This is a genomic window from Parafrankia soli (assembly GCF_001854695.1).
Lineage (GTDB): Bacteria > Actinomycetota > Actinomycetes > Frankiales > Frankiaceae > Parafrankia > Parafrankia soli.
This window is the reverse complement of the sequence record NZ_MAXA01000202.1, coordinates 1-57,671: the sequence shown is the minus strand read 5'-3', so window position 1 is coordinate 57,671 and position 57,671 is coordinate 1. Positions and strand designations below refer to the sequence as shown.

The 57,671-nt window shown below is 73.0% G+C and carries 48 protein-coding genes and 3 pseudogenes (1 of these 51 running past the window's edge); 23 read left to right on the top strand and 28 right to left on the bottom strand.

Features of this window, described 5'->3' with window-relative positions:
* Positions 1-575 carry the 5' portion of an alpha/beta fold hydrolase gene (locus BBK14_RS15750; RefSeq protein WP_198541304.1) on the bottom strand. 289 nt of this gene lie to the left of the window's left edge, so only the first 575 of its 864 coding nucleotides appear in the window; the start codon lies at positions 573-575; the stop codon falls past the left edge of the window.
* 131 nt (positions 576-706) lie between these two features.
* On the opposite strand from BBK14_RS15750, the gene BBK14_RS38950 reads away from it, so the two are divergent.
* Together BBK14_RS38950 and BBK14_RS15745 are read left to right on the top strand one after the other, a co-directional pair.
* Positions 707-865 carry a hypothetical protein gene (locus BBK14_RS38950; protein WP_198541303.1) on the top strand — a complete coding sequence of 53 codons (159 nt, stop codon included), beginning with the start codon at positions 707-709 and terminating at the stop codon, positions 863-865.
* A 255-nt stretch (positions 866-1,120) separates the two neighbouring features.
* Positions 1,121-1,489, top strand: coding sequence for an SbtR family transcriptional regulator (locus BBK14_RS15745; protein WP_083390990.1), 369 nt, complete (start codon positions 1,121-1,123; stop codon positions 1,487-1,489).
* Positions 1,490-1,536: 47 nt separating this feature from the next.
* Here the strand turns inward: BBK14_RS15745 and BBK14_RS15740 are convergent, their stop codons facing one another.
* The 3 genes from BBK14_RS15740 to BBK14_RS15730 form a co-directional block, all read right to left on the bottom strand.
* On the bottom strand, positions 1,537-1,725 hold the full coding sequence (locus tag BBK14_RS15740) for a ferredoxin (RefSeq protein WP_020461461.1): 189 nt from the start codon (positions 1,723-1,725) through the stop codon (positions 1,537-1,539).
* Entirely contained in the window at positions 1,722-3,014 is a 1,293-nt protein-coding gene (locus BBK14_RS15735) for a cytochrome P450 (RefSeq protein WP_020461462.1), read from the bottom strand. Before BBK14_RS15735 ends, BBK14_RS15740 begins: the two co-directional genes overlap by 4 nt.
* A 150-nt stretch (positions 3,015-3,164) precedes the next feature.
* Complete coding sequence (locus tag BBK14_RS15730; RefSeq protein WP_071063241.1) at positions 3,165-4,418, bottom strand: cytochrome P450; 1,254 nt, start codon at positions 4,416-4,418, stop codon at positions 3,165-3,167.
* A 314-nt stretch (positions 4,419-4,732) separates the two neighbouring features.
* Between BBK14_RS15730 and BBK14_RS15725 the strand changes: the two genes are divergently transcribed.
* The 9 genes from BBK14_RS15725 (at position 4,733) to BBK14_RS15685 (ending at position 14,813) form a co-directional block, all read left to right on the top strand.
* Positions 4,733-5,272, top strand: a complete 540-nt coding sequence (locus tag BBK14_RS15725) for a PaaI family thioesterase (protein WP_071063239.1) — start codon at positions 4,733-4,735, stop codon at positions 5,270-5,272.
* The gene (locus BBK14_RS15720; protein WP_083390989.1) at positions 5,269-6,582 is read left to right on the top strand and encodes a cytochrome P450; all 1,314 of its coding nucleotides are present in this window, start codon (positions 5,269-5,271) and stop codon (positions 6,580-6,582) included. The genes BBK14_RS15725 and BBK14_RS15720 overlap by 4 nt, the downstream gene beginning before the upstream one ends.
* Positions 6,583-6,692: 110 nt before the next feature.
* Positions 6,693-7,823 carry a LysR family transcriptional regulator gene (locus BBK14_RS15715; RefSeq protein WP_235013932.1) on the top strand — a complete coding sequence of 377 codons (1,131 nt, stop codon included), beginning with the start codon at positions 6,693-6,695 and terminating at the stop codon, positions 7,821-7,823.
* Between the two features lie 38 nt (positions 7,824-7,861).
* A complete protein-coding gene (locus BBK14_RS15710) occupies positions 7,862-8,857 on the top strand; it encodes a PDR/VanB family oxidoreductase (protein WP_116430084.1) in 996 nt (331 codons plus the stop codon).
* A 246-nt stretch (positions 8,858-9,103) separates the two neighbouring features.
* On the top strand, positions 9,104-10,300 hold the full coding sequence (locus BBK14_RS15705) for an ABC transporter ATP-binding protein (RefSeq protein WP_071063233.1): 1,197 nt from the start codon (positions 9,104-9,106) through the stop codon (positions 10,298-10,300).
* Positions 10,297-11,691, top strand: coding sequence for an ABC transporter substrate-binding protein (locus BBK14_RS15700; RefSeq protein WP_071063232.1), 1,395 nt, complete (start codon positions 10,297-10,299; stop codon positions 11,689-11,691). The genes BBK14_RS15705 and BBK14_RS15700 overlap by 4 nt, the downstream gene beginning before the upstream one ends.
* Positions 11,692-11,826: 135 nt before the next feature.
* Positions 11,827-12,786, top strand: coding sequence for a carbohydrate ABC transporter permease (locus tag BBK14_RS15695; RefSeq protein ID WP_071063230.1), 960 nt, complete (start codon positions 11,827-11,829; stop codon positions 12,784-12,786).
* A 69-nt stretch (positions 12,787-12,855) separates the two neighbouring features.
* Positions 12,856-13,749: a carbohydrate ABC transporter permease gene (locus BBK14_RS15690; protein ID WP_198541302.1), complete on the top strand. Its 894-nt coding sequence runs from the start codon at positions 12,856-12,858 to the stop codon at positions 13,747-13,749.
* Positions 13,750-13,856: 107 nt separating this feature from the next.
* Positions 13,857-14,813 carry a TIGR03564 family F420-dependent LLM class oxidoreductase gene (locus BBK14_RS15685; protein WP_071063228.1) on the top strand — a complete coding sequence of 319 codons (957 nt, stop codon included), beginning with the start codon at positions 13,857-13,859 and terminating at the stop codon, positions 14,811-14,813.
* Positions 14,814-15,113: 300 nt separating this feature from the next.
* Here the strand turns inward: BBK14_RS15685 and BBK14_RS15680 are convergent, their stop codons facing one another.
* The 16 genes from BBK14_RS15680 to BBK14_RS15605 form a co-directional block, all read right to left on the bottom strand.
* Positions 15,114-16,460, bottom strand: a complete 1,347-nt coding sequence (locus BBK14_RS15680; RefSeq protein WP_071063226.1) for an acetyl-CoA carboxylase biotin carboxylase subunit — start codon at positions 16,458-16,460, stop codon at positions 15,114-15,116.
* Entirely contained in the window at positions 16,457-17,080 is a 624-nt protein-coding gene (locus BBK14_RS15675) for an acetyl-CoA carboxylase biotin carboxyl carrier protein (RefSeq protein WP_071063224.1), read from the bottom strand. Before BBK14_RS15675 ends, BBK14_RS15680 begins: the two co-directional genes overlap by 4 nt.
* Positions 17,077-18,921 (bottom strand): acetyl-CoA carboxylase, carboxyltransferase subunit beta, encoded by a 1,845-nt coding sequence (gene accD, locus BBK14_RS15670; RefSeq protein WP_071063222.1) that lies wholly within the window; start codon positions 18,919-18,921, stop codon positions 17,077-17,079. The genes BBK14_RS15675 and accD overlap by 4 nt, the downstream gene beginning before the upstream one ends.
* The gene (locus BBK14_RS15665) at positions 18,918-20,570 is read right to left on the bottom strand and encodes a PfaD family polyunsaturated fatty acid/polyketide biosynthesis protein (RefSeq protein WP_071063220.1); all 1,653 of its coding nucleotides are present in this window, start codon (positions 20,568-20,570) and stop codon (positions 18,918-18,920) included. The genes accD and BBK14_RS15665 overlap by 4 nt, the downstream gene beginning before the upstream one ends.
* On the bottom strand, positions 20,564-22,840 hold the full coding sequence (locus tag BBK14_RS15660; protein WP_071063218.1) for a hotdog family protein: 2,277 nt from the start codon (positions 22,838-22,840) through the stop codon (positions 20,564-20,566). Before BBK14_RS15660 ends, BBK14_RS15665 begins: the two co-directional genes overlap by 7 nt.
* A complete protein-coding gene (locus BBK14_RS15655) occupies positions 22,837-29,766 on the bottom strand; it encodes an SDR family NAD(P)-dependent oxidoreductase (protein WP_420849160.1) in 6,930 nt (2,309 codons plus the stop codon). The genes BBK14_RS15660 and BBK14_RS15655 overlap by 4 nt, the downstream gene beginning before the upstream one ends.
* Positions 29,767-29,982: 216 nt before the next feature.
* A complete protein-coding gene (locus BBK14_RS15650; RefSeq protein WP_071063216.1) occupies positions 29,983-30,639 on the bottom strand; it encodes an SGNH/GDSL hydrolase family protein in 657 nt (218 codons plus the stop codon).
* Positions 30,636-31,634 carry an alpha/beta hydrolase family protein gene (locus BBK14_RS15645; RefSeq protein ID WP_071063214.1) on the bottom strand — a complete coding sequence of 333 codons (999 nt, stop codon included), beginning with the start codon at positions 31,632-31,634 and terminating at the stop codon, positions 30,636-30,638. Before BBK14_RS15645 ends, BBK14_RS15650 begins: the two co-directional genes overlap by 4 nt.
* A 2-nt stretch (positions 31,635-31,636) precedes the next feature.
* Positions 31,637-32,227, bottom strand: coding sequence for a DUF4442 domain-containing protein (locus tag BBK14_RS15640; RefSeq protein WP_071063212.1), 591 nt, complete (start codon positions 32,225-32,227; stop codon positions 31,637-31,639).
* Complete coding sequence (locus tag BBK14_RS15635; protein WP_071063210.1) at positions 32,224-33,513, bottom strand: acyl-CoA dehydrogenase family protein; 1,290 nt, start codon at positions 33,511-33,513, stop codon at positions 32,224-32,226. Before BBK14_RS15635 ends, BBK14_RS15640 begins: the two co-directional genes overlap by 4 nt.
* A gap of 24 nt (positions 33,514-33,537) precedes the next feature.
* Entirely contained in the window at positions 33,538-34,773 is a 1,236-nt protein-coding gene (locus tag BBK14_RS15630; protein ID WP_071063208.1) for an NAD(P)/FAD-dependent oxidoreductase, read from the bottom strand.
* Between the two features lie 108 nt (positions 34,774-34,881).
* Positions 34,882-36,789 carry an AMP-dependent synthetase/ligase gene (locus BBK14_RS15625; RefSeq protein ID WP_071063298.1) on the bottom strand — a complete coding sequence of 636 codons (1,908 nt, stop codon included), beginning with the start codon at positions 36,787-36,789 and terminating at the stop codon, positions 34,882-34,884.
* A 204-nt stretch (positions 36,790-36,993) separates the two neighbouring features.
* Entirely contained in the window at positions 36,994-37,644 is a 651-nt protein-coding gene (locus BBK14_RS15620; RefSeq protein ID WP_071063295.1) for an HAD family hydrolase, read from the bottom strand.
* A gap of 73 nt (positions 37,645-37,717) precedes the next feature.
* The gene (locus BBK14_RS15615) at positions 37,718-38,563 is read right to left on the bottom strand and encodes an MBL fold metallo-hydrolase (protein ID WP_071063206.1); all 846 of its coding nucleotides are present in this window, start codon (positions 38,561-38,563) and stop codon (positions 37,718-37,720) included.
* 288 nt (positions 38,564-38,851) lie between these two features.
* Positions 38,852-39,817 carry a LysR family transcriptional regulator gene (locus tag BBK14_RS15610; protein WP_071063204.1) on the bottom strand — a complete coding sequence of 322 codons (966 nt, stop codon included), beginning with the start codon at positions 39,815-39,817 and terminating at the stop codon, positions 38,852-38,854.
* Between the two features lie 129 nt (positions 39,818-39,946).
* Entirely contained in the window at positions 39,947-41,218 is a 1,272-nt protein-coding gene (locus BBK14_RS15605; protein ID WP_071063201.1) for a cytochrome P450, read from the bottom strand.
* Positions 41,219-41,504: 286 nt separating this feature from the next.
* On the opposite strand from BBK14_RS15605, the gene BBK14_RS15600 reads away from it, so the two are divergent.
* From BBK14_RS15600 to BBK14_RS15570, 7 genes are read left to right on the top strand one after another with little or no spacing between them, the layout of a single operon-like run.
* Positions 41,505-43,385 carry an AMP-binding protein gene (locus tag BBK14_RS15600; RefSeq protein ID WP_071063199.1) on the top strand — a complete coding sequence of 627 codons (1,881 nt, stop codon included), beginning with the start codon at positions 41,505-41,507 and terminating at the stop codon, positions 43,383-43,385.
* A gap of 34 nt (positions 43,386-43,419) precedes the next feature.
* Positions 43,420-44,208, top strand: a complete 789-nt coding sequence (locus BBK14_RS15595) for a ferritin-like domain-containing protein (protein ID WP_071063197.1) — start codon at positions 43,420-43,422, stop codon at positions 44,206-44,208.
* Positions 44,205-44,876 (top strand): PaaI family thioesterase, encoded by a 672-nt coding sequence (locus BBK14_RS15590; protein ID WP_071063195.1) that lies wholly within the window; start codon positions 44,205-44,207, stop codon positions 44,874-44,876. The genes BBK14_RS15595 and BBK14_RS15590 overlap by 4 nt, the downstream gene beginning before the upstream one ends.
* Positions 44,876-45,139, top strand: a complete 264-nt coding sequence (locus BBK14_RS15585) for an acyl carrier protein (RefSeq protein ID WP_020461493.1) — start codon at positions 44,876-44,878, stop codon at positions 45,137-45,139. Before BBK14_RS15590 ends, BBK14_RS15585 begins: the two co-directional genes overlap by 1 nt.
* Positions 45,136-46,050, top strand: a complete 915-nt coding sequence (locus BBK14_RS15580; protein ID WP_071063193.1) for an SAM-dependent methyltransferase — start codon at positions 45,136-45,138, stop codon at positions 46,048-46,050. The genes BBK14_RS15585 and BBK14_RS15580 overlap by 4 nt, the downstream gene beginning before the upstream one ends.
* Positions 46,051-46,070: 20 nt before the next feature.
* Positions 46,071-47,000 (top strand): acyl-ACP desaturase, encoded by a 930-nt coding sequence (locus BBK14_RS15575; RefSeq protein WP_071063191.1) that lies wholly within the window; start codon positions 46,071-46,073, stop codon positions 46,998-47,000.
* Positions 46,997-48,463 (top strand): NAD(P)/FAD-dependent oxidoreductase, encoded by a 1,467-nt coding sequence (locus tag BBK14_RS15570; protein ID WP_241831516.1) that lies wholly within the window; start codon positions 46,997-46,999, stop codon positions 48,461-48,463. The genes BBK14_RS15575 and BBK14_RS15570 overlap by 4 nt, the downstream gene beginning before the upstream one ends.
* Before the next feature lie 226 nt (positions 48,464-48,689).
* On the opposite strand, the gene BBK14_RS15565 is transcribed toward BBK14_RS15570, so the two are convergent.
* Both BBK14_RS15565 and BBK14_RS15560 read right to left on the bottom strand, forming a co-directional pair.
* Positions 48,690-49,085: a hypothetical protein gene (locus tag BBK14_RS15565; protein ID WP_241831515.1), complete on the bottom strand. Its 396-nt coding sequence runs from the start codon at positions 49,083-49,085 to the stop codon at positions 48,690-48,692.
* Complete coding sequence (locus tag BBK14_RS15560; RefSeq protein ID WP_071063291.1) at positions 49,082-49,996, bottom strand: site-specific integrase; 915 nt, start codon at positions 49,994-49,996, stop codon at positions 49,082-49,084. The genes BBK14_RS15565 and BBK14_RS15560 overlap by 4 nt, the downstream gene beginning before the upstream one ends.
* A gap of 245 nt (positions 49,997-50,241) precedes the next feature.
* Here BBK14_RS15560 and BBK14_RS42235 point away from each other — a divergent pair.
* The 3 genes and pseudogenes from BBK14_RS42235 to BBK14_RS35380 all read left to right on the top strand — a co-directional run.
* Positions 50,242-50,520, top strand: a pseudogene (locus BBK14_RS42235) (group II intron maturase-specific domain-containing protein); the annotation flags it as partial.
* A gap of 28 nt (positions 50,521-50,548) precedes the next feature.
* Positions 50,549-50,812 carry a hypothetical protein gene (locus BBK14_RS40170; RefSeq protein WP_241831513.1) on the top strand — a complete coding sequence of 88 codons (264 nt, stop codon included), beginning with the start codon at positions 50,549-50,551 and terminating at the stop codon, positions 50,810-50,812.
* Between the two features lie 112 nt (positions 50,813-50,924).
* Positions 50,925-51,155 (top strand): annotated as a pseudogene (locus tag BBK14_RS35380) (transposase); the annotation flags it as partial.
* A gap of 106 nt (positions 51,156-51,261) precedes the next feature.
* Here the strand turns inward: BBK14_RS35380 and BBK14_RS40165 are convergent.
* The 5 genes and pseudogenes from BBK14_RS40165 to BBK14_RS15530 all read right to left on the bottom strand — a co-directional run.
* A pseudogene (locus BBK14_RS40165) lies at positions 51,262-51,462 on the bottom strand (pyridoxamine 5'-phosphate oxidase family protein); the annotation flags it as partial.
* A 35-nt stretch (positions 51,463-51,497) separates the two neighbouring features.
* Positions 51,498-52,355, bottom strand: coding sequence for a pirin family protein (locus BBK14_RS15545; protein WP_071063185.1), 858 nt, complete (start codon positions 52,353-52,355; stop codon positions 51,498-51,500).
* Positions 52,356-52,357: 2 nt separating this feature from the next.
* The gene (locus BBK14_RS15540) at positions 52,358-53,422 is read right to left on the bottom strand and encodes a VOC family protein (protein ID WP_198541301.1); all 1,065 of its coding nucleotides are present in this window, start codon (positions 53,420-53,422) and stop codon (positions 52,358-52,360) included.
* A gap of 15 nt (positions 53,423-53,437) precedes the next feature.
* Positions 53,438-54,061, bottom strand: coding sequence for a fumarylacetoacetate hydrolase family protein (locus BBK14_RS35370; protein WP_198541300.1), 624 nt, complete (start codon positions 54,059-54,061; stop codon positions 53,438-53,440).
* Positions 54,062-54,137: 76 nt separating this feature from the next.
* Entirely contained in the window at positions 54,138-54,737 is a 600-nt protein-coding gene (locus BBK14_RS15530; RefSeq protein ID WP_198541299.1) for an FMN-dependent NADH-azoreductase, read from the bottom strand.
* 349 nt (positions 54,738-55,086) lie between these two features.
* Here BBK14_RS15530 and BBK14_RS15525 point away from each other — a divergent pair, with 349 nt between their 5' ends.
* The gene (locus BBK14_RS15525; protein WP_071063181.1) at positions 55,087-55,425 is read left to right on the top strand and encodes a winged helix-turn-helix transcriptional regulator; all 339 of its coding nucleotides are present in this window, start codon (positions 55,087-55,089) and stop codon (positions 55,423-55,425) included.
* 602 nt (positions 55,426-56,027) lie between these two features.
* On the opposite strand, the gene BBK14_RS15520 is transcribed toward BBK14_RS15525, so the two are convergent.
* Complete coding sequence (locus BBK14_RS15520; RefSeq protein ID WP_157904277.1) at positions 56,028-56,750, bottom strand: TetR family transcriptional regulator; 723 nt, start codon at positions 56,748-56,750, stop codon at positions 56,028-56,030.
* A 200-nt stretch (positions 56,751-56,950) separates the two neighbouring features.
* Here BBK14_RS15520 and BBK14_RS35365 point away from each other — a divergent pair, with 200 nt between their 5' ends.
* Positions 56,951-57,481: a transposase gene (locus BBK14_RS35365; RefSeq protein ID WP_083390983.1), complete on the top strand. Its 531-nt coding sequence runs from the start codon at positions 56,951-56,953 to the stop codon at positions 57,479-57,481.
* Positions 57,482-57,671 lie beyond the last annotated feature (190 nt).

Genomic DNA, 57,671 nt, shown 5'->3' with positions numbered 1-57,671 from the left:
TAGGCGGCCATCCACTGTTGCATGGTGGCGAGGAAGGTCTCCCTGTCCTGTTCGAGGACGTGGCTGCGGTTCCGCTCGTTCTGGTCGAGCAGCGGGGCCCAGTCGGGCAGCGCCGCCACCGCCTCCATGCCGGTCGTCCACGCGGCCGTGATGGCCGGTGTGTAGTAGACGTTCGCGAGGATCATGAGGCCCATGACGCCGCCGCTGATCCACCACAGGGACAGGCCGGCGACGACCTCGGGGTGATGCGCGGCGGTGAGCAGCGAGACGTGCGAGCCGACCGTGGCGCCGGCGAGCACCGCCGGCCCGAGGTCGAGCTCCGTCAGGAGCGCGGCGAGGGTGTCGGCCTGCATCCGCGGCTCGCTCGGGCCTGCGAGGCAGACGTCGGACTCGCCGGTGTTCGGGCGGTCCCACAGCAGCACCCGGTCGCCCTGCGCGGCGAGGGCGCGGGCGAGCTCCGGCAGCCCGGGGGTCTGCCTGGTGAAGCGGCCGCCCAGGGTGAGCACCCAGGTCCGCCCGCTGTCGCCGATCAGGTCGTAGCCGATGCGCAGGCCGTTGACGTTCGCGTATGTCACCACCCGGACAGTAGTGGCGGCGCCCAGCCGGATAAACCGATCGCCTCGCCGGCCCCGTCCACTCCGGGCCGCGCCGGCGGCGGCCGTGCGAGGCTGATCATTCGGACGGTGCGTTCCGGCGCGTTCCGCGGGTGCGGCCCGCACTCCGGGTACAGGTGGAACACATCGCCATCGTCCAGGTGAGGGGTGGCAAGTTCCAGGTGGTCGGCGGGACGAAGAAGGACCCGTTCGTCTGCTGGTCGAACGCCAACCGCAACTGGTCGGACCCGAAGCCGACCCCCGTCGCCTGATCGGGCTGCGGCTCAGTACATCCAGCGCGTAACGTTCTCCGGTGCCGAACCGGTCCCGGTCGCCGTCCGAACGGCAGCCACGACCGGGGCGGCACCGGAGTCGTCGCGTTGCCACCGCCCGGCGACAGACAGCGCTCCATGACAGGCAGAGCTCGTAACAGAGAGAGCTCGGTGACCGACAGAGCTCGGTGACAGGCAGCGCTCGGCGAGGAGAGGAGTCGCGGGCCATGGCGGCGTCACCCCCGGCCCGGCTCCGTGCGGACGCCCGCCGGCTCCCGGGAGCTCCGAATCACGCTGCGCATCCCGTACCTGTTCCTGCCCGCAACCGGCGAGGCCATCCGGGCGGACCCGGTGGTTCTGCGGATCCGTGGCGAGCTCACGGCGCTGATCGACAGCCTCGTGAGTGCGGCGCAGCAGGAGGGTTCGCTGCGCCCGGACGTCGGCACCGGCGACGTCATCCACCTGTTCTGGCTGCTGCTGCGCGGGCTGCAGGAGATGCCCGGTGCGCTGGCCGACGCCGCCTATGACCGGGCCCGCGCCGTCATCCTCGACGGACTCCGCGCCCGGTCGGACGCCTCGCTGCCCGGCCGGGCGCTGACCGCCCGCGACCTCGACCCGCGGTGAGCGGACGAGCGCCGGGCCCGCGGCGAGACCGCCGGCCCGGCGTGACGTCAGCTTGCGGTGATGGCCCGTTCGGGGCAGTTCGCGACGGCCTCCCGCACAGCCTTCTCGAACTCCGCGGGGACCTCGTCGACCTCGACTACCGCGTAGCCGTCGTCGCTGAGGGTGAAGACCTCGGGGCACAGCGTGCAGCAGGTGGAATGCCCGCAGCAGCCGTCGGCGTCAACAGTGACTTTCATGGCGTCTTGCTCTCTGCGAGGGTGAACTCGAGGTTGAGGTGCGTCAGCCCACGCAGGATGAAGGTGGGCAGGTAGCTGTACCGGCGGTCGTCCGCGGGGCCGTGCACGCTTTCGGAGATCCGGATGTCGGTGGTGCGCTCGAGCAGCCGCTCGATGCTCGCACGCGCCTCGGCGCGGGCGAGCGGGGCGCCGGGGCAGGTGTGGATGCCACGGCCGAACGCCACGTGGTGGCGGGCGTTCGGGCGGGCGACGTCGAACACGCTCGGGTTCTCGAAGCGGCGCGGGTCGCGGTTCGCGGCGCCGTTGACGACCATGACCGTGGTGCCGGCGGGCAGGTCGACGCCGCCGACGGTGGTCGGCACCCGGGAGAGCCGGAAGTCGCCCTTGACCGGGCTCTCCAGCCGCAGCGTCTCCTCGATGAAGTTGCCGACGCGGTCCGGCTCGGCCCGCAGCAGCTGCTGGAGCTCGCGGTCCTCGGCGAGGATCTTCAGTGCCGAGGAGAGTAGCCGGACGGTGGTCTCCTGCCCGGCGGAGAACAGGTTGGCCGCGACCCGGACGGCGTCGATGACCTCCGGGGTCGACCCGTCGGGGAACGTCGCCAGCGCCAGCCCGGTGAGGACGTCCTCGCGGGGCTCGCGCCGGCGGTCCTCGATGTAGGCGGTGAACTTGTTGTAGAGGAACTCCAGCGGGTTGTGCGCCATGTGGTCGTCGCCGGTGCTGCCGATGCCGCCGCTCTCCTGCGGCTGGCGCTGGAGGCGGTCGAGGAACTCCTCCTGGTCCTCCTCGGGCACGCCCAGCAGATCGGCGATCACCAGCAGGGTGAACGGCCCGGCGAAGCCGGTGATGAACTCGCCCTCGCCGCCGGCCAGGTACGGCTCGACCATCTGGTCGACGAGCCGCCACATCTGCGCCTCGTTCTCCTTGAGGCGCTTCGGCGTGATCAGCCGCATCAGCAGCGCGCGGTGCGCGGTGTGCGTGGGCGGGTCGAGCGTGGGGAGCTGGTCGTTCATCGGCAGCTCACCGCGGTGCCGCTCGATCAGCTCGGTGACGTCGTCGCCCTCGAGCGGGACGGGGAAACCCGGGAACGGACCCGTCACCGAGACGCACGAGGAGAAGGTCGCCGAGTCGTGGAAGACCTGGACCGCCTCGTCGTACCCCGTCACCATCACCACGTCGTGGTGATTCTCGCGCTGCACGGGGCACTTCCCGCGCATCGCCTCAAGGAACGGGTACGGGTCCGCGACGAGCTCCTCGTCCCGGAAGAAGTCCTTGGTCTCGAGCTCACTCACGGTCTGTACCGCTCCCTTCGACGTCGACAGTCGAAGTCTCCCATCCGGCGCGGGCGCGAGACAAACGACCCGTCCGAGTACGTACTGCCACGAATTTCCTGGCCGCTCGGCTAGGCTCGCCCGCCCCCTCAGCATCCCCGCCGGCTTCGCTCAGCGTACCCGCACCGGGAGGGTGGCCAGCGCGCGGTGGATGAGGCTGGGCAGGTAGACCAGCTCGGCCTCGTCGACGGCGAGCTCCAGGGTGGTTGTGCGCCGGACGAGGGCCCCGATGGCCGCCGCCGCCTCGATCCGGGCGAGCGGGGCGCCCAGGCAGAAGTGGATGCCGACGCTGAAGCCCAGGTGCCGGCGGGCCGGGCGCGGCCCGTGGTAGCGGGTGATGTCGAACCGGTCGGGGTCGGTGAACGCCGCCGGGTCCCGGCCGGCGGCGGCGCTGACCAGCAGGACGCCGTCGCCGCGGGCGAACGTGTGCCCGGCCAGCTCGGTCCGGCGGCACGCGGTGCGCATGGTGAACTGCGTCGGCGGGTCGTAGCGCAGCACCTCCTCCACCGCGGAGGGGAGCAGCTCCGGCCGGGCGCGCAGCAGCGCCAGCTGGTCGGGGTGGCGCAGCAGCGAGAGCACCGCCGACCCGACGTAGTTGATGGACGTCTCCATCCCTGCCACGACGAGCAGCGACGAGACGCCGAGCAGCTCGAGCTCGCTGAGCGCGTCGTCGCGGTCGCGGGCCGCGGCCATCCGGCTGATCAGGTCGTCGGTGGGGTTCGCCCGGCGCTGCGCGATCAGCTCCTCGAAGTAGGCCTGGAAATCCTGGGTGGCCTGCCGGCGTGCGACGAGCTCGGCCTCGGTGAGCAGGTTGTCGGGGTCGGTGCCGCGGGCGATGGCCAGCGCCCAGCCGCGCAGCGACGCGCCGACGTCGTCCGGGACGCCCAGCAGGTGACCGAGGGTCGCGCTCGCGATCAGGGCCGCGTACCCGCTGATGACGTCGAGGCTCCCGGTGGCCAGCGCGTCGTCCACCAGCCGGTCGGCGAGGGCCTGGATGCCCGGTGCCATCTGGTTGACGATCCGCGGCGTGAACGCCTTGTTGACCAGCCCGCGCAGCCGGGTGTGGTCCGGCGGGTCCATCCGCAGGAACGACCGCGGGGCGCTCGCCGCGCCGTCCCGGAACGGGCTGATGCCGGCGTCGTAGCCGTGCACCCAGTCGTCGCTCTGCAGCACCGCCTCGCAGTCGGCGTACCGGGTGAGCACTGTCACCGGGATGTCGCCGAGCATGAACGGGCACAGCGGCCGGGCCTCCCGCACCCGCTGGTAGACGGCGTACGGATCGGCCTTGTGGGTCGGATGGAACGCGGTGAACTCCACCGGGGCGGACTCGGCGGCGACCCCTGCGGTGACCTCGGCGGCGACCATGGCTCTCCCACTCCTACGTCGGCGCGGTGCGTGCGGCCGCGCCCGCGCGCACGGGTGCACTCACTCCGCGGCACGCACGATGCAGGACGGCGGCGCCGGGAGACAGCGCCCAGTGCCGAGTCCAATCGGACGATTGCGCCCCGTCGACAGCTGACCGTCCACCGCCGGCCGCGGACCGTCGGTCGCCGGCTGCCGGGCGTCGCTGATGGATCGATACGAGATGCCAATGGGGCTCGCCATCCGCGCTCGGCCGGGGTCACGATGCAGCGCGACGACTCGTTGGTCGACACCGACGCACCGGGAGACCGCCGACCATGGACCGAACCTTGGACCGGGACCGCACCACCGACACCGTCGTCGCGGCCGACCCGCCTGATCAGGCCCGGCGCCTGCGTGATCTCGCCGATCTCGTCGAGCACGGGCTGCGGGCCGGCATCGGCGTCGGCCACTCCCTCGGCGTCACGCTCGCCGAGCTGGGCGACGGCTCGTCCACCTGGACGCTCACCCCGTCGCCGGCCGCGGCGAACGCGATGATGACCGTGCACGGCGGGGTTATCAGCACCCTGATGGACACCGCGATGGGCAGCGCGGTCTACACTCGCCTGCCCGCCGGAGTGCTTTACACGACGCTGGAGCTGAAGGTGAACTTCATCCGGCCGGTCGCGCTGGACGGCGGCATGCTCACCTGCGTCGCGACGGCCGTCCACGTCGGGCGCCGCACGGCGACGGTCGAGGCCCGCGTCACCAACCCGGCCGGTGCCCTGGTCGCGCACGGTTCGTCCACCTGCCTGCTGTTCGAGGTCGCCGGCCCCGCCGCGGGGCCGAGCACGGAGCCGGCCGCGGGGCCGGCGTGACGGGCCCCGCCACGAGCACACCGCAGGCTGCCACGAGTGCGCCGCACGCTGTCGCGGGCGCGCCCGGTGCGCCCGCGGTGCCCGACGCGGAGGCTGCGCTCGCGCAGGCCGTGATCGAGTCCTTCGATCCGGCGTGGCGGCATGACCCCTATCCCGCGTACGGCACGCTGCGCCGGGCCGGCACCTTCCTACCGGGCCCGCTGGCCGGCACCATGCTCGTCCCCGGCCATGCCGAGTGCGCCGCCATCCTCGCCGACCCGGTGTGGAGCCACGCCGAGGAGTCGGAGCTGCTCCACCCGGACAGTGACGTCGAGCTGCCCGGCTCGTTCCTGTGGATGGAGCCGCCGGACCACACCCGGCTGCGCGGCCTGGTGAGTCGGGCGTTCACCCCGCGGACCATCGAGGCGACCCGCCCGCTGGCCCGCCAGGTCGTGGACGGGCTGATCGACGACGCCCTGGCGGCGGGGGAGCTGGACCTGATCGAGGGGCTCGCCTACCCGCTGCCGCTGACCATGATCTGCGAGCTGCTCGGGGTGCCTGTCTCCGAGCACCCCGCGGTGCGCCGGATGTCGGCCGGGATCGCGCGCGGGCTCGACCCCGACGTCCTGCTCTCACCGGCCGAGCTCGCCGCGCGGACCGCCGCCGTGGAGGAGTTCCGCGAGTTCTTCGGCGCGCTCGTCACCGCCCGCCGGGCCGACCCCCGCGACGATCTGATCAGCGCGCTCGCCCAGGTGCATGCCGAGGGTGACCGGCTCACCACGACCGAGCTGCTCGGCACCCTGCTGATCCTCGTGGTCGCCGGGCACGAGACCACCGTCAACCTGATCGGCAACGGGGTGCTCGCGCTGCTGCGCGACCCCGCGCAGCTCGACGCGCTGCGGCGCGATCCCGGGCTCGCGCTGCCCGCGGTGGAGGAGATCCTGCGGTTCGACGCGCCGGCGCAGGTGACCACGCGCACCGCCCGGGCGGAGGTGACCGTGGCGGGCCGGACGTTCGCCCCCGGCGAGGCCGTCATCTGCATGCTCGGCTCGGCCAACCGTGACCCCCGCGCCTTCGACCGGCCTGACGAGTTCCTCGTCGACCGCTACGCGGGCGGCGCGCGGGTGAGCCGCCATCTCGCCCTTGGGATGGGCCTGCACTACTGCCTGGGCGCCCCGTTGGTCCGGCTCGAGGTCGGTGAGGCGCTGCGGGGCATCGCCACCCGCCTGACCGGGATGACCCTGCTGGCCGATCCGCCGCCGTACCGGCCGAACATCGTCGTCCGTGGGATGTCGTCGCTGCCTGTGCGGGTCACCGGCCGACCCGGCTGATCTGGCTGATCCGCACTTCGGTCCCGGCGATACGGCAATTCCATGAATTGAGATGCAGAACACATTTCAGGTCCGGATTGTTACAATGTGAAAGGTTCTGTGCCGTCTCGGTGGTGGCCGCCCGCAGCGCCATGTATTCCGAACAATTACTCGCACCTTACTCCGACTTCATCGCCTGTTACCCCTGCTGGCTATACTTGCCGATTGGGGGATTAGGGAGGAAGTTCGTGGAGTTTCGACATCTGGTTTCTTTCCTTGCCATCGCCGAAGAAGTCCATTTTGGCCGGGCCGCCCGGCGACTGAACCTGACGCAGCCCTCACTGAGCCAGCATCTCGCCCGTCTCGAGCGCGAGGTCGGCGTGCAACTGGTCGCCCGCACCTCGCGTGAGGTCCGTCTCACCCCCGCGGGCCAGGCCTTCCGGGGTGAGGCCAAGAGAATCCTCGAGCTGAAGCGCCGCACCCTCGAAATCACCCGCGACACCGCCGCCGGCCGCGCCGGGAAAATCAACATCGGGTTCAACCTGCCGGCCGGGCACCGGATTCTCCCGCCCACGCTGGCCCGCCTGCACAACTCCCACCCGGGCCTGCAGCCCCGGCTGTGGGAGCGGCGGACCGGGCCGCAGATCAAGAGCCTGCTCAGCGGGGAGCTCGACGTCGGCTTCATCTTCGGCCTGCCGCCGACCTCGAGCCTGCACTCGATGGAGGTGCTGCGGGTCCGCATCCTGGCCGTCGTCGGCGAGCACCACGAGTGGGCCGAGCGCGACCAGGTGCCGTTCTGCGAGCTGGAACGGCAGGGCTGCCTGCTGTTCCACCGGGCGCAGTGCCCCGCGCTGTACGACACGATCTCCCGGTCGGCCGACCGGGCCCGGATCAAGCTGCGGGTCGTCGCCGAGGTCGACGACCCGGGGGCGAGCGCGCTGCTGGTGACCACCCGCCCGGTGGTCGGCTTCGCGTCCCGGGAACGCGCGCTGGGAATCGCCGGATCGCGGGCGGTTCCACTGGTCGACCCCGTTCCGACCCTGCCCGTCCATGTGGTGTGGCGTCCGCCGCGCACCCGGCTGGTCGAAACGCTGCTCGAGAGCCTGGAAAGCGCGGCCGGCGACTGGGAATCCGCCGAGACGCCTGAGGAGAAGGTCGATTGGGTGCGGGAGCGGGGGCGATCGAATATCCCGATGGTCGCGCCCGCGCCGGTCCGCCCGGCAGTAAACGCCGTTACCGTCGCAGGAAATCGCCTGAACTAGGCCCCGGTCCGAAGTGGGATTTCCGTCGGAGGTCGCCTGTGTCCTCGTCCCCGTCCACCGTGGATCGAGCCGAACAGCGGCAGACGCTGACGCTGACGGTCCGCGCCCGCCGCCACGTCGCCGAGGATGTCGTCTGTTTCGATCTGGCCGATCCGACCGGCGCGGCATTGCCGCCCTGGACACCCGGCGCGCATGTCGACGTCACGGTGCGGCCGGGGACGGTGCGGCAGTACTCGCTGTGCGGTGATCCAGCGGATCGCCACCACTGGCGGATCGCGGTGCTGCGGGAGGCCGCCGGCCGCGGCGGTTCGGTGCACCTGCACGACCGGGTCGGTGTCAGCGCGCTGCTGCCGGTCGGGCAGCCGCGCAACGCGTTCCCCCTGGTCGCCGCGCCGCGCTACCTGCTGGTCGCCGGCGGGATCGGCGTCACCCCGCTGCTGCCGATGATCGACGAGCTCGCCGCGCGCGGCGCCGAGTGGCGGCTGCTCTACGGCGGGCGCCACCGCGCGGCGATGGCCTTCGCCGACGACCTCGCCCGCCACGGCGACCGGGTCGTCCTGCACCCGCAGGACACCCACGGGCTGCTTCCCCTCGGCCCCGTCCTGGATGGCCTGCGTGCCTCCGGCGAGCACGAGGAGACGGCGGTCTACTGCTGCGGGCCCGAGGGTCTGCTCGGGGCCATCGAGGGGCACTGCGCGCAGTGGCCCGCCAGCGCCCTGCACGTCGAGCGGTTCCACCCCGCCGAGCCCGCCCACCGCGACACCGACGGCGCCTTCGAGCTGCGCCTGGCCCGTAGCGGGCGGGTGCTGCGGGTCGGGCCCGGGCAGTCGGTCCTGGAGGTGCTGGAGGCGGCCGGGGCCGCCGTCACCTCCTCCTGCCGGGACGGTACATGCGGCACCTGCGAGACGCCGGTGGTCGAGGGCGGTGTCGACCACCGTGACACCGTCCTGACCCCGGCCGAGCGCGACGGCGGCCGGACGATGATGGTCTGCGTCTCGCGCGGCCTGGGCGGACGTCTCGTCCTGGACATCTGAAATACACCCCGAGGATTTCCACCGCTATTCCAGCGGTCGTTTTGTGTGGCTGGTAATCCATGTCGCCAATCGGTTCATCCGAATGTGCAATGGGCCTTCCCTGAAAACTCGTTCCGCTCATATTCTTCAGCCGCCGGACAAGGGGTCTGACCAGGGAGGACGGCCGGCACAAACGCTGCCGGGACGGCCCGTCCCAGGCGTGTGGACGGCGGAACGTCAGTGCTGTGTCGGGGAGGAGCCACCACCGTGGGCAGGATCGAGCTCGACGGGCTGACGAAGAGATACGGCGACGTCGTCGCCGTGGACGGCGTCAGCCTCGACATCGCCGACGGCGAGTTCCTGGTGCTGCTCGGCCCGAGCGGCTGCGGGAAGTCCACCCTGCTGCGGCTCGTCGCCGGCCTGATCACGCCGTCCGGCGGCCGGGTGCTGCTCGACGGCCGGGACATCACCCACGCCCCGCCCGCCCGGCGCGACCTGGCGATGGTCTTCCAGAGCTACGCCCTGTACCCGCACCTGACCGTGGCCCGCAACATCGGCTTCCCGCTGCGCGCGGCCCGCACGCCCCGCGCCGAGGTCCGCCGCCGGGTCGAGGAGGTCGCCGCGCTGCTCGAGCTCGGCCCGCTGCTCGACCGCCGGCCGCGGGAGCTCTCCGGCGGCCAGCGCCAGCGGGTCGCCGTCGGCCGGGCGATCATCCGCGACCCGCGGGCGTTCCTGATGGACGAGCCGCTGTCGAACCTGGACGCCAAGCTGCGCCAGGCGACCCGGGCCCAGTTCCGGATGCTGCACGAGACCCTCGGCAGCACCGTCCTCTACGTCACCCACGACCAGGTCGAGGCGCTCAGCCTCGCGACCCGGATCGCGATGCTCGACGACGGGCGCCTCGAGCAGCTCGGCACGCCGACCGAGGTCTACGACACCCCGGCCTCGGTGTTCGTCGCCGGCTTCCTCGGCTCCCCGCCGATGAACCTGCTGCCCGCCCGGGTGGAGTGCCACGACGGCCGGGTGCGGGTGCTCGCCGACGACGTCGAGGTCGACCTGTGGCCCGGCGAGGACGTCGAGGCCCGCGACGTGATCCTCGGGATCCGGCCCGAACACCTCCACCTGATGGCCGCCGAGGGCCCGGCGGGCCCGGGCGGGATGCCGCGGCTGCGCGGTGTCGTGCGGGCGGTGGAGAACCTCGGCGCCGAGGAGTCCGCGCAGTGCGCGGTCGGCGGCGCCCTCGTGCACTTCCGGGGCGCCCGCCCCCTCGGGCTGGCCGCCGGCCAGCCCGTCGCGCTCACCACGGCGCGCGACCACATCCACCTGTTCGACCGGCACAGTGGCCGGCGGCTCGCCTGGCGCCCGCTGGCCGACCGCCCGCTGGCCGACCGCCAGTCGGCCGACCACGAGCCGGCCGCGGCACTCCACGACGGCGTGACCACTCATCAAAGGAGCTCGACGTGAAACGACGGCGCTTTGCCCGGGGCGTGGCGGCCGCCTGCGCTGCCGCGCTCGCCCTCACCCTCGCCGCCTGCGGATCCGACGACGACGCCGACGCGGGCGGAACGTCCACCGCCGGGGTCGTGCCCGAGCTCGGGCCGGATCAGAAGGTCTCGATCGTCTTCGAGAGCTACAACCTCGCCCAGCCCGGCCCGTGGACGGACACCTTCAACGGCCTGATCGCCGACTTCGAGAAGGCCCACCCGAACATCTCGGTCACCGCGCAGAAGCCGCAGACCTCCACCCTGAAGGGCTACGGCTCGGCGTCGACCGCCAGCATCCAGGCCCAGATCGCCACCGGCAACGCCCCCGACGTCGCCCAGCTCACCTTCGGCGACCTCGGCTACACCGCGACCGCGCTCGGCGCGAAGCCGCTCGACGACATCGTCGGGCGCGACGCCGTCCAGGAGAACTTCGCCGGCACCCACCCGTTCGCGCCGACGGCGCGCACCCTCGGCGACGTCGACGGCAAGACCTACGGTGTGCCGTTCGTCTTCTCCACCCCGGTGCTCTACTACAACGCCGACCTGTTCACCCAGGCCGGCCTCGACCCGGAGAAGCCGCCGACGACCTGGGACGAGTTCAAGACCGCCGCGCTGGCCATCAAGGCGAAGACCGGCAAGAACGGCGGTTACATCGACTGCTTCACCAAGGTCTCCGGTGACTGGTGCTACCAGGCGGTGGTGGCCTCCAACGGCGGCTCGGTGATCTCCGAGGACCGCACCAAGCTCACCTTCGCCGAGGCGCCCGCGGTGCAGGCGGTCGAGATGGCGCAGGACCTGGTCAACTCCGGCGCCAGCCCGAAGCTGTCGCAGGACCAGGCCTACCCGGCGTTCGCCCGCGGTGAGATCGGCATGATCGTCGAGACCAGCGCGGCGCAGGGCACCTTCATCAAGGGCGCCGGCGGCGCCAAGCCGCCGTGGACGCTGCGCGCCACCGTCATGCCGAGCTTCACCGGCAAGCCGGTCGTGCCGACGAACTCCGGGGCGGCGCTGTTCATGTTCGCCAAGGACGCCGCGAAGCAGCGGGCCGCCTGGGAGCTGATCACCTACCTGACCAGCGACGCGGCCTACACGCAGATCACCAGCAAGATCGGCTACCTGCCGCTGCGCACCGGGCTGCTCGACGACCCGAACGGGCTGAAGACCTGGGCCGCGGAGAACCCGCTGGTCCAGCCGAACGTCGACCAGCTCGCGAAGCTGAAGCCGTGGGTGTCCTTCCCGGGCAACAACTACGTCCAGATCCGCACCGGGATGCTCGAGGCGGTCGAGAGCGTCGTCTACAGCGGCGCCGACCCGCAGAAGACGCTCACCGACGCCCAGAACCAGGCCGCGAAGCTGCTGCCCCGGTCCTGACCGTCCGCCTGTTCCGCCTGTTCCACCTGTGTGCCCGTCCCGCCCGCCGTGCCGGTCCCGCGCGGCGGGCGGGACGCCGTCCGCACCGACCTGCCGTATCGAACTGAACTGCCGTAGCGAGCTGGAGGAAGGGTGATGACCGGAGCCTTCGTCGAGATCGACGCGCTGCCCCGGCCGTCGGCGACGGTCGTACCGGTCGCGGCGGCGCGGCCGTCGCCGGCCCGGCGGCTGCTGCGGGCGCTGCCGCCGTACCTGTTCCTGCTGCCCGCGATCGGCTGCCTGGCGGTGTGGACGTACCGGCCGCTCGCCGCCGCGGTCAACCTGTCGTTCTTCTCCTGGAACCTCCTGCCGACCACGCCGAAGGAACCCGTCGGGCTGGACAACTACCGCCGGCTGCTCGAGCTGCCCGATCTGTGGCACGCCCTGTGGCTCACCGCGGCGATGACGCTGGCGCTGCTGCTGTTCACCGTCGCGCTGCCGACCGTCGTCGCCCTGTGGACGTCCGCCATCCGCGGCCGCGGCCGCGCCGTCTACCGGGCCATGATCTTCGCGCCGGTCCTGGTCCCGCCGGTGGCGGGCGCCGCGGTGTGGCAGTGGATGCTCGACCCGACCAGCGGCGCGGTGGACCGGCTGATCGGACATCCGATCAACTGGATCCACGAGCCGGGGCCGGCGCAGATCGCCATCGTCGTGATCACCGGGTGGCACCTGCTCGGCTTCGCCGTCCTCGTCGTCAGCGCCGGCCTGGCGGGCATCGACGACGAGTACACGGCGGCGGCGATGCTCGACCGGGCCTCGCGCTGGCAGACCACCCGGTGGATCACCCTGCCGCTGCTCTCCCCGACGCTGGTGTTCCTTGCGCTGATGACCGTGCTGATGTCCGGCCAGCTCACGTTCCCGCTGATCGACACCCTCACCCAGGGCGGCCCGGACTCCGCCACGACGAACGTCTACTACCTGCTCTGGGAGTGGGGCTTCCAGAACTTCGACGCCGGCTTCGCGGCCAGCGCCGGACTGCTGTTCTTCGTCGCGTTCGGGGTGGTCGCCACCGGGCTCGTCCGCCTCTCCGACCGACTGACCTTCCACGACAACTGACGCCCGCCGGCCGTAGGCGAGGCGTGACAGGCGGCTGACGGCCGGCACGATCACTGAAGGGGGCTCGCCATGGCGGTGGCCGAAACGACCGCGCCGGCACCGGCACGCGGGGAACCGTCCGCCGTCGCGGACCTCGCCGGCGAGACCGGCGCGCGGGTGTGGCTGCGCACCGCCGTCGGCCACGGTGTCCTCGCCGCGCTGAGCCTCGCCTGTATCTTCCCGATCTACTGGATGTACGCCACCTCGCTGCGCCGGCCGGAGGAGGTCTACAACGTCTCCCTGTTCCCGTGGCCGCTCTCCGTCGGCAACTACACACACGTCTGGGACGTCATCCCGATCGGCCGGCTGATCCTCAACACGTTCGCCGTGGCCGCGCTGATCTCCGTCGGCCAGCTCCTCGTCGGCCTGCTGGCGGCCTACGCGTTCACCGCCTGGCGCTTCCGCGGTCAGACCCTGCTCTACCTGGCGTTCGTCGGGACGTGGCTGGTGCCGTTCCAGGTGACGATGCTGCCGAACTACACCCTGCTGTACCGTCTGGGCCTGCTGAACACGCTCGCCGGCGTGATCGTCCCGAACCTCGCCTCCGCGCTCGGCGTGCTCCTGCTGCGCCAGCACATGGCCAGCTTCCCCCGCGACCTGCTCGACGCCGCCCGCATGGACGGGCGGTCGTCCTGGTCGATCCTGTGGACGGTCGTCGTGCCCAACCTGCGCGCCCCGCTGGCCGCGCTCAGCATCGTGCTGTTCATCAACGCCTGGAACGACTACTTCTGGCCGGCGCTGGTGCTCCAGCGCGCCGACTCGGTCGTCCAGCTCGGCCTGCGCGGCCTGTTCGTCGGCGTGGAAGGCCCCGACTGGGGTGGATTGATGGCGGGCTCCGGCCTCGCCTGCCTGCCCATCTTCGGGATCTACCTGCTCCTGCAGCGGCACGTCGTCGGCGCCTTCGTCCGTTCCGGCCTCAAGTAAGGCCCGCTGACACCGATCCGGCTGGGTATCGTTCGATGCTGTTCCGCGGGTGAGGTCCGGCACGGAACCCGCTCACCGCAGGTACGACGGCACAGGGGATCTCACGCATGCGCATCGGTCTGATGATCGGCTCGGACAGGGACCGGGCGGCCCGGGAGCGGGTGGCTGGCTTCGTCGCGGACGCGAGGGCGGCCGAGAGCCTGGGCTTCACCTCAATGTGGATTCCGCAGGTGCCCGGCGCCTTCGACGCGCTCACCGTCGTCGCTCTGATGGGGCAGGCGACCGAGCGGATCGAGCTGGGCACGGCGGTCGTCCCGCTCCAGACACGGCACCCGGTGGCGACGGCGCAGCAGGCGCTGTCCACGCAGGCGATCTGCGGCGGGCGCCTCGCGCTGGGGGTCGGGCCGTCGCACCACTGGATCGTCGAGGAGCAGTTCGGCCTGCGCTACGAGCGCCCGGCGCACCTCACGCGGGACTACCTCGAGGTGCTGAACGCGGCGTTCGCCGGCCAGAATCGGATCGACGTCGAGAACGACACCTACCGGGTCCACAGCCCGCTCGACGTCACCGACGGCGCCCCGCCCGCGATCCTGCTGGCCGCGCTCGGGCCGGTGATGCTGGGCATCGCCGGCGCGAACGCCACCGGAACGGTCCTGTGGATGGCGGACGAGCGCGCGGTCGGTGACCACGTGGTCCCGCGGATCACGAAGGCCGCGGTCGACGCCGGCCGCCCGGCTCCCCGGGTCGTCGCCGGTGTTCCCGTGGCACTGTGCCCGAACAGCGAGGTCGACGCCGCGCGCGAGCTGGCCGAGCAGACCCTCGGTCACGCCGAGACCTCACCGAACTACCTGCGGCTGCTCGAGCGCGGCGACGCCCGCGGCGTGGGCGACGTGATGGCCGCCGGGGACGAGGCCGCCATCCTCGACCGGCTGCGCGCCTACCGGGACGCGGGCGTCACCGACTTCGTGGCCCGGCCCATCCCGCTCGGCACCGACCCCGCCGCCCGCGCTGCCTCCCGGCGCCGGACGACGGAGTTCCTGGCCACCCTCACCCCGGAGCTCTGAACCCAGCTCCAGAGCCCCGGTCCGGCCTCGCGTTCGGGATCACGGGCGCGCGACCGGCAGGACGGCGACGGGGGGACTCTGTCCGACCTCCCGCTCGCGGCTCCCGCACCACACCGGGCCGACGGACCGTTGTCTGTGGCCGTGCCTCACATCAAACGGCGAGAAGGGTGAGAGAGCGAGAAGGAGTAGGGGAGGCGGGCTCCCCGGCCCGGGCCAGCCCCGGCTTGGCTCGCCCCTGCCCCGGGTGCCTGGGCAGGCCACCCCGGCATCCGGGCCCCTGCGCCGGTGTCGGTTCTCTGGTCAGCGGGTCAGGGACTCGATCAGGACGGTGTCGTGTTCGGCGGCGACGAAGCGGGGGTGGTCGAGCAGCTCGCGCAGGAAGCCCGTGGTGGTGACGACACCGGGACCGTCAGCGTGCAGTTCGTCGAGTGCACGGCGCATCCGGGCCAGGGCCCGCGGGCGGTCAGGGGCCCAGACGACCACCTTCGCCACCAACGAGTCGTAGTAGGCCGGGATGCGGTACCCGGGGGCGGCGTGCGTGTCGACGCGGACGAACGGGCCGGCCGGGACGGTGAACTCGGTGAGCGAACCCGGCGCGGGGGCGAAGTCGCGACGCGGGTCCTCGGCGTTGATCCGGCACTCGATCGACACCCCGCGCGGGTCGACGTCGTCCTGGCCGTAGCCCAGCGGCTCGCCCGCGGCGATCCGGATCTGCTCGGCGACCAGGTCGAGCCCGGTGACCATCTCGGTGACCGGGTGCTCCACCTGCAGCCGGCAGTTGACCTCCATGAAGTAGAACCGGCCCTCGCCGTCCACGAGGAACTCGAAGGTGCCCGCGCCGACATACCCGCTGGCCAGGGTGCCGCGCACGGCCGCCGCGCACAGCGGCTCGACGATCTCGGCCGGCAGGGCCGGCGCCGGGGTCTCCTCGACCAGCTTCTGGTGCCGGCGCTGCAGCGAGCAGTCCCGGGCGCCCAGGTGGACGGCCGCGCCGTGCGCATCGGCGAGCACCTGGACCTCGACGTGCCGCGCCGAGGCCAGGTAACGCTCGACGTACAGGCGGCCGTCCCCGAACACCGCCTGGGCGGTGGAGCGGGTGTGCCGGTAGGCGCGCTCGAAGCCGTCCGGATCGTGCACGACGCTCATCCCGCGCCCGCCGCCGCCGGCCGCCGCCTTGATGATGACCGGGTAGCCGATCTCGGCCGCCACCTGCGCGGCCTGTTCGGGGTGGTCGGGGGTGTCCCGGCTGCCGGGCAGCAGGGGCAGCCCGGCCTCGGACATGATCCGACGGGCGACGGCCTTGTCACCGAGGCGGGCCATCACCTCGGCCGGCGGGCCGATGAACGTCAGGCCCTCGGCCGCGCAGATCTCGGCGAAGTCGGGATTCTCGGAGAGGAACCCGTACCCGGGGTGGACGGCGTCGGCGCCGCGGATACGGGCGGCCTCGACGACCGCCGGGATGTTGAGGTAGCTGTCCCGGGACGGCCCCGGGCCGATCTGGACGGACTCGTCGGCGAAGGAGACGACGGCGGAGTCCCGGTCCGCCGACGAGTGGGCGGCCACGGTGGCGATGCCCAGCTCGCGGCAGGTGCGCGCGACCCGCAGCGCGATCTCCCCGCGGTTCGCGATCAGGACCTTCTTGATCACGAGGTCCCGCCGGTGGACGTGGCGACGTCGAGGGTGAGCAGCGGTTCGCCGTACTCCACCGGGGTGGTGTCGGCGACCAGGATCTCCCGGACCCGCCCACCGCGCTCCGCCTCGACCGGGATCATAAGCTTCATCGCCTCGATGATCCCGACCTGCTGGCCGGCGACGACGGTGTCCCCGGGGCGGACGAACGGGTCCGCGCCCGGCTCGGGCGCGTGGTAGAAGACGCCGACGGTGTGTGCAGGGATGACGAACGCGAGTGCGTCGTCGTCCGCCGGACCGGCCGGTGCCGCGGCACCAACACCGGCGTCAGCGCCCGACGCGGCGGAACCGTTGGTGTCGCTGGGCGCGGCGCTGACTGAGCCGAGACCGCCGGAGCCGTTGGCCTGCGGGGGCGTGCTGTGTTGACCGGGACCGTCGGAGCCGGTGGTCCCGCCCGGCCCGGCCCAGTCGACCTCCAGGGAGACGTCGCCGACGGTCACCCGCACCCGGCTGACCGGCCGCGCGCCGCGCGCGCCGACCTCCAGCGCCTCCTGGCGCAGCACCGCCAGCACCGTGCCGATGTCACCGTGCCCGTTCGCCGTCGTCGTGGACCGGCCGTTGGCCGTGGACGTGGTCATGACGCGCGCCTCGCATCGTCGAGATCGGCATGGGTCCGTCCCGCGCCGAGTGGTGGACGTGCCGCCGGGACGACGGGAGCCGGGGCGGCCCCGCCCGCCGGGGCCGGGGTACCGAAACGGCGGAACCGGGCCCGTCGGGCCGTCACCAGCGTCGGCGGGTCCAGCGGCGTCAGCTCGGCGAGCGCGCCGGTGAGAGCGGCCCGCAGCGCGTCGGCGGCGGCCAGCGGGTCGACGTCCGCGCCGCCGTCGGGCTCGGGGACGACCCCGTCGACGATCCCGGCGGCCAGCAGCGCGCGGGCGTCGACCCGCAGCGCCGCGGCCGCGTCCGGCCCGGCCGCCGGGTCCTTCCACAGGATGGCGGCGCAGCCCTCGGGGCTGATCACCGAGTAGATCGCGTTCGCGCACATCAGCACCCGGTTGGCGACGGCCAGGGCCAGCGCCCCGCCGCTGCCGCCCTCGCCGGTCACGACGGCGACGACGGGCACGGGCAGCCCGGCCATCACCCGCAGGTTCTCGGCGATGGCGACGGCCTGCCCGTTCTGCTCGGCCTCGATGCCGGGGTGCGCGCCGGCGGTGTCGATGAGGGTGATCACCGGCAGGCCCAGCTTGGCGGCCAGCCGCATCACCCGCGCGGCCTTGCGGTAGCCGCCGGGCGAGGGCATGCCGTAGGAGCGGGCGGCGAGCTCGGTGGCGGTGTGGCCCTTCTGCGTGCCGATGACGACGACGGGCGTCCCGTCGAGGCGGCCGAGCCCGGCGACCATCGCCGGGCAGTCGGTGGCGGCCCGGTCGCCGTGCAGCTCGGTCCAGTCCTCGACCAGCGCGCCGATGTAGTCCAGCGTGCTGGGCCGGCCCAGCCTGCGGGCGAGCCGCACGGCCTCCCACGGATGGCGGTCCGCCAGCCGCGCCGGATCCCGCACCACACCGTCACCGCCGTGGCTTGCGCCGCGGCTGTCGCCGGCACCGCGCCCGTCGCCAGCGCTGTGCCCGTCGCCGGGCGTGACCGGCGCGGTGCCGGGGCGGCGGGTGGCGACGCCGAACAGGCGGGCCAGCGTCGGGCGCAGCTGCGCCCGCGGGCTGATCAGGTCGACGACGCCGTGCGCCAGCAGGAACTCCGCGGTCTGGAAGCCGGGTGGCAGCGTCTGCCGGATGGTCTGCTCGATCACCCGCGCCCCGGCGAAACCGAGCCGTGCCCCGGGCTCGGCGACGATGACGTCGGTCAGCGTCGCGAACGAGGCCGCGACCCCGCCGAACGTCGGGTCGGTGATGAGGGAGACGGTGAGGATGCCGGCCTCGTCGAGTTGGCCGATCGCCTGGGCCGTCTTCGCCATCTGCATCAGCGACAGCGCGCCCTCCTGCATCCGCGCGCCGCCGGAGGCGGTCACCAGCAGCAGCGGGGTGCGCTCGCGCAGCGCGATCTCACAGGCGCCGGTGATCGCCTCGCCGACGGCGGCGCCGAGGCTGCCGCCGAGGAAGCGGAAGTCCATCACCGCGGTGACGACCGGGGCACCCTCGATCCGTCCGCGGGCCACCACGACCCCCTCGGGCAGCCCGGTGGACGCCCGAGCCGAGCGCAGCCGGTCGGCGTACGGGCGGGTGTCGACGAACTGCAGCGGGTCGGCCGCGGTGACCGGGGTGTCGACCACCTCGACGGAGTCCTCGTCGAGCAGCAGCGCGATCCGCTGCGTCGCGGTCAGCCGGGCGTGCCAGCCGCATTCGGGGCAGACGTGCCCGCCGCGGGCGAACCGCCGGCCGTAGATCATCCGGCGGCAGCCGTCGCAGACGAGCCATTCCGCCGTCCCGAGATCCGCCTCGGGCCGTTGCCGGGTTGCCGATGCTGTCATGGTGCCTGCTCTCCCGGATCGGAATCTGGTCGCGGCAGGTGCGGCCGCGGCACGTAGGTCGTGGCGAGCGCCGGCAGCCGGACGCCGGCCTGGGCCAGCGCGGCGGCCCGGCTGGTGAACGCGGCGCCGCGCATCAGCTCGGCGGCGATCACGGCGGCGTGCCGGTTCGCCAGCGGCTCGAGCGCGCTGGCGCGCACCCAGGTGTTGAAGGCGCCCATCGCCGGGCCGCACCAGATCTGGTAGTCGGCGACCCGGTCCGGGACGCCGGTGATGCTCCAGCCCGACGACAGGCCGAGATACCAGCGGAAGACCAGCGCCATCCGCCGCTTCGGGCTCTCTCGGGCGCGTTCGATCTGCTCGGGGTCGCGGGTGCTGAAGAAGGTGACGGTGTCCGCCCAGACCTCGTCGAGGGACCGGCGGAAGATCCGCTGTTCCAGGCCGGCGCGCTCGTCGGCGGGGATCTCGTCGAGCCCGTCGAAACGGCGGTACAGGTCGTAGAGCCGGCGGGCCTTCGACGCGAACATGGTGCCCCGGCCGAGCACCTGGACGTCCGCGCCGATCTCGAACATGTCCGCCGACGGCGCCTGGACGCAGTCGGTGACCCCGGCCTGCGCCAGCAGCGTCTTGGTGGCCGGCGACTGCGCCGCCTCGACGGAGGCCTGGTTCACCGAGCCGGTGACCACGTAGTCGGCGCCGAGCGTGAACGCGGCGGCGACGGCGCGCGGGGTGCCGAGCCCGCCGGCCGCCCCGATCCGCACCGTGCGCGCCCCGGAGTCGCGGCGCAGGCTGGCGCGCAGCGCGAGCAGCTCGGGCAGCAGGACGGGCAGCGGCCGGCGGTCGGTGTGCCCGCCGGAGTCGGCCTCGCCGGTGATGTCGTCGGCCATCGCCACCGTCGCCGCCAGCTCCGCCTGCTCGGCGCTGACCAGCCCCTGCTCCACCAGCGGACGGACCAGCGCGGCCGGCGCGGGCCGCAGGAACAACTCGGCGACCTCGGTGCGCGACACCTTGGCGACGACCCGGTTGTCGGCGACGACCCGGCCGTCGGGGCCGCGGCGCAGCCCGGCGACCCGGTAGCGCACCACCTGCGGGGTGAGGTCCAGGAACGCCGACGCCTCGACGCAGCGCACCTGGTGGCGCAGGCAGGCGTCGACGACGTCGCGCTCCATCGCCGCCTCGGTCGGGCTGTGGATCAGGTTGCAGCCGAACGCCAGGCCCGGTGCCCGCCGGCGGATGTCGGCCAGCGCGTCGTCGACCCGGGCGGCGACGACGCCGGCCGCGCCGAACGAGGCCAGGAAGCCCGCCCGGGCCAGCGCGACGACCAGGTCGGCCGACGCGATGCCGTTAGCCATCGACCCGGCCATGTACGCCTGGGCGACCTGGTGGTCGCGGCGGAACGCCGGGGCGCCGAGGCGCTCCGGCGGCAGCGGGCCGACCGCGGCCAGGACCCGCCCGGCCGCCGCGGCGACCCGCTCGTCGCCGGTGACGCCGAGCCCAGCCGCGTCCTGCACGACGTAGCAGGGCCGCTCCAGATCGGCGAGCACCCGGTGGATGTCGGCCGGCCGCCGGGCGAGTGCCCCGGCCGCGCCGGGGTGGGCCGTGGCCGGCCGGGCCGCCGCGGCGCGGGGGGCGGGCGCGACCGGGGTCACCATGACGGCGCGCCCTCGTCACGCAGCTCCACGGCCACGTCAATCAGCTCGTAGATGCGCATCGTCGGCTTCCACAGGCTCGCGTCGGCGGTGACGCGGACCCGTCCGGGCCGGTGGCTGACGTCCTTGATGTGCACCTCCAGGGTGAACGTCCCGTCGGTGGGCAGGAGCTGGCCGCGGTACTTCCACTGCAGGGGCACGCCCACGGGTAGCACGAACCCGGGCCGGGTGAGGCCGGCGAGGTGCCCGGCGTCGATGACCCACTCCTGCATGGCCTGGATGACCGCCTCCACCCCGAGCGAGCCGGGGATGACCGGGTCGAGGTAGAAGTGCCGGGCGAAGAACCAGTCCGCCGGGTCGATCGGCCGCACGGCGCGCAGGTAGCCCTGCCCGAACCGGCCGCCGCCGTCCACCACCTCGACGTCGTCGAGCAGCGCCAGGTGGCCGCGGGCGCACAGCGGCGCGGCCGGGTCGGCGCGGCGGGCGGCCACATCGATCATCCGGATCGGTGGGCGCTCCCGTTCGTCGAGCGCGTCCAGCCAGGTCGGCTCGAGGCGGCCGCCGTCCAGGCCGGTCTGGCGGGCCAGCGCCGGGGCGTTGAAGTAGCCGAACATCGACTCGCCGGTGTAGAACGGCTCGCCGTCGACGGCGAGCTCGTAGGAGAAGTCCTGCAGGGCCGTGCCGGGCATCGGGTTGGTCGACAGCAGCGTCGAGTGCTGGCGGATCGTGGCGTCGCGCAGGTCGACCTCCCGCAGCACGGTCGCGCTGCCGCCGAGGTTGCGCAGGCTGTAGTCCTCCGCCGGCTCGGCCAGCGTGGCGCCGAGGTAGTAGCCCAGCATCAGCGCGGCCTGCAGGCTGGTCTCCATGTAGACGCAGTTCGGCATGGACGCGTTCGCCGTCTCGGTGAAGTACCAGCAGTCGGCCGCCGCGTCGTACTCGGTGACGTGCGTCGCCCCGCCGCGCAGGTCACCGCGCCGCGAGTCCATCGCCATCACCCGGTCGACGAGGCGCAGGCCGCCGCCGGGCAGCCGGGTCGCACGTCGCCCCCGGTAGGCGGCGAACTCGGGCCCGAGGCCGACGCCCTGGTCGCCGCGTGCGCAGTGGGCCATGTGGAACTCGCTGAGCAGCGCCCGCTCGCCGGCCGCGGTGCGCCGGCCCAGGAACGCGGTGACGGCCCCGCCGTGGTCGGCGCCGACCGGCGCGCCCGGCCGCTCCCGCACGGTGACCGCGACGTCGCGGACCTCGGCGACCAGCCGGCCGCCCGCGTGGACCAGCGCGCGCACGGCGAGCCAGGGCCGCGGGATCAGGTCGATGGCGGTGACGTCGAGGACGAGCTCGCCGCCGGTGCCGTCCCAGCCCCCGCCGTCGGCGGTGAGGGCCACCGTCGGGGCGGGCGGCCGCGCGCCGGTGCGCGGGCCGCCGTCGGCGTCCTCGGCCGGCGGGCCGGCGACGAACCGGGCGTCCGCCAGGCACAGGTGCAGGCCGGCGTAGAGGGCGAACACCTTGGCGGCCTGCGCGGCCGCCGCCTGGAGCGCGTCGGCCAGCGAACCGGACCCGGCCGCTCCGGCGAACGAGCCGGGCGCGGCCGTGCCGGGCAGCGCACGCAGCCCGGCGTGCAGCGAGCCCGCGGTGCGGCTCCCGCCGCGCAGCCGCAGGTCCGCCACCCAGGTGAGCAGGGCCGCCTCGCCGGGGTCGGTGAGCCGAACGTCCGGGTTGACGCCCTCCTGGTCGTAGGCCGGGCCGAAGACGCCGGCCACCTCGCCGCGGCTCAGCGCGGCCAGGTCGGCGTCGGTGAGCTCCCGGCGCCCGGAGCGGGCGAGCGGCTTGAACGCCGCCTCCGTCGTGACCGGATCCGTCGGCGCGACGTCCGGAGCAACCGGCCCGGCCGCCACAGCTGGAACGCCCGCGGCCGCGGCGGCCGGCGGAAGGACGAGCGCCTGCGAGCCGGCTGCCAACGGCCGGCCGGGACCCGCGAGAGTGAGCCGGGTGAGCGCGAGCTGCGCGTTCAGCGCCGACTCGTGGGCGGCCACCACGACCGCGCGCACCTCGCGGACGACATCCGCGATCCGCGGTGCGGGGCCGGCCGCCGCCGCGGCGGGTTGCGGGGCCGTGGGCGGCGCTGGCGTGGGTGGTGCTGGTGTGGACGGCGCCGCGGCTGTCGGTCCCATGGCGGTCAGTCGCAGGCTGTCGAAGGGCTCCCCGTAGAACGACAGTTCGTCGTCCTCCGCGACGAACGGTGTCGCGAGGGCCGGTCCGGTCATCTCGACTGTCATGCGGACACCTCCTTCTTGTGCCAGCTCGCGGTGCCCTCGGCGAACTTCGCGGCCATGTCGGGCGTCCCGACCATCGCCACGTCGTGCAGGCGGACGAGGATCCGCCCGTCGCGCCCGACCGCGGTCACCCGGTTGGTGACCCCGGTGTCGCGCACCACCGCGCCGTCGATCACCACGGCGAACGGCTCGCCGGCGGGCAGCGGCGCGCGGTAGTCGATCCGGCCGACTGCCAGCGGCAGGCATGCCTGGCCGGTCAGCCACCGGCCGAGCACGGACGGGCCGTGCAGCAGCAGGTCGGCCAGCACCGGGTCGTGCAGGGCGCCGGCGAACGCGCCCCGGCCCACCTCCGCGCCGTCCAGGCGGCATTCGACGACCAGCCGGTCGTCGCCGCGCGCCACGATCCGTCGGATGCCCTGCAGCAGCGGGCCGTGGAACAGCGTCGCGCCGGTGTAGATCTCCAGGCCGTCCTCGGGGCCGGGCGCCGTCCACTCGGCTTCGAGCCGGGGCCAGTCCTCGACCTCGGCGGGAGCCGGCGGGGCGGCGGCGAGCACCAGCGTGGCGGCGTAGCGCGACAGCCCGGCCGGCAACGCGCCGGGGCTGCGCACGCTCGCCTTCACGACGACCCGTCCGCCCGTGCCGGCGCCCTCGCGCTCGGCCGCCGCGGTGTGCACCTGGAACGCCAGCTCGCCCGTCCCGTCGAACACGACGCCCTTGTGGACGTCGAACCCGCGGGCCTCGACCACCGTCAGCCCCGGGTGGGCCCGCTCGACCACGTTGACCAGCCAGCCGAGCCCGAACGTCGCCGGCAGGACGGGGAAGCCGCCTACCTGGTGGTCCCGGATGACCGGGTGCTCGGCGATCTCGCGCAGCTCGCGGCGGGCGACCAGCGCCGGGGCGGGGCGGACGTCGGACCCGCCGGTCAGCGCCTCGGCGGAGCCGACCAGGACGCACACGTCGTCCACCCGGGCCGGCTCGAACTGCTCGGCGAACGCCTCGGCGCCCGCCGTCCGGTCGATCAGGGCGACGCCGCGGGAGCGGAAGAGCTCCCGCAGGTCGGCGTCGACCATGCCGCCGTCCCAGGCACCCCAGTCGATCGCGGTGACGTGCCGGCCGCGGTCGGCGTGCTTCCAACCCGCGGCGAGGCGGCCCAGCGCCTCGTTCGCCGCGGCGTAGTCGGCCTGGCCGGGATTGCCCATCAGCCCGGCCACCGAGGCGAACAGCACCAGGTGGCGCAGGGGCGAGCCCGGCCCGTCGCCGAGCGCGTCGAGGACGTTGCGCAGCCCGGTCAGCTTGGGCGTGAGCACGCGGCGGACCGCGTCGGGCGTCTTGGCGGTCAGCGCGCTGTCGGCCAGCGCGCCCGCGCCGTGCACCAGGGCGGCGGCGCGGCCCCGGTAGGGCTCCAGCGCGGCGCGCACCGCGTCCCGGTCGGCGATGTCCACGGCCAGGTACTCGGCGTCGGAGCCGGCCGCGGTGAGCGCGGCCAGGGTGTCCCGGATCTCCCTGCGGGCCAGGACGTCGCGGCGGGCCGCCTCGGCCTGGCGGGGCGTCGGGCGCGGCCCGCCAGGACCGGCCTGCGCGGCCAGGGCCGCCGCGGCGGCGGCGAGCAGGCCGCCGTCGGCGACGCCGGTCGCCCACTCGGGGTCGCTGTCGGCCGCCGTGCGGCCGAGCAGGACGAACCGGGCCCGGGTCCGCGCCGCGAGGGCACGCACGCAGTCCGCGGTGACCCCGCGTGCCCCGCCGGTCACGACGATGATGTCGTCGGGGCCGAGGACCGGGAGGGTGGCGCCGGTGCCGGCCTCCCGGTCCTCGGCCTGTGCGGCCCGGTCGCCGAAGGGCCCGGGCCGGACGGTCCAGCGCGCTCCCGTCGCGTCCAGGCCTACCTCGGCCAGGTCGGTCGCCGCGTCCCACAGCTCGGTGAGAACCAGCTCCGCGACCGCGGCCGGGGCGTGGGCGGGGTGGAGGTCCAACGCGCGGCAGAACAGCGCAGGCTCCTCGCGCAGCAGCGTCTTGACCACGCCTGCCGCACCGCCGACGAGGCGCTCCACCGCCGGCGCGTCGCCGCGCAGTCCCAGGCCGCCGTCCAGCCGGGTGACGGCGCAGAACGCCGCCCGCCCGCCGCGCGCCGCGGCTCGCGACAGCGGCCCGGCGGCGTGCTTGGCGACCAGGACGGTGTCGGCGAGCCGCCGGATCCCCGCCGCCCAGGCGCCGTCGCCGCCGTTCGCGGCGATCAGCAGGGCGCACAGGTCGACGGCACCGTCGCCACCGAGCGCGCCGGCCAGGGCCTGCTCGACCTCGGCCGCGTCCCACCCGTCGAGCGGGTCGGCCTGCTCGGCGCCGTCGCCGGCCGTCCCGCCGTGGCCGGGCAGCCGCACGGTGCGGACGGCGAACCCGCGGGCGGTCAGCCCGTCGGCGAGTGCCGTCAGCTCAGGCGCCGGCGCGTCGTGGCCGGTCGCGTCGATGAGCACGGCGACCGGGTCGGCGCCGAACGGGGTGGCGCCGAGGATGTCGACCGGCGCCGCCGGCACCAGCTCGACCGGCCGGTGGGGCAGTACGGCGTCATCGCCGTGGCCGGCGGCGTGATGACCGTTCAGGCCGGCCGTTCCGGTCGGCTCACCTCCTTTCGGCTGATCTCCTTTTGGGGAGGTGCCGTTCGGGGCGCCGTCCGGGGCCGGGTTCACCGGACCCAGGGAGGTGAGGACGTAGTCGGTGATGTGGTTGAGGGTGCGCATTTCGGCGAGGGTTTCGGGGCCGGCGCTGGGGAGGGTGGGGAAGTGCTCCTGGAGGGCGCCGAGGATTTGGACTCGTTTGATGGAGTCGACGCCGAGGTCGGCTTCGAGGTCCATGCCGGTGTCGATCATTTCGGCGGGGTAGCCGGTGCGGTCGGCGACGACGCCGAGCAGCGCGGTGCGGACGGTGTCCGGGTCGACCCCGGGGGCTGCGGCGGGGCTGCCGTTGAGCGTGCTGTTCGGTGGCGTCGAAGCGGCTGGGGGTGCGCCGGCGGCGAGCGAGGTGAGGACGTAGTCGGTGATGTGGTTGAGGGTGCGCATTTCGGCGAGGGTTTCGGGGCCGGCGCTGGGGAGGGTGGGGAAGTGCTCCTGGAGGGCGCCGAGGATTTGGACTCGTTTGATGGAGTCGACGCCGAGGTCGGCTTCGAGGTCCATGCCGGTGTCGATCATTTCGGCGGGGTAGCCGGTGCGGTCGGCGACGACCCCGAGCAGCGCGGTACGCACCCCGGCCTCATCCGGCCCGGCCGCCGGCCGAGCCTCAGCCCCCTCTGAGGATGTGTGGCGGGTGAGTGAGTCCATGGACTCACTCACCCGCCACACATCGGCGGGGAGTGGGGCAGCGGCCGGTATCAGGGTGCCGGGCTGGTGGGGATGGTGGCCGTTGCCCGTCGGTTGAGCGGGTACCGCGACAGGGCCGGCGGAGTCGGCGGGCACCGTCGCGGGTGCGTCGGCGATCACCGGGGCGGGCACAGTGGGCGCGGCGGGCGGCGGTGCGAGGGCGGCCGGCCCGGCGGCGCTGGTGGAACGGGGGGCGAGCCCCACCCGGGCGGGCGCACCCGCGGCCGGCGCTGCCGGGGCATGCCCGCCTGCCGCGAGCTCGAGGCCGGCCAGCGCGGCGAGGACCTCGTTGGCGTGGACGTGTGCCCGACCCGCCGCGAGGCTCTGGTCCCGGACCTGCTCGACCGCGGCGGGCACCCAGCCGGCCTGGTCACCGTTCTGGGCGCCGTCGCGCAGCAGGCCCACCAGCTCCTCGGTGACCCGGAGCTGGCCGTCCAGGTAGCGCCCGTGCAGGTCGAGGTGCAGGGCGACGGCCTCACTGACCCCGGCGCCGGCCGGACCCGCGCCGAGCGCCGCGGCCGCCGGAACCGGCGCGGAGCCTGCGGGCCGGCCGGCGGCCGCGGGTGACCCGGCCACCGCGGGAACCGCGGGCAGCTCGGCCGCCGCCGGCGCGGCCGCGGTGAGCGCGGGCTGCGGGGCCGGAACCGGCTCGGCCGGGGCGGCGGGCGGCGTGGCCACGGCCGCCGGCCCGCCGTTCATGGCCGCCGCGACCGCGGAGACCTGGAAGCCGTCGGTCAGACCCGCCTGGTAAAGGGCCCGGCGGGACTGCGGCACGTACTCGGCGCCGGTGAGTGTGACCGTCATCGCCGCGCGCCGCGGCTGCTCGGTGTCGCCCTCGGCGCCGGCCGTCGCGTCGTGGCGGTTGATGTCCGCCAGCGGCAGGCCCAGCACGGCGAGCTGCACCGCGGCCTGCTTGAGCACGACGTCGCCGTCACGCAGCGGGCCGCCGTCGGTGGAGACGACCGTGACCGGCGCGTCGTCGAGGATGCGCCGGGTGAGCTGGGCCAGCACCTGCTTGGGGCCGAACTCGACGAARATGTTGCACCCGGCGGCGCGCATCGCCGTGACCCCGGCGACGAAGTCGACCGGGGCGAGCAGCTGGCCGGCGAGCACGGCCCGGTTCGCGTCGGCGTCGGGGCCGTAGGCGGCGCCCGCCGTGTTCGCGTACACCGGAGCGGCCGGGGCGCCGATGCGGGCCTGCGCCAGGTCCTGGGCGAACCGCTCGACCGCGTGGGCGACGTAGCGGGTGTGGAACGCGGCCGAGACGGGCAGCAGCCGGCCGGTCATCCCGCGCCGGGCCAGCTCCTCGACCACCGCCTCCACGGCCTGCGTCCCCCCGCCGACGACCACCTGGTCGGGGGCGTTGTTGTTGCACACGACGACGTCGGGGAAGTCGGTGAGGATCTCGGTGATCTGCTCCCGGCTCGCCTGGACGGCGGCCATCGTGCCCGGGTCGCCGCCGGCGGCGTTCCCGTCGCCGGCGTTCCCGCCGGTGGCCGGGTCCGGGGGCGCCATCGCGGCGCCGCGGGCCCGGGCCAGCCGGAAGAACTCGGTGTCGTCGAGGGCGCCGGCCGCCCACAGGGCGGTCAGCTCGCCGAAGCTGTGGCCGAGGTAGCCGGCGCAGTCCAGGCCGAGCTCCCGCAGGTAGCGGAACTGCCCGGCGGACAGCGCGCCGATCGCCGGCTGCGCGTACCGGGTGGCCCGCAGCCGTGACTCCTGTTCCTGGCGAACCTGCGGGTCCAGGACGGGCGGCGGGTACATCACGGCGGCCAGCCGCGCGTCGTCGTCGGCGAACACGGCGTTCGCGTCGTCGAGCGCCTGCGCGACGGTCGGGACGCCGAGGGCGGCGTCCAGGCCCATCTCCAGGTACTGGCTGCCCTGCCCGGCGAACAGCGCGCCCACCCGCGGGTCGGGCAGCGCCCGGCGGCGGTAGTACACGCCGGCCGGGTGCGTCCACTGCTCGGCATCGGGCGCCGCGGCCAGCTGCTCGAGCGCGATGCGGCGCAGGTCCGCGCCGTCGGCGGCCCCGCCGTCGGGGTTGGCGGCCGGGGTGACGAACCCGACCCTGGCATGGTCAGCGGGGATCAGTCCGTCGGTGGGCGGCTCGCCGGCGGCGAGGGCCGCGCGCAGCGCCGCCGGGTCGGGCGCGTGCCACAGCCAGGCGCGGGCGGTGCGGTGCAGCAGGCCGGTCGCGGGCCGCTCAGCCCGGTGCTCCTCCAGCACGACATGGAAGTTCGTCCCGCCGAAGCCCATCGCGGACGCCGCCGCGCGCCGCACCGGGCGCCGCGGGTCGCGGACCCACGGCCGGGTGTGGGTGTTGACGTACAGCGGGGTGTTGTCGTCGGCGAGCGGGCCGCTGGGCCGTTCGACGTTGATCGTCGGCGGCAGCGTCTTCTGGTAGAGGCTGAGCGCCAGCTTCATCAGGCTGGCGGTGCCGGCCGCGCCCTTGGTGTGCCCGATCTGCGACTTGACACTGCCGATCGCGGCGAAGCGGGCCTCGTCCCCGGCGGCCTCGCGCAGGATGGCGTCCAGCGCGGTCAGCTCGGTGCGGTCACCGACCGCGGTGCCGGTCGCGTGCGCCTCGAACAGCTCCACCGAGGCGGGCGAGCAGTCGGCGTCGGCGTAGGCGCGGCGCAGTGCGCGTTCCTGGCCCTCGGCCCGCGGCGCGTAGATGCTCTTCGAGCGCCCGTCGCTGGCCGAGCCGATGCCGCGGATGACCGCGTAGATCCGGTTGCCGTCGCGTTCGGCGTCGGCGAGGCGGCGCAGGGCGAGCATGCCGATGCCCTCGCCGATGAGCGTGCCGTCGGCGCCCTCGTCGAACGGGCGGATCCGGTCGGACTTCGACAGCGCCTGGGTCTTGCTGAAGCACATGTACCCGAAGATCGAGTTCTCGGTGTCGGCTCCACCGGCGATCATCATGTCGGCGCGGCCGTCGACCAGCTCGGCGATCGCCATCCGCACCGCGGAGAGCGAGGCCGCGCAGGCGGCGTCGACGGTGGAGTTCATCCCGCCGAGGCCGAGCCGGTTCGCGATCCGCCCGGCGGTGACGTTCGCCAGCAGACCGGGGAAGGAGTTCTCCTCCCAGGGCGCGAACGCCTCGGCGTAGCGGGTGGCGATGGCCTGCGCGTCGTCCTCGGTCAGCCCGCAGGCCCGCACGACCTCGCGCAGCACCGGCGTCGTCAGCCGGGCGGCGAGCGGGTGCATCAGCGGGACGGGCCCGGTCACACCGAGCACGACGCCGGTCGAGTCGGCGTCGTACCAGTCCGCCCCGTCAGCGAAGTGTGCCGAGTGGGCGCCGGCGTCGCGCAGCAGGTCGCGCGCGACGACGAGGCTCAGCGTCTGCAGGGTGCTGGTGACCTCGAGCTGGTTCGGGGGCAGCCCGAACTCCAGCGGGTCGAAGGCGACGTCGGGCACGAACCCGCCGCGCCGGGAGTACGTGCGGTCCGGCACGGTCGGGTCGGTGTCGTAGTAGTCGTCGATGTTCCAGCGACTGGCCGGGATGTCCTCGATGCAGTCCCGGGCGTCGACGATGTTCTGCCAGAACTCCCGGAAGTCGTGGGCGTGCGGGAAGAGGCCCGCCATTCCGACTATGGCGATGGGAGTGTCGGCCAGTCGCCGAGGCGGTCCGCTCTCGCTCACGATGACCCTTTCGGAACGTAAGTTCGGCTGGTTTCGGGCGCGCCGGACCAGCCGGACCGGCCGCACGGGCCGGGCTGGCTGGACGCGCTGTGCTCGCTGGACGTGCTGTGCTGAGCTGGGTGCGCGGGGGTGGTGGCGTTGGTGGGGCAGGTGGGTGGATCAGTAGGACAGCAGCCCGCCGCCCGCGCCGGCTCCGACACCCGCCGGCTCGCGGCCGACCGGCGCCATGCCGGTGTGGCGGCCGAGGTGGTCGGCCATGGTCTCGGCGAAGTGGCGGTGCCCGGCCGGGTTCGGGTGCAGCCCGTCCGGATCCCACAGCGCCCGGCCGCGCCACTCGGTGGCCGCGGCGATGTCCAGGCACACGGCGCCGGTGGCGGCCGCCGCCTCCTGCAGGTAGGCGTTGGCCTGCGCGAACCGGTCGCGCAGCAGCGCCCGGAAGGACGCCGGGACGGCCAGGTTCCCGGGAATGTCGGGATAGGTGGCGGTGAACAGCACGGTGTCCGGGCCGGCGAGCCGGCCGAGGACCGCGGCGAGGTTGCGCCGGAACCGGGCCGGCTCGTAGTCGCTGACCAGGTCGTTGACCCCGCCGATGACGCCGATCACGGTGGCCTTGGTGACCAGGGCGGCCGGCACCTGGTGCTCCAGGATGTGCCGCGTGGTGGCCTGGTGGGTGCCGAGGTTGCGGTAGCCGCCGTGCGGGATCCCGAACAGCTCGGCGAACCGGGGCACCCAGCCGGCGTAGCCGCCGCCGGGCCGCGGGTCGCCGCGGCCCTCCGCGAAGCTGTCACCCAGGACCGTCAGCCGTGTCCTGCTCATCGCCCGTTCCCCTCTCCACCGGCCTGCTCGGCGGGCAGTCGCCCGCTGGTGATCCAGCTCGCCGCGGCCCGGCCGATGACCGCGCTGTCCTTGATCCAGGCGAAGTGGTCGCGGTGGGCGACCCCGGAGGACTCCACGACGTGCCACCGGGTCAGCCGCGCCGCGGGCATCCGCGAGCAGAGGAAGTCCACGTTCGAGCTGGGACCGAGCCGGTCGTCGTCCAGCGAGATCGCCAGCACCCGCCGGTCCAGCGCGCGCAGCGCGTCGTCGTGGCGCCGCGTCGAGCCCCTGGGACGGCACCTGCTCGTCCGGGACTGGCGCGCCCAGTCGACCATCACCTGGCCGGCCATCGCGCCGCCGATGAGCATTCCGCCGGGCCAGTACCCGCGCACCCGGGCGACCAGGCCGATGGTCTGGATCTTCCAGAACGCCTCGAACCAGTTGCGACGTCCGAACGCCTTCCAGTACGGGGTGCCGGTGCCGATCGTCACGACGCCGGCGATCTCGCCCGGCGCGGCCGCCGCGTGGAAGAGGGCGAGCTGACCGCCGAGGCTGTGGCCGAACAGGTACAGCGGGGCCCCGGGGAAGCGGGCCCGGACGGCACCGACGGCCGCGGGCATGTCGACCTCGATCAGCTCGCGGTAGCCGAAGTTCGGCTGCTCGCGCAGGCCGGGCGTGCTCTCGCCGTACCCGCGCTGGTCGAGGGTGGCCACCGACAGGCCCGCCGCGAACAGAGCCCTGGCCATCGGCAGGTAGAACTTCGCCTTGAGGGCCATCGCCGGCAGCAGCAGCACGACGGGCGCCATCGGGTCGGGCTGCGCCATCGCCCGGACCATGAGTGTGATCCCGCTGGAGACCGGCACCGGCACCTTCTCCGGGCCGGCGGCCGCGCTCGGACGGGCGGCACCGGCACCGGCACCGGTGCCGCCGCTGGGAGCGGTGGGCGGTGCGGCTCCGGTGGGGTCGGCGGGGGTAGTCGACTCGGTGGTCGGCATCGTCAGTCTCCGGCGATCGCGCAGGCGTAGTCGAAGTGGAACCGGGCGACGAGCACGTCGGCGTCGTCGTAGAGCAGCGCCCTGACGTCGAGGTCGAACCGCTCCGGCCCGGTGCCGGCCAGGACGCGGCGCGCCTCCCGCTCGTCGACCAGGCCGATCGCGCGCACCCGCCCGTTGGCCGGCTTGCGGAACGTCGAGCGGGCGTCGCGGACGACGAGGTACTCGAACCGGCTCAGCCGCGGCGCGAGCGCCCCGGCCACCGCCGCGGCGCCGGCGAGGTCGGCGGCCAGGAACAGTGCGCCGGCGTGCACGGTGCCGAGCTGGTTGGTGAGGTCGGGCCGGTCGGGGATCTCCACCACCGAGCGCTCCGTGTCGATCTCGGTGATGTCGATGCCGACGAACCGCCGGAACGGCACGATCGCGTTCGCGATCTCCCGGATGCGCTCGAGGTCGGGCGCGCCCGGGTCGGCGGTGGCCGGGCCGAAGATGGCGAACGGACCGGGCCGGCTCTCCCCACCCGCCGCCGCGCCGGGCTGGCCGGGACTGGACTGGCCGGGACTGGTCGCCGTGGTCGGTGCGGACGTCGGTGTCACCGTGTCTCCTCTCCGATGGTGGCCGGCTGGTGGGCCCGCAGCACCCGCTTGGCGATGGAGGTGCGCAGGACCTCGGACGAGCCCTCGTAGATGCGGAACCCGCGGGCCTCGACGAGGAAGCGCGCCACCAGGTGGTCCTCGCAGATCCCGAGGCCGCCGTAGAGCTGCACGACCCGGTCCAGGACCCGCCACACCGCCTCGGCGACGAACGTCTTGGCGATCGCGGCGCCGTGCCGCGCGGCGGAGCTGGCCACACCCTGCTCGTCGAGCACCCGGGCCACCGAGCGGACCAGGGCGCGGGCGGCGGCGATGTCGATCTCGTTGTCGGCGACGTGCGCCTGGGCCATGCCGTGCTCGGAGATCGGCCGGCCGAACGAGCTCCGGCGCTGGATCCACTCGGCCGCCATGCCGTGCGCCCGGACGGCGATCCCCAGCCAGCTCATGCAGAACGCGAGCCGGGCCGGGGCCAGCCGCACCTGGGCGTAGCGCAGCCCGGCGCCGACGTCGCCGAGTACCGCCTCGTCGGTGACGAAACAGTCGGCGAACGTCACCTCGCAGTGCCCGCCCGGGGCGCTGTGGTCCAGGGTGGGCATCCGCCGTCCGACCGTCAGGCCGGGGTTGTCCTGGTCGACCAGGAACATGGTGGTGCCGCCCTCGGTGCGGGCGATGCAGATCGTGAACGCGGCGCCCTCGGCCCCGGTGATGAAGTGCTTCGCCCCGTCGATGACCCAGCCGCCGTCGACCTGGGCCGCCGTCGTGCGGACCATCGACGGGTCCGAGCCCGCGCCCGGCGCCGGCTCGGTGAGCGCGATCGCCGAGCGTGTCTCGCCCCGCAGCAGCGGGTGCAGGTAGCGCTCGGCCTGGCTCGGCGTCGCGACGTCGGCGAGCAGGTGCATGTTCCCGTCGTCGGGCGCCGCGCAGTTCACGGCGATCGGGCCGATGAGGCTCGTCCCGGCGGCCTCGAGCACCTCCGCGAGACCGGCGTTGTCCAGGCCGAGCCCGCCGAGCGCGACCGGCGTCAGCGGCCCGAAGACGCCCGCCGCGCGGGCCGCCCGCTGCAGGCCGACACGGACGTCGTCGTCCATGTGCCGGCCCGCGACGATCAGCTCGCGCTCGACCGGCAGCACCTCGTCGCGCACGAACGCGAGTGTGCGCCGCGCGAGCTCGCCGACGTCGGCGGCCCCCGCGGCGGCGCCCGCCGCCGTGCCGGCCGCGATGCCGGCCGTCGTGCCGTCAGGTGTCGTGCCGTTGCCCGCGTGGGGCGCGGCCACCGGAGCGGTGCTCATCAGCCGATGCCTCCCGATCCTGGATCAGCCGGCCGACAGCAGGCGCTTCTCGGCGGGCATGCCGACCTCCTCGTAGAGCTCCGCGAGGTTGTCGGGGTGGAAGAAGTCGTGGCCGGGAACGCCGCCGGCGATCATCCCGAAGAACTTCTTCGTGTAGCGGGGGCTCTGCGCCGTCGCGGCGAAGGCCGAGTGCAGGAACGGCGGCAGCACGAGGTGGGAGAGCGTGCAGGTCAGCTCGAACGTGCCGTGGCTCTCCTCGTCGCGGAGCTTGACGTACTCGGCGGCGGCGTCGTCCAGCGTCCGCTCGCCGGCGAGGCCGGAGTGCAGCCGGTCCGCCAGCGTCTGCGCCTGGAGGAACGCGTCGGTGATACCCCAGCCGGTGAACGGGTCCTTGTGGTAGCCGGCGTCGCCGACCAGCGCCCAGCCGGGCCCGTGCGAGCGCCGGTAGTAGTTGTCCGGGTAGCGCATCGGACGGAACTCCTCGACGCGCCGGCCGCGGGCCCGCAGGTCCTCACCGAGCTCGGGGACGACCGCGTCGAAGATGGCGTGGAAGCTGCCCTCGACGTCGGCGCGGAACTCACTGAACGCCGCGCGGGGCCGGATGATCGACAGCAGGTGCCGGCCGTCGTGGGTGGGCCAGGCGCCGAACTGCTGCTCCCCGAACCCGGTCCGGTGCTGGAACGTCCAGTCCAGGCCCTCGTAGTAGGAGTAGTAGATGAAGCCGGCCGCCGGCACGACCCGGTAGAAGTCCGCGCCGACCTTGTCGGCCACGGTGGACGTCCGCCCGTCCGCCCCGACCACGAACGCGGCGCGGAACTCCTGCTCGGGGCCCTCGCCGGCCCGGCCGCGGATGCCGGTGACCCGGCCGTCGTCGAAGAGCAGGTCGGTGACCGTGAAGCCCTCGATGACCTCGGCGCCGGCCTCGCGGGCGGCGTCGACCAGCAGCTTGTCGAGGATGGTCCGCCGCGGCGAGTAGACCTCCGTGATCCCGTCGATCGGGTCGGCGAAGCCCTCGAGGTGCAGACCGGTGTAGGAGAAGGTGAGGTGGCGCATCGGCGGGACGCCGGTGGCGGCCAGGCGGTCCAGCAGGCCCCAGTCCCGCAGCCGGGCCAGGCCGGTCTGGTGCATGTAGTGGGTGGAGACGGTGTCGCTGGGGAAGGTCGACCTGTCCACGACCAGGACCCGGTGGCCCTGGCGGGCGAGCAGCATGGCCAGCGGTGAGCCGGCGCAGCGGGCGCCGACCACGATGACGTCGTACATCCTTGAGTGCTCCCGTCGGTCATGCGGCGGAGATGTCAGCGGGCGGAGATGTCAGCGGGCGGAAGTGTCTGCGAGCGGCGGCGTCTCCAGGCCTGAGCCGGCGCCGACTCAGGCCGGGGCCGGGGCGGCGGCCGGGGAGTAGAGCTGCTCGATCTCGGTGGCGAAGGCCGCCTCGATCGGTGCGCGGCGCAGCTTCATCGAGGGCGTCAGGTGACCGGCGTCGATGGTGAGCTGGGTGGGGAGGATTCGGAACCGGCGGATGGACTCGGCCCGGGAGACCAGGCTGTTGGCGTCGTCGACCGCCTCCTGTACCCGGTCGAGCAGGGCGGGGTGCTCCCACCAGCCGGGGGCGGCGAGGTCGATGCCGTGCGCCGCGGCCAGGGCGCTGAGCGCACCCTGGTCGGTCGTCACCAGGGCGGCGACGTACGGGCGGGCCTCACCGACGACCATGCTGTCGGCGACCAGCGGGTGCAGCCGCATCCGGTCCTCGAGCAGGGTCGGCGTGACGTTCTTGCCACCGCTGGTGACCAGGATCTCCTTGCGGCGGCCGGTGATGAGGAGGAAGCCGTCGGCGTCGAGGTGGCCCAGGTCGCCGGTGCGCAGCCAGCGGGACGGGCCGGCGCCGGGCTCGGCCTGGGTGCCGGCGGGCTCGATCCACGGGTCCTGGCCGGCCCGCCAGTAGCCGGGGGAGACGTTGGGGCCGGCGACCAGCACCTCGCCGTCCGGGGAGATCGCCACGGTGGTGCCGGGGATCGGCTGGCCGACCGTGCCGATGCGGTTGGTACCGGGTTGGTTGACGGTCACCGCCGTCGCGGCCTCGGTGAGGCCGTAGCAGTTCAGGATCCGCACGCCGACGCCGCGGTAGAAGGCCGCCGTGGTGGCGTCCAGCGACGCCCCGCCGCTGATCACGTGGGTCAGCCGGCCGCCGAACGCGCCGTTGATCCGGGCCAGCGCCGCCGGGGCGGGCTGCCGCTCGGCGGCCGGGCCGTCCGCTGGGCTGCTGGCCGGGCCGTCAGTCGGGTCGCCGGCCAGGCCGGCGGCCACCGCCGCGAGCTCGGTGTCGGTGTCGACGACGCCGCGCAGCCCCTTGCGGATCTTCTCCAGCGCGTAGGGGACGAGCGCCAGCACGGTCGGCCGGAAGGTCGCCATCGCGGGCAGGATGTCCGGGACCGCCGCCAGCAGGCCGGTCCGCGTGCCGGCGTAGAGGCAGGCGACGAGGATCGTCCGGCCGAAGACGTGCGCCAGCGGCAGGCAGAGCAGGGTCGACGCCTGCTCGACCGCCGCCTCTGATCCCTCCGGCCCCTGCGCCGCTCCGGTGCCCGCGGCGGGCCGCCACACCCGGAACAGCTCGCCGGTGTGCTCGACGGTGTTGGCGCTGGAGGCGAACAGGTTGCCGTGGGTGAGAATGCAGCCCTTGGGCATGCCGGTCGTCCCGCTGGTGTAGACGATCGTCGCGAGCGAGTCCGCCCGGACGGCGTCCCGGCGCCCGGCGAACTCGTCCGCCGCGGCCAGGTCACCGCCGCCGGCCGCGTGGCCCGCGTCGTCGGCGGGGGCCTGCCAGCCGTTCAGGTCGGCCAGCGGCCAGGGCAGCGCGCGCAGCGTCCCGGCACCGGCCGTGGCGACCGCGCTGTGGTGCTCCGGAGTCTCGACGAAGCACCACGCCATGCCGGAGTCGGTCACGATGTGGGTGATCTGCGCCGGCGAGGCGGTCGGGAAGATCGGCACGGTGATCGCGCCGAGGGCGAGGACCGCGAGGTCGGCGACCACCCACTCGTAGCTGGTGCGGCCGACGATGCCGACGCGGTCGCCCACGCCCACCCCGTGGCCGAGGAGCACCGCGGCGACCCGGCGCACGTGGGCGTCGAGCGCGCGGAAGGTGATGTCATGCCAGTCCGTCCCGGTGGGCCGGCTGAGGATCACCCGGTCCGGATCGGTACGGACGCGGTCGTCGACGAGGGAATAAAGACCGCGGTCGTCAGGAAGGACCCGGCCCGCTCCCAGGGTGTACTGCTGCACACCGACCACCTACTCGTGACGAGGGTTCGGATATTTCTCGGTGGATTTACCGAGCCCAGTCTCGATGCATCGTCGGTTGGCTGGCAATGCGCTTCTCGCTAACGATCCGTAAACGTCTCCTATCGCCGGGCTATGGGCGGGAAGGATCGACCGATCGCAATTATTTATCGTTGGTGCGGGGTAACGGTAAAACGCGTGTGAGCGTTAGTCCGTCACCGCGTCCGCGGCCACGGTGGGAATGGCGGCGCGCAGCTGTGCCAGAGTGTCCTCGAGCTCGGCGTGCTCGATCGCCCGCCAGCCCCGGGCCCGGGCCGCGGCGCAGTTGACCGCCAGGTCGTCGATGAGCAGGCAGGCCCGCGGCGGCGTCCCGAACCGCGACTCGGCGAGCTCGAAGATCGCCGGATCCGGCTTGCGCAGGCCCACCTCGAAGGAGTTGACGGTGACCTCGAACGGGTCGACGTCCGGCGCCAGCGCTCGCCGGTGCGGTTCCCACTCCCGCACACTGTTGGTGAGCATGCCGACCCGCACGCCGCTCGCCCGCACCCGGTCGAGCAGCTCGAACAGGGCCGTGTTGACCGTCCGGCCCGCGTACCAGTGGTCACCGAAGCGGGTCAGGTCGATCCGCGGCGTCCAGGCCGGCGCCAGCTCCGCGGTGACCCGCAGGCCCCACTCGTGCTGGGAGAGCACCCCGAGTTCCAGCGGTTCGATCATCGTCGCCCCGAAGGACGCCGCGACCCGCCGGATCGCGGCCATGAGCTCGGACGTCGGGACTCCCGCCGCGGCCGCCACCTGGGCGAGTGAGCCGGCGATGGAGGAGCTGAGCACGCCGCCGTAGTCGCACCAGACAGCCCGCACCGGCTCCTCCACCGCGCCTGCCGGATCCACCGCCCCTGCCGGATCCACGGTGCCTGACGGACCGGACGGTCCGTCAGGCATGCGGGGCCGCCTCGGTGACCCGGGCGGTGAAGCGGCTCGCGGGCGTGGCGATGTGCACCGGGCCGTCGAAGACCCGCTCGGCGTCCTCCTGGCGCGCCCGCAGCCAGGTCGGCTCGGCGGTCACGAAATGCGTCAGGACGAGCTGGCGCGCGTCGGCCTCGGTGGCGGTCCGCGCCGCGTCGGTGGCGCTGAGATGGCCGTGGTCGGTCGTGTCGGTCAGCTCCAGCGTCGCCTCGGCGAGCAGCAGGTCGACGTCCCGGGCGAACGGCACGAGATCCTCGGTCACCCCGGTGTCGCCGGTGTAGGCGATGCTGCCGGACGCGGAGTCCACCCGCGTGCCGCAGTTGGGCACGGCGTGGCGCAGCTCGTGTACCCCGACCGTCGCGTCGCCGACGACGAAGGTGTCGCCCGGCTCGTACTCGCGGACGTCGAAGGCCACCTCGAAGGCACGGTCGAGCAGCGGGATGGTGGTGACGGGGAACAGCGCGGCGAGCGCGCGCAGCCGCTCCCGGCCGCCCCGCGGCACGTACAGCGGCACCGGGGGCCGCTGTACCTGACTGGCCAGTTCGGGCAGCGTGGGGAACAGCTCGGCGAACCGGCCGTGCCCGGCCAGCAGCGTCTTACCGACGGGCAGCAGGTCGTAGCAGTGGTCCAGGTGCAGGTGGCTGATGACCACGGCGTCCAGCCCGCGCGGATGCATGATCGCGCTGAGCGCGGTCGCGGCGCCGGGGCCGCAGTCCAGCAGCAGGCGGGCCGCCTCGGTCTCCACCAGGTAGCTGGAGCTGCACTGGCCGGAGGCGGGCATCCCCGACCGGCACCCGAGGACAGTCAACTCCATGGGGTCACGTCCATTCTGTTCGGACCGGCCGCGCGGCCGGCACCGTCGGTGTGCCGCCGCCGGGTCACGCTCCGCCGCCGGATGGGCGCGTGCCACTGCCGGCACGGCCACCGGACGGCCCCATGACCTCCTCGTACGGCGCGGCGGATCGGCGGGGCGACCAGGTGAATCTGACCGCTCGAGCGATGTTGCGCGCCAGGCCGGTTCTCGGCAACGCATGAATGACGAACGAACCATTCGGGATGCCTATCGCCACCGCACCGCCCGGCGGGGCCGGGGGATCCGGGGTCAGCGCTCCTTGGCTGGCCCCGGCCCCGGAACGGGGGCCGGAGCCGCACCCGCACCCGGAGCCGCGGACGGGCCGGGCTCGGTGAACGGGCCGGCGGCCTCGAGGCAGTCCAGGAAGGCACCGACCACGGGCTGTGGGTCCGGGCGCCACACGGCGTACATCCCGACCGTCGGGGTCGGGTCGACCAGGCGCACCGCGGCGAGCCCGTGACCGGGCGGATGCGCGCCGCGCGCCGCCGAGGCGAACCCGACCACCGGCTTGGTGGTGACCACGATCCCGGTCGCGCCGGAGTCGTCCACCTCGTCGGAGACGGTCAGCGCGATGCCGCAGCGGTCGGCGGCGGCGAGGATCGCGTCGTGCATCGCCGGGCTCTGCTCCCGCCGGAACAGGACACACGGCTGGTCGGCCAGCTCCCGGAAGGGAACCTCGGACCGGGCCGCCCAGGGATGGCGCCGGCTGACCACCGCGACCAGCGGCACGGTGAGCACCCGCTGGGAGCGCAGCTGGGCCGAGGGCGGCCCGGCGAAGACCAGCGCGACGTCAAGCCGTCCCTCGGCCAGCGCGGACAGCTGCGGCCCGCTGCGGGCCTCCCACAGCGTCGTCGACACGCCCGGGTACTCGGCCGCCAGGCGCAGCAGCGTCGGCTGGAGCACCCGCTGGCCGGCGGGGTAGTTGAAGCCGATGCTGATCATCCCCGTCCGCCCCGAGGCCGCCTCGCGGGCGACGGTGACGGCCCGCCGGGTGGCGTCGAGCAGCCGGCGGGCCTCCGTCTCGAAGGCGCGGCCGGCGGCGGTCAGCTTGACCTCGTGCGAGCTGCGTGAGACCAGCTCGACGCCGATGTCACGTTCCAGCCGCTGGAGCTGCTGGCTGAGTGAGGGCTGGGCCAGGTGCAGGCGGGCCGCCGCGCGGCCGAAGTGAAGCTCCTCGGCGATGGCGAGGAACGACGCGAGATATCTCAGTTCCATCGCCATCCTCCCGCTGGGCGCCGCTCACGTTACCGGTGGGCGCTAACCGCCGGTAACGCGCACGTGTGGACGGCGGAACGGGAACGTGGCATGTCGTCGTGCATCATGCCGGGTCGTGCGGCGGGACGGTCAGCCGCGGAACCGCACGGGCAGCTCGGCCAGGCCCCTGATCAGCAGGTTCGGCTTGTAGGGCGGGTTGTTGTCGGTGATCTCGGCCTCGCTGACCCGACGGATGAACCCGGCGAGCAGCAGCTCCATCTCGAGCAGCGCCAGCGGCGCGCCGAGGCAGTAGTGGTGGCCGAGGCTGAACGACAGGTGCCGGGCCGGGGGGCCGCCGGCCGAGGAGGTGAACCGCCGCACGTCGAGACGGTCCGGGTCGGGGTAGGCCCGCGGGTCCCGGTTCGCGCAGGCGATCAGGGCGACGACGCCCTCGCCGGGCGCGAACACCCGGCCGGCCACCTCGAGCTCCCGCTTCGCCGCGCGGGTGTTGAGGTGGATCGGCGAGTCGTAGCGCAGCAGCTCCTCGACGGCGGGTCCGATCAGCTCGGGCTCGGCGCGCAGCAGGGCGAGCTGGTCGGGGTTGCGCAGCAGCGCGAGCATCCCGTTGCCGACCAGGTTCACCGTCGTCTCGTGGCCGGCGATGATCAGCGTGACGCAGGTGCCGAGCAGCTCGTCGGCGGTGAGCCGGTCACCGGCCTCCTCGACCTGGGCGAGGGCGGAGATCAGGTTGTCGCCGGGCTCGCGCCGGTGCCGCTCGACCAGCGCGCCGAAGTACTCCAGGAACTCGGGGATGGCCCGGTTGCGCTCCGCGAGTGCCTCGGGCGACATGAGCGCGTCGGGGTCGAACGCCCGGGCCAGCGCCTGCGACCAGACCTGGACGGCCGGGTGGTCGGCGGCGGGGACGCCGAGGATCTCGCAGATGACGGTCAGCGGCAGTGGGTAGGCGATCGTCTCGACGAGGTCGAACTCGCCGGCGGCGAGCGCGTTGTCGAGGAGCTCGTCGACCAGCGCGGTGATCCGCGGCCGCAGCATCTGCACGCTGCGCGGGGTGAAGCCCTTGCTGACCAGGCCGCGCAGCCGGGTGTGGTCCGGCGGCTCCATCCACAGGAACGTGGTGGGGAACGACTCCGCCGGCAGCGTCGGGTGCATCTGGTGGGCTTCCAGGTCGTGCCCCCAGTCCTGGTTCGCCAGGACGGCCACGCAGTCGGCGTGCCGGGTCGCGACGGGCAGCCCGAACGGCGTCGCGTGCAGCGCACCCGCCTCGCGCAGCCGGCTGTAGACGGGGTAGGGGTCGGGTCTCGTCGCCGGGTCGAACAGCTCGGCCAGCAGCGCGGTCGACTCCTCGCCGGCCGGCCCGGATGATCCGGTGCCGGCCGCCGGGACGACGGTGGACGTGGTCATCGCATCTCCAATTGCCGCACGGTTGTTACCGCGATAGCGCCTCGATGTATCGTCCGCTTTCCTTCTGTTTCCCGGCGAGACGATTAACGCCGCCGATGGATCCATAGCGGACCGGTATCCGTGTTTGACGGCACCGGGCGACGGCGCAAGCATTCTCGCGGAAATGCGTGGACGAACCGCCGCCGGTGAACGGCGGCGCGAACGCGTCGGGCGAGACCGGTTGCGGCGCGCGGGCCGCGCGCCGGCACGAGCCGGAAAGCGGCCGGATGCAGATGGAGGGCCCACGATGCACGACGCTCCGGCCGAGGTGGCGATCCCGTCGCCCCGCGCCGTCCCCGTTTCCTCACCTGCTGTTTCCTCACCCGTCAATCTCGTACCTGCCGATTCCGTACCTGCCGATTCCGTGGCCGCCGGCTCGACGGCCGCCGCCGCGCTCGCGGCGGGCACCCTGCACGCCGGCCTGGCCACGGTGGCGGCCCGCCATCCGGGGTTGCCCCTCGACTTCCCCTCCGCCGGAGCGTCGCTGACACTGGGCGAGCTCGTCGCCCGCGCGGACGTCCTGGCGGCAGCCCTGACCGGTGCCGGCACCGGCGGCGCCGCTGGGGCCGGGGTCGTCGCCCGTGACCGGGTCGGAGTGCTCAGCGACAACGCGCCCGACTTTCTGGTGGCCCTGGCCGGAGTGAGCCGGGCGGGAGCCGCCGCGTGCCCCCTGCCGCTGCCCGCCTCCACCCGTGACCTGCCCGGCTACGCCGCGCGGCTGGCGCGCGCGGTCGCCGTCGCCGGCATCCGGCTCGTGCTGGTCGGCGGCCGGACGGCCCGGATGGCCGACCGCTTCGCCGGGGCCTTCGACGGCGTCCGCCTCGTCCGGGTCGCCGACCTCACCACACCGGCCGCCGCCGGCACTGTCCCGGCCACCGGCACCGCGCCAGCCGCCGCTGGCGGTGCGGCCCCGGCCGGCCCGGCGGTGGAGATGTCACCCGACGAGGCCGCCCTGGTCCAGTTCACCTCCGGTAGCACCGCCGCCCCGAAGGGCGTCGTGCTGACGCACCGCAACATCCTGGCCGGGCTGACCGCGATCATCGACGGCGTCGCGCTGACCGAGGCCGACCACGGCGGCATCTGGCTGCCGCTCTTCCACGACATGGGGCTGTTCGGCACGCTCGCCGGCATCTTCACCGGCATGCCGATGACCGTCTGGTCACCGGCCGCCTTCGTGAAGGACCCGGCCGGCTGGCTGACCGACTTCCTCGGCCGCGGCGGCAGCATTGCCCCCATGCCGAACTTCGCCTACGACCACCTGGCGGAGGCCGTCCCCGCGCCGCGGGAGGCCGGCCTGGACCTGAGCGGCTGGCGGGTCGCCTTCAACGGCGCCGAACCGGTCGAGCCCGCCTCGGTCGAGCGCTTCCTCACCACCTTCACCCCGGCCGGCTTCGCGCCGGCGGCGATGATGCCCGTCTACGGGATGGCCGAGGCCACGCTGGCGGTGACCTTCCCGCCGCCGGGCCGCGCCCCCGTGCACCGCTGGGTCGACCGCGACCTGCTCGCCCGCGACGGCGTCGCGCGTGACGTGCCCGCCGGCTCGCCGTCCGCCCGCGGGCTGGCCGGGGTGGGCCGACCGGTGCGCGCCATGCGGGTGCGGATCGGCGGCCGCGACGGCACCGGCGTGCTCGGTGACGACCAGGTCGGCGAGATCCAGATCAGCGGCGACGCGGTGACGGGCGGCTACCTGACCGACACCGGCGCGCAGCCGGCCGGCGCGTTCACCGCGGACGGCTGGCTGCGCACCGGCGACCTCGGCCTGCTGCGCGACGGCGAGCTCTTCGTCACCGGCCGGGACAAGGAGATGGTGATCGTCCGCGGGGTGAACTACTACCCCCACGACGCCGAGGAGGCCGCCCGGGACGTCCCCGGCGTCCACCGCCGCCGCTGCGTCGCCTACGCGGACCGTTCACCCGAGGGCGCCGAAACGATGGCAATCCTCGCCGAGACCCGGCTGGTCGACGACACCGAGCGCGCGGCGTTGGCCGCCGCGATCCGGGTGGCGGTGACCGCCGCGCTGGGGCTGGCCGAGATCGCCGTCGCCCTCGTCGGGCCCGACGCCCTGCCGCGGACGTCCAGCGGGAAGTTCCAGCGCCTCGCCGCGCGCGAGGCATGCGTACCGACATGAGTTCCAGGCCCGTTTCCCAGGCAGGTGGAGGCCCATGCACAGCTACGACGTCTTCCGCCGATACGAGCGCCACGTGTGGCGGCTCGCCGACATCCCCTTCGACGAGGTGCGGCCGGAGCTCGTTCGCCCCGAGTACGTCCGGATCGCGCGCGGCGCGGTGATGGGCGAGGCGAACTCGATCGCCGCCCAGCACGGCTTCTTCGACGAGTTCGTGGACGACTACGACTTCTCCGCGTTCATCGCCCTGTGGGGCTCCCAGGAGCTTCAGCACCACTTCGCGTTCCGGGCCTGGCTGGACCAGATCGACGCCCAGGTGGAGCCGGGCGCGGTCGCGGCGATGCGGGAGCCCTACGCGCCGGGTACCACCCCGGCGGCGACCCTGGCGACCAACGTCATCTCCGAGCTGACGGTCAACCACGTCTACCGCGCGGTCGCCGCCTGGGTGGAGGAGCCGGTGCTGGCCGCCATCATGACGAAGGCGAGCCTGGACGAGGCCGCGCATGCCCGCGAGTTCATCCACTACACCCGGTGCCGGCTCGCCGAGCACCCGGACGAGCTGGCGTCCGTGCTGGAGACCCTGTTCGTCTACACCGCCGAGCAGCGCATCAAGCACCCGGTGGGTGTCTTCAAGGGCGAGCTGGAGGCCCTGCGCGACCACGACACCATCGACACGGGGTTCACCTACTTCCTCACCCAGGTGGCGACCGAGGGCGAGCTGGCCCACCTGCAGGACAAGATCCGGCGGGCCTTCGGCTCGCTGACCGGCCTGGACCTGACCACCAACGCCCGGGTCCGCCGCAACCTCGCCGAGGCGCTCGGATGACCGCCCCGGCAAAGGACGACCCGTCCGGGACGCTCGCCGACGCGCAGGAGCTCGTCGCGACCCCCTGGGCCGTCCTGGACGACTACCAGTGCTTCGGTTGCTCCCCGCACAACGCCAAGGGCCTGCAGCTGCGGTTCAAGGCCCTCCCGGACGGGCTCGCCACCGTCTTCCAGCTCGGCTCCGCGCACGAGTCCTACCCGGGCGTCGTGCACGGCGGCCTGGCCGGGGTGATCTGCGACGAGACGATGGGCAACCTCATCGTGCTGCGCACCGGGAAGCCGGCGTTCACCACCGCGATGCGGCTGCGCTACCTGGCGCCGATCCCGGTCGGCGCCCCGCACGAGTGCCGGGCGCGGATCGTCAACACCGGGGACACCGGCCTGATCAACGCCGAGGCCGACATCCTCGACGCGACCGGCGGGGTCGTCGCCACCGCCCGCGCCACGTACCGCCCGGTCGCCCTCGAGGCGGCCCGCGACCGCATCACGCTCAGCGACGGCGACGCCGGCCGCCTGGCGGACGTCCTGACCGCGTCGGCCCCCGCGCTCGCCTCGGCGACCGCCGCCGCCGGCGCACCCGGCCCCGCTTCGGTGCCCGCCCCAGATCCAGTCCCTGTGTCTGTGCCCGTGCCTGTTTCCGCTCCCAAGACCACATCCGAGGAGTCCTGATGTCCACGACCGCCGAGCCGGTGCTCGTCACCGTCACCCAGATCGTCGCCACCGAGCTGGCGACCACCGCGGACGCCATCGACCCCGATCTCGACCTGCGCACCGTCGCCGGCGCCGACTCGGTGAAGGTGCTGCGCATGATCGCGCGCATCGAGCGCGCCTACGACATCGAGCTCGACGACGAGGACGTCTTCACGGTGACCACCGTCCGTGAGGTGACCGACGTCGTCGAGCGGGCGCTGGCCGCGGGCGCGGCGGCATGACCGTCGCCGCCGCGCCCCCGGACGGTACAGCGCCCCCGGCCGGTACAGCGACCCCGACCGGGACGGCGTCCGCCGCCCCGGTCGGGGTCGCGGACACGAACCAGCACTACGACCTCGACCCGGAGATCTTCGGCCTGTTCCTGGACTCCCGCCGCAAGTACTCCAGCGGTCTCTACCGCTCGGAGGGCCTGACGCTGGACTCCGCCCAGCTCGCCAAGCTGCGCTTCGTCGCCGACCGGCTCGGGCTGCGCGGCGGCGAGCGGATCCTCGACGTGGGCTGCGGCTGGGGCTCGGTCGTGCTGCACATGGCCGCCGAGCTCGGCTGCCACGCCGTCGGGGTGAGCCCGGCCGGGCGCCAGCACGCCTACATCGCCGCCCGCGCCGCCGAGCTGGGCGTCGCCGACCTGGTCGAGACCCGCCAGGGCCACTTCGAGACCCTCGACGTCGAGCCGGCGTCGTTCGACGCGGTGTCGCTGCTCGGGTCCATCGTCCACATGCCCGACCTCGACCTGGTGTTCCGCCGGGCGCGGGCGGCGCTGCGCCGCAACGGACGGCTGTACGTCTCCGAGTCCTGTTTCCGCAACGCGGCCGCGCACGAGGAGTTCGACCGTCGCGGCGGCACCGAGTTCGTCCGCGACTCGATCTTCGGCTGGGGGGACATGCGCCCGCTGTCCGAGCTGGTCCGCGCCGCCGAGGACGCCGGATTCTCGGTGATCTCCGTCGACGACCTCACCGAGGACTACCGCCGCACCATCGAGGACTGGCTGGTCAACGTCGCCGACCGGGCCGACCGGCTCGACGCGATCAGCCCCGGCCTGGCAGCGACCCTCACCCGCTACCTCCAGGTCGCCAACGCCGGCTGGGGCTTCACCACGAAGCACTACGCGCTGGTCTGCCAGAAGTCGCGCTGACGAGCCCGGGAGACGAACCGATGACCACCACGACGACCCGGGCCCCCGTGCTGCGCGGCCCGGTCGACGGGCCCTTCCTGGCCCCCGGCGACATGGCCGAAGCCGTCACCGACTTCCACCGCGCCGGCGCCGCCGAGCGCCGCTGGGACGTCGAGACCGCCGTCGACTGGACCGCGGCCGACGCCAACCGGCTCACCGACGGCCAGCGGTCCGCCGTCCGCTTCATCACCCTGATCGAGGATCACCTGCCGGGCTACTTCGCCGTCTACACCCGGCGGTTCCCGCTGACCGACGAGGTGAGCGAGCAGGACTTCGCCCATCACCGCGAGCTGTACCACTTCACCGTCCGCTGGGCGGTCGAGGAGGACAGTCATGCCCGCGCCCTGTTCCGCTACCAGACCGACTCGGGTATCGCCTGTCCCGACGACCTGCGCCGCGAGCTCGCCGCCGAGGGCCGCAAGCCCTTCGAGCTCCCGCACGACGAGTCGGTGGCGCTGTTCGCCTACGCGCTCGTCCAGGAGAAGGCCACCCAGATCTACTACCAGCAGCTGCGTTCCGTCGTCGGCGACCCGGTGCTCGCCGAGCTGCTCAACCGGCTCAGCCGGGACGAGGCCCGCCACTTCGCGTTCATGGCCGACATCCTGGAGCGGTACCTGCGGGTGTACGGCGACGCGGTCGTCGAGCCGATCCGGGACGTGATCGCCCACTTCCGGATGCCGCTCGCGGACACGATGCGCGGCTACTGGCGCTGGGCGCTGCGGATCGCGGACGCGGCCCGCTACGACCACACCGACGCCTACGAGCACCTGATCCGGATCGTGAACCGCGCCGTCGACGCCCCCTCCGACCGGGTCGACGAGCTGACCCGCTTCGTGGCGGCCTGCCGCACGGCCGCCCCACTCCCGCTCACCACCCCCGCGGCGGTGCCGCCGGCCGCGGCCTCGGCGTGACCGCGCCCAGCGGCGGGGGAGCGCCCCGAAGGGCGAGCGTGCCCGGCGGCGGGAACGTGCCCGAGGCCGGGAACGTGCCCGGGGCCGGGAGCGCCACGGTCGGCGGGGGAGCGGGCCGGCGAGGGCACGCCGTCGTGCTCGGCGCCAGCGTCGCGGGCCTGTTGGCGGCCCGGGTGCTGGCCGAGCACGTCGGCCAGGTGACGGTCATCGACCGCGACGACGTCACGCCCACCGCTGCCGCCAGCCACCGCGGCGGGGCGGCGCAGGGCCGTCACCTGCATGCCCTGATGGAACGGGGCCGCCAGATCCTCGACGAGCTGTACCCGGACTTCACCGCCAAGATCGCCGCAGACGGGGTGCCGACGGCGGAGACCCTCGTCGGCACCCGCTGGTACTTCGACGGCGCCCGGGTCACCCCGGTGCCGACCGGTCTCACCTCGGTGCTCGCCAGCCGGCCGGCGCTGGAGGCCGCTCTGCGGGCCGCGACACTCGGCCACGACCGGATCCGGCTGCTCCCCGGGCTCCGCGCGGTCGGCCTCGTCCGCGGATCGGGCTCCACCCGAGCCGCCGGGGTCGTCGGGGTGCGCGTCGAGCCGCCCGCCGGTGACGCCCCGGCCCGCACCATCGAGGCCGACCTCGTCGTCGACGCCACCGGCCGCGGGTCCCGCGCCTCGGAGTGGCTCGCCGACCTGGGCTTCGACATCCCACGGGAGGAGACCGTCGGCGTCGACCTCGCCTACGCCTCCCGGACCTACCGCCGGCGGCCCACGGACCTCGGCGGCGACCTCGGCGTCATCATCTCGACGCTGCCGGGCCGGCGCGGCGGCGGCGCCGTCGCCCAGGAGGGCGACCGCTGGATCGTGACCCTCGCCGGCATGCTCGGCGACCACCCGCCGGTCGACGCCCCCGGCTACGAACGGTTCGCGGCCTCCCTGCCCGCCCCCGACATCCACCGCCTCATCCAGGACGCCGAGCCGCTCGACGACCCGGTTCGCTACCGGTTCCGGGCGTCACGGCGGCTGCGCTACGATCTCCTGCGCACCCCGGCCGCCGGTTTCGTCGCGATCGGCGACGCCCTGTGCACGCTCAACCCGCTCTACGCGCAGGGCATGACCGTCGCCGCGCAGCAGGCTCTCGAGCTGCGGGCATGTCTGCGTTCGGGTGGCCTGGACGACCTCGCCGCACGATACTTCACGGCGGCCGCCCGGCCGACCTCCCGGGCGTGGTCGATCGCCACCGACTCCGACCTGCGCTACCGGGAGGTCGAGGGCCGCCGCGGGCCCCGCACCCGGATCACCAACGCCTACATCCCCCGAGTCCAGGCGGCGACCCGATCCGACCCCGTCCTCGCCCGCAACCTGCTGCGCGTGGTCAACCTTGTCGAACCCCCATCAGTCCTGCTCACCCCAGCGGCCGTGCTGCGGACCGCCCGACACGCACTTACCCGGCGTGGTCAATCATGACCTGTCGCGGACGGCTCTGGCTGCCCGCCTGAAAAGCGGAAGGTCGACGGTTCGACCCCGCCCCTGCCCACCACCGATGACCTGGGCTTTTGTCTCTCTGTTGAGATCGACTTAGCCTTTCGAAGATCGTTATGTAGTAACGGGTGTAGCAAAGCTGGCGAACAACCACGTACGTCAGCGGCCTTCCACGGACGAAAACGTACGTCTACGGACGTTGAAATGACGGTCAGTTCGGCCAGGTCGCCGCCCGGATGGCCGGCCGGAGCCTGCCGGCCGCGCTCATCAGGGCGGTGACCTCCTGCGGGGAGTAGAGGTAGGGCGGGATCCGCCACTGGCGGCGGTCCAGCACGTCCTCGGGCGGGACCTCGGTGGCCGGGTCAAGCGGCTGCAGGTGGCGGGCGAAGATCCGCACCACGTCAAGGCGGCGGGCCTGGTAGGCCTCGCTGTCGCTCTCGGTCGAGGCCGCCCATTCCACCGCCAGGTCCGTGGTCACCGTGGTGGCATCGCGCTCTTCGCAGAAGCGGACGAAGCTCATCAGCCGCGGCCCCTGGCTCTCCAGCTTGAACCCCAGGGCGCGCCGCATGGCCAGGTACTCCCCGGCCCTTGCCCGCAGCCCGCTCACTGGCCGGCTCCCGGCCACTGGCGCGCCAGCGGGCGCAGCGTGTTCTGGTCGACCTTGGCATAAAGCGAGGTCGACAGCTGGCTGCGGTGCCGCAGCACCTGCCCCACCTCGGGCAGCGATGCCCCGGCCCGCAGCATCTCGGTCGCCAGCGCGTGGCGGAACCGGTGGGTGCCCCGCCGCTCGAGCCCGGCCCGCTCGCAGGCCCTGCCCATGACGGCCCGGACCGATTCCGGCGTCAGCGGCCGGTAGGGCCTGCGCACCGTCACGAAGACCGACCGTGACTCGCACCGCGGCCGGCCGCCCGTCAGCCAGGCGGCGAGCGCCTCCCCTGCCGGGGCCGGCAGCGGGAGCCGCTCGGTCCGGCTGCCCTTGCCGGTAACGGCGATCTCGCCCGCCCGCCAGTCGATGTCGTCCAGCCGCAGCCCGGCGGCCTCGGCACCCCGCAGGCCGAGCCGGGCCAGCAGGGACAGGACCGCGTAGTCACGCAGCCCGACCGCCGTGTCCCGGTCACAGCCGGTCAGCAGCCGCTCGATCTCCGAGGCCTTCAGGCCGCGGGGCAGAGCAGACATCCGCCACGACGCGACCGCGGGAACCGCCCCCGCCAGCGGGACGGCCGTCCGCCCCGTCGCGTGCGCGAACCGCAGGAACGCCCGCAGCGACGTCACCATCGCCTTCGCCGACCAGGTATTCCGGCCAGCCGTCCAGGCCACCATGAACGCGGTGACCTTGCCCGCGTCCAGCCCGCTGACCGCCCCCGCCCCGCCGATCCCGGCCAGGAACGCCTTCGACTGCTTCGAATAGCAGCGCACCGACACCGGCGACAGGCCCCGTTCCCGGTCCAGCCAGCCGCGGAACTCCACCAGCAGCGCCACGTCCGGCTGCACGCAGCCCGGATCCGCATCCGTCTCCATGATCATCTACCCGTCTGGAGGAAACCACTGACCACTCCAGACAGGCAGACCACCCGCCCACCCCGCAGGATTATGCCGACAACAGCAGGCCGCCCACCGCCCTGACCAGGGCATCCGCCGGGCCAGCCGGCATAACCCGGTCCTCGGCATAAGCCGACGACTTCGTTGTGCTGGTGCACGGAACGAGGGAAGACGCCGAAGCGCTGAAGGTGGAGATCGGTGGGCTGCTGGCCAGCAGACTGAAGATGACCCTCTCGGAAGAGAAGACCCACGTCACCCACATCGACGACGGTTTCGTCTTCCTGGGCTTCCGTATCCAGCGCAGGATCTGGGACGGCGGCCGTCGTGTCGTGCTCACCATTCCRTCCAAGCAGTCGTTGGCATCGGTGATGCACAAGGTCAAGGCTCTGACGGGGCGGGGAACAACCCTGTTCTCGTTGGAGGAGGTACTGCGGGCGGTCAACCCGGTCCTGTGGGGCTGGGCGGCCTACTTCCGCTACGGCGTCCCGAAGAGAACGTTCTCGTATCTCGGCTGGTACGCGGTGGCGGAGGATGAATCTCTGGATTCGCCGCAAGTACCCACGGATGACCTGGAAGCAGATGCGCCGCCGTTACTTCGAGGCGGACAGCATCGCAGAAGGAGGGGTCACCCTCTACAACCCGGCGAAGATGAAGGTCGAACGTTACCGCTTCCGCGGAGCGAAGATCAGCACGCCGTACAATGTCGACGAGGTCGATCCGGACGGAGCACATTTCCGCCGGACCAGCCGCGACGATGTGGCCTTCGTCGGCCAGGTCAGTGAATACCTCGCCTGAAGTCATCGGATCGCGTGGAGAGCCGGATGCTCGGCCAACGGGTACGTCCGGTTCGGCGGGCGGGGGCGGGAAGGCCGACACCCGAAAAGGGGTGCACGGCGTCCAGCCTCCGACCCGACTCTTGAAGAAGGTAAACCGTTCTGCGGGGGTGCAGCGGCAGTACTCGGGGACGGCGGGACGTCGGGAGAACTGCCAGGTTGGGACGTTTCTGGCGTACCGGTCCCGGTGGGGGCATGCGCTGATCGACCGGGAGCTGTATCTGCCGGAGTCCTGGACGAAGGACCGGGACCGCTGCCGGGCGGCCGGGGTTCCCGACGAGGTGGAGTTCGCCACCAAGCCACGCCAGGCGACGCCCGACCGGAGAGCTTCGCCTCGCCCGGCCACTGCGCCTCGGAGCCCTCGACCGGGTCGACCGTGGCGCTGTGCAGGGCGAGCCGCGGATCCCGACGGAGATCCGCGCCCTTGCGCGCGTTCGGCATCGAGCCAAAAACCAGTTCGCCGCCCTCGAAGACAACCTCGATCCCGGAGATCCGCGGCGACCCGTCGGCTCGCAAGGTGGCAATTGTCTTGTGTTTGTGAGCGTCAAACAGCGCCCGCACGCGCTGCGCGAACTCCGGCTCTGCCTGTTCGAAATCCTGCCACGCCGTCATACGCCCAGCATCGCACCGATGACCGACAGCGCGGGTCAGGGGTTGAAGTGTCCTGCTCGGTAGTCGGCGTAGGCCTGGTTGATCTGTTCATGGGTGTTCATTACGAACGGACCGCTGGTGACGACGGGCTCGTTGAGTGGCGGGCCGGCGGCGATGAGGACCCGAAGCGGCGTCTCTGCCGTCACGGCGATGGTGCTGTCTCGGGCGGAGGTCGCGCGTTCGAGCCACAGGGTCTGACCGGCGCTACCGGCGGTGGCGTCCGCACCGAAACGGCCTTCGCCGTGGATCACGTGCACGAAGCCGTTGTAGGAGCCCGGCAGGTCTTGGACGGCGGAGACGCCAGCGGCGAGGTCGACCTCGACGAGGGTGAGGGGCACGTGGTCGACCGTGTCGGCGCGTTGACCGTTGGACGACCCGGAGTAGATGGTGACCTCCGCGCCGGGCTCGACCCGCCGAGGCATCTCGGCGGCACGCAGGTCCTGGTAGCGGGGCTCGGACATCTTCTCGGCCGCGGGCATGTTCAGCCAGAGCTGCAGCACGTAGACGGTTTCGTCCTTAGGTGGCTCCTCAACGTGGAGGATACCACGGCCCGCGGTCATGAGCTGAATATCGCGCGGGCCGAGAACACCGCCTCCACCGTGGTTGTCATGGTGCTCCAGATGCCCATCAATCACATAGGTGATGGTCTCGATCCCACGGTGGGGGTGCCATCCAAACGCCCCGGTCTGGAAGCGGTCCTCCATCATGAGCAAGAACGGATCGTGCTCCCTCCACAGCCCAGGCATGATCGCCTCGCGGGCCCGGTGGATCGTCGTCTCATTGACAAGCGTTGCGTCGTGCACTCGGGCAACACGACGCTCGGTCGCGGCCCTCGTCTCGGACGGAATGGTCATGATTACGAACCTTTCGTGAGGTGGTTTTCGTCGAGCCGGGATGGATTGAATCTCTGACGAAACCGCCGGTTGCAACATCCATCAGTAACCAAGACGATCCGGCCCACAACATATTCCGTTGAGCTGGGCATCCACCGGGCCATCAGCGCGCCCCGTGGGCGCTGGCCATAAGGCCGGCCAGGTCCTCTGGCGCGAGGAACGACGGCGGCGGTGGCGGCCCCCAGTTGTACAGCCCGCGTTCTCCCTCCCAGACCTGCGCGGTCCAGAGGGCGTCGTCCACGATGCAGTCGAGGTCGGAATAATACTCGGAGGAAGTTGCCCGCCGGATCGCGCAGGTACCAGAAAAAGTTGGAGCCGACGTGGTGTCGGCCGAGCCCCCAGACGTGGCGGGAAGGGTCGGCCTCCAGCATGGCGGTCGCGGCCCGGCCGACCTCGTCCACGTCGTTCACCTGCCACGAGGTGTGGTGCAGGTACGCAAGCGGTGCCTGCTGGACGAGGATGTTGTGATGATCGGTCGAGCAGCGCAGGAACGACGCCAGCCCAGCAACCGTATCGCTGATCTTGAAGCCGAGACCTTGGGAGAAGAACCGCTGGGAGCCGTCCTGGTCGGTGGAACCGAGGACTACGTGGCCGAGCTTGCGCGGACGTACCCGCTTGTCGCGCAGTATGCCAGGAGCCCGACTGTTCGGCCGGCTGATGAAACCAGGGGCGTTGTACGGCGGAGGCGGCGTCTCCTCCTGCACGAGCCGCGGGGCGACCTCGACGACAACGGCGACGGCGGTGCCCGGCTCGTAGGCGCAGATCTCCGTCTCGGTGGGCTCGGCCGGAATCTCCGGCCGGGCCAGCGATGCGGYAATCCGGTCGAGGTCGTCCGCGTCGTCGGCGCCGATGCGCAGCTCGACCAGGCGTCGGCGCGGCGCCCCGACCAGTGCCAGTTGCTCACCGCCGTCGATGGTGCTGAAGGTGGCGCCGGTGCCGCGCTCCAGTCCGAAGTCGGCGTAATACCGCGCGGTGACCTCGACGTTCGGTACGCCGATGGTGATGCGGTTGAGCCGGTGCAGAGCCATGGTCCGTACTCCTCGTCAGTTCGATGTCGCGGGGTATGCGGAGCCGGCGGCCAAGGGATTGCGCAGTTCGCCCAGCCCAGTGATCCAACTGGTCAGGACACCGCCGGGCGGCAGGAACCGTTTCGGGTCGCGGGCGTTGCCGACACCCGACGGGGTGCCGGTGAAGATGATGTCGCCGGGCAGCAGCGGGCAGACGGCCGACAGCCGCGCGATCAGCTCGCTGACATTGAAGATCATGTCGCGGGTGTTGCCGTGCTGGAGGACCTTGCCGTCCAGGTCGCACCCCAGCTCGAGGCCGTCTCGGTCGTCGACCTCGTCCGGGGTGACCAGCGTGGGGCCGATCGGGCCGAAGCGTGGATAGGACTTGCCTAGCGAGAACTGCGGGACAGGGCCGATTAGCTGCACCACTCGCTCGGAAAGGTCCTGGCCCACCCCCGGTCGGGCCGGCGCCGAGACGGATCCCCTCCCGCGCGAGACCAGCGCCAGCGGCCGCCGGTCTGACGCCCAGGAGAGGCCAGCCGTCCAGGAATTGGCCAGGACGGCGCCGTGCGGGCCGTCCTGGCCGTGCTGCTCTTCAGTAGGCCAGAAACAAGATCTCGTCTCCCCGTCGGCCTGGAGCCGTCCCTGTTCGGCGGCCACTCCGGCCGACGAGACTTCGCGACCGCCTCGTCGCGTGCGCTCCCTGTGTGCGACGCGGACAAATGCGCGAGAGCGCTTACGCGGCGTTGCTCGCCAGGCGTTCGGCCAGTTCCTTAGCCTTGACGGTGGCGTCTGCGTGGGCCTTGTCACGGGAGGCCTCGTAGAGCGGGACCAGGTCGGACATGGCCGGGTTGTGCGGGGCCATCGTCAGCTCGGGGACGATGAACTCCAGCTCCAGGCCGGCGGCGTCGCCCAGGACGGCCTGCAGGTAGTTCTGCACGTACTCGTAGCCCTCGCGCGGGGTGCCCGGCGCGTAGGAGCCGCCGCGGCTGGCGACCACGGTGGCCGGGGTGCCCTTGGCGGAGGGGGCGTCAACGCCGATGGTGCGGCCCATCAGGATCACGTTGTCCAGCCACGCCTTGAGCGTCGAGGGGATCGAGTAGTTGTACATCGGGGCGCCGATCAGCACGGCGTCCGCCTGCTCCAGCTCCTCGATGAGCTTCACACGCTCGGCGAAGGCGGTGGCCTGCTCCGGAGTGTGCGTCGCGGGGTCGGCGAAGCCGGCGGTGTGCGCGGCAGCGCTGATGTGCGGAACGGGGTTCGCGGTGAGGTCGTGGTAGATGACCGTGCCCTCCGGATGCTGCTCTTCCCACGCCTTCCGGAAGGCGTCCGTCACCGAGCGGGAGGCCGAGGCGGAGGCGGGAAGACGGAGGAGTCGATGTGCAGGAGTGTGGCCATGGGGGTCTCCAAATAAGCGTTGGTCAAGTGGCTGTTCTCGGGGCGGAACGCTTGCTCTCGGACGGTTTCGCCGGTCGTGGGTTGGCCGGTCGTCGGGCTGGCCTGGCCTGCACGCGGCCTAGCCTGGGATGGTTCGGTGAACATGATCAGCGACCCAGGCCGTTCACTGTGTCGAGCGTCGTCGGCACAGTGCGTTCCGCCAGGCCAGTCATGCTACTCCTCCTTCCGCTGTTGCTAGGAAAATAAAAGTTGGTCTTGCGATAGTAGCAGGCTGTTAGGATGGGCTGATGCCCCAGGCACGTGATGAGATCCACGAGCCGAGGATGTGCGACGCCGCTCTCGCCAGGGCCTTCGAGTTCCTCGGCAAACGCTGGAACGGGATGATCCTCGGGACCCTGATCACAGGGCCGGCCGGCTTCTCGGAACTCCGCCGTGCGGTCGGCGGGGTCAGTGACTCGGTCCTGTCCGAACGACTCACCGAACTCGCCCGTGCCGGCCTGGTCCGACGCGACGTCCACACGGGCCCGCCGGTAGCCGTGGAGTACCAGCTCACCCCGGCAGGGCAGGCACTGTTGCCCGCCCTGCACGAACTCACAAGATGGGCGGCCGAGAACCTGCCGGCGTGACCTCGGTCCGCTTCACTGCTCGTCTTCGGCCACGTCGACCTCGATCAGGCGGCCCACAGGGCGTTGCCGGAGCCGCCACATCAACGTTGGTCAAGCGACTGCCCGTCCGACCGCAGTGCCTGCACTCACCGGAGGCGGCGATCGCGGAGGCGATCGAGTCGTGCCAAGCGGGTCATGGGTTCGGCCGGTCCGGGTTCCGTCCGGGTTGCCCGACTCTGCGTAGTTGCTGCCGCAACCGCCCCGCAACGCTGCTTGCTTTAGGTCGACAAGCCTCTGACCGGCGCCGATGCTCCGATCTCACCGGATAGAACGAAGCGGCCTCGGGGGGAACGTGGACATCGACGACGCTGCCCGCAGTGCTCACATGTCAGTCCAGACCTCGGTCGCGTGCCGCGCTTCCCGCCGCTGCCCGATCTTCCACCGCTCCTGTCACACGTTGCTTGCTGCGGAGCTGCTATGCGGGTCGTGATCGCCGAGGACCAGGTGCTGCTTCGCGAGGGGCTCGGCCGCCTCTTCGTCGATGCGGCCCGTCGACTATGTGGCGGCCCGTCGACTACGTGAAGGACAAGGAGGTGTACCAGACCGGCCGTGTGGCGTGGCGGCTACGAGCAGGGAACAGCGCCGACGTCGGCCGCGGCCCCCAGGCCGGATTCGAGCAGATCGAAGCCGGCATTCGCCAGTAGACGCAGGTCGGCTTGGCAGTTGCTGTTGCCCCAATGGTCCACCACGGAGGACATGGTCGTGATGAGGAGGTCCGCGATCAGCCGGGGTCGGAGGTCGCCGGCGGGATCAGCGCCGAGCCGGTCGGCGATCAGGGCCGCAAGCTCATCCCGCCCCTGGAGTTGCTGCTCGACAATGCGCCCCCGAAGCGTCGGGTTGGCATTGATCATGCGGATGACCGTGAACACCTCGTCGGGCCGCTGCTCGTGGGAGTCGATCGGCGCTAGGGCGGCCATGCGCAGCGAGGCCGTCAGCGGCTCGGAGCGGGGACGGGCCGCGAACGTCTCCAGCGTTATGTCGATCGCCGCCGTCCGAAGAATCTCGATCGCCACGTCCGCTTTGGTCGGGTAGTAGCGGAAGAATGTCCGCGGCGACACGTCGACCGCCGCAGCGATCTCCTCGACCGTCGTCGCCTCGTACCCGCGTTCGGTGAACAGATGGCACGCGGCTGAAGCGAGCTCGTCGCGCGTCCGTTCCTTCTTGCGTTCCCGCAGCCCCATCAGAGCCTCCTCCCGCAGAGACCCCACTGTACGGCTTGCGGCATGATGGTGACAAGTGGCGCTGTTCAGACTGATGTCATCAGTCGGACAGATGGCGTGCAACACGCTTCTGTTCGTTAAGTGTCAACTGTCACTAGGATGACAAGCGACCCAGTAGGCGTTACCAAGAAGGCAACGGCCAGCCTGGCGTTTCACCCACCGGCCGCGCCACCTACCGGCCACCGAGGAGCAGAGATGGCTAACGCCTCCGACCTGTCCCGTACCGGGTTTGATGGAGGCAGTCAAACCAGGAGGAAGCGGACGAGATGGCGGCGCCGAGGAAGTACCCCGACGAGCTGCGGGAACGCGCGATCCGGTTGGTGTTGGACGCGAGGGCTGAGCCGGGGGCGAGCGCGAAGGGCGCGTGCCAGCGGATCGGCGCGCAGCTGGGGATCTCGCCGGAGACGCTGCGGGTCTGGGTCGCGAAGGCCGAGGTCGATGCGGGGACGAAGGCCGGGGTGCCGACCGAGGTGGCCGCCCGGCTGGCCGAGCTGGAGCGGGAGAACCGGGAGCTGCGGCGGGCGAACGAGATCCTGAAGTCGGCGTCGGCTTTCTTCGCGGCGGAGCTGTGCGCCACGAGGCGCCGAGACAATCGAGGAGGGGTGGGAGACCCTCTCCCGCTGGGCTGTCGCAGCAGCCTAGTGAAGCCAGGGGGCAGCCTGACCCGGAGGAACGCTGGGGAGGGTGGCAAGCGGCCCCGACGAAGACAGGTCGCGGCGGGACTGCCAGACGGCGCGGGCCTGTTCGGCAAGGTCAGAAGGTGTAACGGAAGTGAACCAGTGGTCGAAGCTCCGTAAGCGCGAAGCCGTGCTCAAACCTGGTGGATAGGGGCCGGTGAGCAGCGCGCGGCGGTCGGGCAGTTCGTGTCCGTCGTCGACTCCGAAGCCGCGTAGTTCCGGCGGTGGGGAGGCCACGGTGAAAGTCTGCGGCGTAGCCGTGGCGATGCTGCCGGAGTAGAGCTGGGCGCCTCACTGGCCGATCGATTGC

Excerpts from the sequence above, each read along its gene's own strand:
- BBK14_RS15740 (WP_020461461.1), bottom strand. The coding sequence starts at position 1,725 with ATGAAAGTCACTGTTGACGCCGACGGCTGCTGCGGGCATTCCACCTGC.
- BBK14_RS15730 (WP_071063241.1), bottom strand. The coding sequence starts at position 4,418 with ATGGTCGCCGCCGAGGTCACCGCAGGGGTCGCCGCCGAGTCCGCCCCG.
- BBK14_RS15725 (WP_071063239.1), top strand. The coding sequence starts at position 4,733 with ATGGACCGAACCTTGGACCGGGACCGCACCACCGACACCGTCGTCGCG.
- BBK14_RS15695 (WP_071063230.1), top strand. The coding sequence starts at position 11,827 with ATGACCGGAGCCTTCGTCGAGATCGACGCGCTGCCCCGGCCGTCGGCG.
- BBK14_RS15690 (WP_198541302.1), top strand. The coding sequence starts at position 12,856 with ATGGCGGTGGCCGAAACGACCGCGCCGGCACCGGCACGCGGGGAACCG.
- BBK14_RS15685 (WP_071063228.1), top strand. The coding sequence starts at position 13,857 with ATGCGCATCGGTCTGATGATCGGCTCGGACAGGGACCGGGCGGCCCGG.
- BBK14_RS15675 (WP_071063224.1), bottom strand. The coding sequence starts at position 17,080 with ATGACCACGTCCACGGCCAACGGCCGGTCCACGACGACGGCGAACGGG.
- accD (WP_071063222.1), bottom strand. The coding sequence starts at position 18,921 with ATGACAGCATCGGCAACCCGGCAACGGCCCGAGGCGGATCTCGGGACG.
- BBK14_RS15665 (WP_071063220.1), bottom strand. The coding sequence starts at position 20,570 with ATGGTGACCCCGGTCGCGCCCGCCCCCCGCGCCGCGGCGGCCCGGCCG.
- BBK14_RS15660 (WP_071063218.1), bottom strand. The coding sequence starts at position 22,840 with ATGACAGTCGAGATGACCGGACCGGCCCTCGCGACACCGTTCGTCGCG.
- BBK14_RS15650 (WP_071063216.1), bottom strand. The coding sequence starts at position 30,639 with ATGAGCAGGACACGGCTGACGGTCCTGGGTGACAGCTTCGCGGAGGGC.
- BBK14_RS15645 (WP_071063214.1), bottom strand. The coding sequence starts at position 31,634 with ATGCCGACCACCGAGTCGACTACCCCCGCCGACCCCACCGGAGCCGCA.
- BBK14_RS15635 (WP_071063210.1), bottom strand. The coding sequence starts at position 33,513 with ATGAGCACCGCTCCGGTGGCCGCGCCCCACGCGGGCAACGGCACGACA.
- BBK14_RS15630 (WP_071063208.1), bottom strand. The coding sequence starts at position 34,773 with ATGTACGACGTCATCGTGGTCGGCGCCCGCTGCGCCGGCTCACCGCTG.
- BBK14_RS15615 (WP_071063206.1), bottom strand. The coding sequence starts at position 38,563 with ATGGAGTTGACTGTCCTCGGGTGCCGGTCGGGGATGCCCGCCTCCGGC.
- BBK14_RS15610 (WP_071063204.1), bottom strand. The coding sequence starts at position 39,817 with ATGGAACTGAGATATCTCGCGTCGTTCCTCGCCATCGCCGAGGAGCTT.
- BBK14_RS15605 (WP_071063201.1), bottom strand. The coding sequence starts at position 41,218 with ATGACCACGTCCACCGTCGTCCCGGCGGCCGGCACCGGATCATCCGGG.
- BBK14_RS15600 (WP_071063199.1), top strand. The coding sequence starts at position 41,505 with ATGCACGACGCTCCGGCCGAGGTGGCGATCCCGTCGCCCCGCGCCGTC.
- BBK14_RS15595 (WP_071063197.1), top strand. The coding sequence starts at position 43,420 with ATGCACAGCTACGACGTCTTCCGCCGATACGAGCGCCACGTGTGGCGG.
- BBK14_RS15590 (WP_071063195.1), top strand. The coding sequence starts at position 44,205 with ATGACCGCCCCGGCAAAGGACGACCCGTCCGGGACGCTCGCCGACGCG.
- BBK14_RS15585 (WP_020461493.1), top strand. The coding sequence starts at position 44,876 with ATGTCCACGACCGCCGAGCCGGTGCTCGTCACCGTCACCCAGATCGTC.
- BBK14_RS15580 (WP_071063193.1), top strand. The coding sequence starts at position 45,136 with ATGACCGTCGCCGCCGCGCCCCCGGACGGTACAGCGCCCCCGGCCGGT.
- BBK14_RS15575 (WP_071063191.1), top strand. The coding sequence starts at position 46,071 with ATGACCACCACGACGACCCGGGCCCCCGTGCTGCGCGGCCCGGTCGAC.
- BBK14_RS15560 (WP_071063291.1), bottom strand. The coding sequence starts at position 49,996 with ATGGAGACGGATGCGGATCCGGGCTGCGTGCAGCCGGACGTGGCGCTG.
- BBK14_RS40170 (WP_241831513.1), top strand. The coding sequence starts at position 50,549 with ATGAATCTCTGGATTCGCCGCAAGTACCCACGGATGACCTGGAAGCAG.
- BBK14_RS15545 (WP_071063185.1), bottom strand. The coding sequence starts at position 52,355 with ATGACCATTCCGTCCGAGACGAGGGCCGCGACCGAGCGTCGTGTTGCC.
- BBK14_RS15525 (WP_071063181.1), top strand. The coding sequence starts at position 55,087 with ATGCCCCAGGCACGTGATGAGATCCACGAGCCGAGGATGTGCGACGCC.
- BBK14_RS35365 (WP_083390983.1), top strand. The coding sequence starts at position 56,951 with ATGGCGGCGCCGAGGAAGTACCCCGACGAGCTGCGGGAACGCGCGATC.